56 protein-coding genes (2 of these 56 running past the window's edge) are annotated in these 56,861 nt (G+C 70.0%); 34 read left to right on the top strand and 22 right to left on the bottom strand.

Translation table 11 applies throughout. The features are described 5' to 3' along the window. The 3 genes from hpt to folE all read left to right on the top strand — a co-directional run. Positions 1-164, top strand: the 3' end of a protein-coding gene (gene hpt / locus KOI35_RS07195) for a hypoxanthine phosphoribosyltransferase (protein ID WP_215785240.1). The gene continues 412 nt to the left of window position 1, outside the view; 164 of the gene's 576 nt are visible here — the last part of the coding sequence; its start codon lies beyond the left edge, outside the window; it ends in the stop codon at positions 162-164. A gap of 286 nt (positions 165-450) precedes the next feature. Beyond that, positions 451-2,472: an ATP-dependent zinc metalloprotease FtsH gene (gene ftsH, locus KOI35_RS07190; protein ID WP_215785239.1), complete on the top strand. Its 2,022-nt coding sequence runs from the start codon at positions 451-453 to the stop codon at positions 2,470-2,472. Beyond that, positions 2,469-3,116 (top strand): GTP cyclohydrolase I FolE, encoded by a 648-nt coding sequence (gene folE / locus KOI35_RS07185; protein ID WP_215785536.1) that lies wholly within the window; start codon positions 2,469-2,471, stop codon positions 3,114-3,116. Before ftsH ends, folE begins: the two co-directional genes overlap by 4 nt. A gap of 5 nt (positions 3,117-3,121) precedes the next feature. Here the strand turns inward: folE and KOI35_RS07180 are convergent, their stop codons facing one another. After that, positions 3,122-3,625, bottom strand: coding sequence for a carboxymuconolactone decarboxylase family protein (locus KOI35_RS07180; RefSeq protein ID WP_215785238.1), 504 nt, complete (start codon positions 3,623-3,625; stop codon positions 3,122-3,124). Between the two features lie 67 nt (positions 3,626-3,692). Between KOI35_RS07180 and KOI35_RS07175 the strand changes: the two genes are divergently transcribed. Continuing rightward, positions 3,693-4,160, top strand: coding sequence for a MarR family winged helix-turn-helix transcriptional regulator (locus tag KOI35_RS07175; RefSeq protein WP_215785237.1), 468 nt, complete (start codon positions 3,693-3,695; stop codon positions 4,158-4,160). Positions 4,161-4,320: 160 nt separating this feature from the next. Next, positions 4,321-4,722 (top strand): RidA family protein, encoded by a 402-nt coding sequence (locus tag KOI35_RS07170; RefSeq protein ID WP_215785236.1) that lies wholly within the window; start codon positions 4,321-4,323, stop codon positions 4,720-4,722. Positions 4,723-4,887: 165 nt separating this feature from the next. Here the strand turns inward: KOI35_RS07170 and KOI35_RS07165 are convergent, their stop codons facing one another. Next, positions 4,888-5,580, bottom strand: a complete 693-nt coding sequence (locus tag KOI35_RS07165) for a hypothetical protein (RefSeq protein WP_308120832.1) — start codon at positions 5,578-5,580, stop codon at positions 4,888-4,890. Beyond that, the gene (locus tag KOI35_RS07160; protein ID WP_438870586.1) at positions 5,577-8,135 is read right to left on the bottom strand and encodes an FtsK/SpoIIIE domain-containing protein; all 2,559 of its coding nucleotides are present in this window, start codon (positions 8,133-8,135) and stop codon (positions 5,577-5,579) included. The genes KOI35_RS07165 and KOI35_RS07160 overlap by 4 nt, the downstream gene beginning before the upstream one ends. Before the next feature lie 154 nt (positions 8,136-8,289). On the opposite strand from KOI35_RS07160, the gene KOI35_RS07155 reads away from it, so the two are divergent. Beyond that, the gene (locus KOI35_RS07155) at positions 8,290-8,826 is read left to right on the top strand and encodes a hypothetical protein (RefSeq protein WP_308120830.1); all 537 of its coding nucleotides are present in this window, start codon (positions 8,290-8,292) and stop codon (positions 8,824-8,826) included. Between the two features lie 3 nt (positions 8,827-8,829). On the opposite strand, the gene KOI35_RS07150 is transcribed toward KOI35_RS07155, so the two are convergent. Genes KOI35_RS07150 through KOI35_RS07120 form a run of 7 tightly spaced genes read right to left on the bottom strand, consistent with a single transcriptional unit; the run spans position 8,830 to position 17,366 of the window. Beyond that, the gene (locus tag KOI35_RS07150) at positions 8,830-9,435 is read right to left on the bottom strand and encodes a hypothetical protein (RefSeq protein WP_215785235.1); all 606 of its coding nucleotides are present in this window, start codon (positions 9,433-9,435) and stop codon (positions 8,830-8,832) included. After that, complete coding sequence (locus KOI35_RS07145; protein WP_215785234.1) at positions 9,432-10,553, bottom strand: M23 family metallopeptidase; 1,122 nt, start codon at positions 10,551-10,553, stop codon at positions 9,432-9,434. Before KOI35_RS07145 ends, KOI35_RS07150 begins: the two co-directional genes overlap by 4 nt. Next, positions 10,550-11,092 (bottom strand): hypothetical protein, encoded by a 543-nt coding sequence (locus KOI35_RS07140; protein WP_215785233.1) that lies wholly within the window; start codon positions 11,090-11,092, stop codon positions 10,550-10,552. Before KOI35_RS07140 ends, KOI35_RS07145 begins: the two co-directional genes overlap by 4 nt. 4 nt (positions 11,093-11,096) lie before the next feature. Further along, entirely contained in the window at positions 11,097-13,055 is a 1,959-nt protein-coding gene (locus KOI35_RS07135; protein WP_215785232.1) for an MFS transporter, read from the bottom strand. A gap of 1 nt (position 13,056) precedes the next feature. Next, entirely contained in the window at positions 13,057-16,674 is a 3,618-nt protein-coding gene (locus KOI35_RS07130; RefSeq protein ID WP_246612635.1) for an ATP-binding protein, read from the bottom strand. A 34-nt stretch (positions 16,675-16,708) separates the two neighbouring features. Continuing rightward, positions 16,709-17,071, bottom strand: a complete 363-nt coding sequence (locus tag KOI35_RS07125; protein ID WP_202990866.1) for a hypothetical protein — start codon at positions 17,069-17,071, stop codon at positions 16,709-16,711. Position 17,072: 1 nt separating this feature from the next. Then, on the bottom strand, positions 17,073-17,366 hold the full coding sequence (locus KOI35_RS07120; RefSeq protein WP_215785230.1) for a hypothetical protein: 294 nt from the start codon (positions 17,364-17,366) through the stop codon (positions 17,073-17,075). A gap of 341 nt (positions 17,367-17,707) precedes the next feature. On the opposite strand from KOI35_RS07120, the gene folP reads away from it, so the two are divergent. The 9 genes from folP to KOI35_RS07075 all read left to right on the top strand — a co-directional run bounded on the left by folP (position 17,708) and on the right by KOI35_RS07075 (position 24,568). Beyond that, entirely contained in the window at positions 17,708-18,550 is an 843-nt protein-coding gene (gene folP / locus KOI35_RS07115) for a dihydropteroate synthase (protein WP_215785532.1), read from the top strand. 14 nt (positions 18,551-18,564) lie between these two features. Beyond that, positions 18,565-18,927 carry a dihydroneopterin aldolase gene (gene folB, locus KOI35_RS07110; RefSeq protein ID WP_215785531.1) on the top strand — a complete coding sequence of 121 codons (363 nt, stop codon included), beginning with the start codon at positions 18,565-18,567 and terminating at the stop codon, positions 18,925-18,927. Beyond that, entirely contained in the window at positions 18,924-19,451 is a 528-nt protein-coding gene (folK, locus tag KOI35_RS07105; RefSeq protein WP_215785229.1) for a 2-amino-4-hydroxy-6-hydroxymethyldihydropteridine diphosphokinase, read from the top strand. The genes folB and folK overlap by 4 nt, the downstream gene beginning before the upstream one ends. A gap of 35 nt (positions 19,452-19,486) precedes the next feature. Continuing rightward, positions 19,487-19,966: a DUF3180 domain-containing protein gene (locus KOI35_RS07100; RefSeq protein WP_215785530.1), complete on the top strand. Its 480-nt coding sequence runs from the start codon at positions 19,487-19,489 to the stop codon at positions 19,964-19,966. 125 nt (positions 19,967-20,091) lie between these two features. Further along, the gene (locus KOI35_RS07095) at positions 20,092-21,333 is read left to right on the top strand and encodes an ABC transporter permease (RefSeq protein ID WP_215785228.1); all 1,242 of its coding nucleotides are present in this window, start codon (positions 20,092-20,094) and stop codon (positions 21,331-21,333) included. Positions 21,334-21,350: 17 nt separating this feature from the next. Then, entirely contained in the window at positions 21,351-21,635 is a 285-nt protein-coding gene (locus KOI35_RS07090) for a hypothetical protein (protein WP_215785227.1), read from the top strand. A gap of 48 nt (positions 21,636-21,683) precedes the next feature. After that, on the top strand, positions 21,684-22,175 hold the full coding sequence (locus KOI35_RS07085) for a hypothetical protein (RefSeq protein WP_215785226.1): 492 nt from the start codon (positions 21,684-21,686) through the stop codon (positions 22,173-22,175). Between the two features lie 90 nt (positions 22,176-22,265). After that, positions 22,266-23,204, top strand: a complete 939-nt coding sequence (locus tag KOI35_RS07080; RefSeq protein WP_215785225.1) for a glycine betaine ABC transporter substrate-binding protein — start codon at positions 22,266-22,268, stop codon at positions 23,202-23,204. Positions 23,205-23,287: 83 nt separating this feature from the next. Beyond that, positions 23,288-24,568 (top strand): hypothetical protein, encoded by a 1,281-nt coding sequence (locus KOI35_RS07075; protein WP_215785224.1) that lies wholly within the window; start codon positions 23,288-23,290, stop codon positions 24,566-24,568. Positions 24,569-24,577: 9 nt separating this feature from the next. On the opposite strand, the gene KOI35_RS07070 is transcribed toward KOI35_RS07075, so the two are convergent. Both KOI35_RS07070 and KOI35_RS07065 read right to left on the bottom strand, forming a co-directional pair. Then, a complete protein-coding gene (locus KOI35_RS07070) occupies positions 24,578-25,663 on the bottom strand; it encodes an NADH-quinone oxidoreductase subunit D (protein WP_246612774.1) in 1,086 nt (361 codons plus the stop codon). Between the two features lie 56 nt (positions 25,664-25,719). Continuing rightward, on the bottom strand, positions 25,720-26,664 hold the full coding sequence (locus KOI35_RS07065; protein ID WP_215785529.1) for an SAM-dependent methyltransferase: 945 nt from the start codon (positions 26,662-26,664) through the stop codon (positions 25,720-25,722). Between the two features lie 246 nt (positions 26,665-26,910). Between KOI35_RS07065 and KOI35_RS07060 the strand changes: the two genes are divergently transcribed. From KOI35_RS07060 to KOI35_RS07020, 9 genes are all read left to right on the top strand, one after another. Further along, positions 26,911-27,771 carry a Rossmann-like and DUF2520 domain-containing protein gene (locus KOI35_RS07060; RefSeq protein ID WP_215785222.1) on the top strand — a complete coding sequence of 287 codons (861 nt, stop codon included), beginning with the start codon at positions 26,911-26,913 and terminating at the stop codon, positions 27,769-27,771. Further along, positions 27,768-28,601 (top strand): pantoate--beta-alanine ligase, encoded by an 834-nt coding sequence (panC, locus tag KOI35_RS07055; RefSeq protein ID WP_215785221.1) that lies wholly within the window; start codon positions 27,768-27,770, stop codon positions 28,599-28,601. Before KOI35_RS07060 ends, panC begins: the two co-directional genes overlap by 4 nt. Positions 28,602-28,704: 103 nt before the next feature. Continuing rightward, positions 28,705-29,574: a septum formation family protein gene (locus tag KOI35_RS07050; RefSeq protein WP_215785220.1), complete on the top strand. Its 870-nt coding sequence runs from the start codon at positions 28,705-28,707 to the stop codon at positions 29,572-29,574. A gap of 62 nt (positions 29,575-29,636) precedes the next feature. Next, a complete protein-coding gene (locus tag KOI35_RS07045; RefSeq protein ID WP_215785219.1) occupies positions 29,637-31,277 on the top strand; it encodes an L-aspartate oxidase in 1,641 nt (546 codons plus the stop codon). Positions 31,278-31,293: 16 nt separating this feature from the next. After that, entirely contained in the window at positions 31,294-32,145 is an 852-nt protein-coding gene (nadC, locus tag KOI35_RS07040; RefSeq protein WP_215785218.1) for a carboxylating nicotinate-nucleotide diphosphorylase, read from the top strand. Positions 32,146-32,172: 27 nt separating this feature from the next. After that, entirely contained in the window at positions 32,173-32,946 is a 774-nt protein-coding gene (locus KOI35_RS07035) for a type III pantothenate kinase (protein ID WP_215785217.1), read from the top strand. Positions 32,947-32,985: 39 nt separating this feature from the next. Next, positions 32,986-34,494 carry a lysine--tRNA ligase gene (lysS, locus tag KOI35_RS07030; RefSeq protein ID WP_215785216.1) on the top strand — a complete coding sequence of 503 codons (1,509 nt, stop codon included), beginning with the start codon at positions 32,986-32,988 and terminating at the stop codon, positions 34,492-34,494. Positions 34,495-34,682: 188 nt separating this feature from the next. Next, entirely contained in the window at positions 34,683-35,039 is a 357-nt protein-coding gene (locus tag KOI35_RS07025) for a histone-like nucleoid-structuring protein Lsr2 (RefSeq protein ID WP_215785215.1), read from the top strand. 507 nt (positions 35,040-35,546) lie between these two features. Then, positions 35,547-38,069, top strand: coding sequence for an ATP-dependent Clp protease ATP-binding subunit (locus KOI35_RS07020; protein WP_215785214.1), 2,523 nt, complete (start codon positions 35,547-35,549; stop codon positions 38,067-38,069). Positions 38,070-38,181: 112 nt separating this feature from the next. Here the strand turns inward: KOI35_RS07020 and KOI35_RS07015 are convergent, their stop codons facing one another. The 3 genes from KOI35_RS07015 to KOI35_RS07005 all read right to left on the bottom strand — a co-directional run bounded on the left by KOI35_RS07015 (position 38,182) and on the right by KOI35_RS07005 (position 43,066). Continuing rightward, a complete protein-coding gene (locus KOI35_RS07015; RefSeq protein ID WP_215785213.1) occupies positions 38,182-39,558 on the bottom strand; it encodes a glycoside hydrolase family 43 protein in 1,377 nt (458 codons plus the stop codon). Then, positions 39,555-42,020: an alpha-L-arabinofuranosidase family protein gene (locus KOI35_RS07010; protein ID WP_308120828.1), complete on the bottom strand. Its 2,466-nt coding sequence runs from the start codon at positions 42,018-42,020 to the stop codon at positions 39,555-39,557. The genes KOI35_RS07015 and KOI35_RS07010 overlap by 4 nt, the downstream gene beginning before the upstream one ends. 149 nt (positions 42,021-42,169) lie before the next feature. Then, positions 42,170-43,066, bottom strand: coding sequence for an iron-sulfur binding domain-containing protein (locus tag KOI35_RS07005; protein ID WP_215785211.1), 897 nt, complete (start codon positions 43,064-43,066; stop codon positions 42,170-42,172). Positions 43,067-43,087: 21 nt separating this feature from the next. Here KOI35_RS07005 and KOI35_RS07000 point away from each other — a divergent pair, with 21 nt between their 5' ends. The 4 genes from KOI35_RS07000 (at position 43,088) to KOI35_RS06985 (ending at position 45,482) form a co-directional block, all read left to right on the top strand. After that, a complete protein-coding gene (locus KOI35_RS07000; RefSeq protein ID WP_215785210.1) occupies positions 43,088-43,591 on the top strand; it encodes a glycine cleavage system transcriptional repressor in 504 nt (167 codons plus the stop codon). Next, entirely contained in the window at positions 43,588-44,115 is a 528-nt protein-coding gene (gene def / locus KOI35_RS06995) for a peptide deformylase (RefSeq protein ID WP_215785209.1), read from the top strand. Before KOI35_RS07000 ends, def begins: the two co-directional genes overlap by 4 nt. 83 nt (positions 44,116-44,198) lie before the next feature. Next, entirely contained in the window at positions 44,199-44,969 is a 771-nt protein-coding gene (locus KOI35_RS06990; RefSeq protein ID WP_215785208.1) for an adhesin, read from the top strand. Beyond that, complete coding sequence (locus tag KOI35_RS06985) at positions 44,970-45,482, top strand: 2'-5' RNA ligase family protein (RefSeq protein WP_215785207.1); 513 nt, start codon at positions 44,970-44,972, stop codon at positions 45,480-45,482. It begins immediately after the preceding gene. Here the strand turns inward: KOI35_RS06985 and KOI35_RS06980 are convergent. The 6 genes from KOI35_RS06980 to KOI35_RS06955 form a co-directional block, all read right to left on the bottom strand. Continuing rightward, positions 45,479-46,102 (bottom strand): DUF6518 family protein, encoded by a 624-nt coding sequence (locus KOI35_RS06980; RefSeq protein WP_215785206.1) that lies wholly within the window; start codon positions 46,100-46,102, stop codon positions 45,479-45,481. The two genes, KOI35_RS06985 and KOI35_RS06980, sit on opposite strands and share 4 nt — an antisense overlap. Positions 46,103-46,230: 128 nt before the next feature. Further along, a complete protein-coding gene (locus KOI35_RS06975) occupies positions 46,231-46,611 on the bottom strand; it encodes a hypothetical protein (RefSeq protein ID WP_246612634.1) in 381 nt (126 codons plus the stop codon). A 5-nt stretch (positions 46,612-46,616) separates the two neighbouring features. Next, positions 46,617-47,807, bottom strand: coding sequence for a DNA integrity scanning diadenylate cyclase DisA (disA, locus tag KOI35_RS06970; protein ID WP_215785205.1), 1,191 nt, complete (start codon positions 47,805-47,807; stop codon positions 46,617-46,619). Between the two features lie 73 nt (positions 47,808-47,880). After that, positions 47,881-49,299, bottom strand: coding sequence for a DNA repair protein RadA (gene radA / locus KOI35_RS06965; RefSeq protein WP_215785204.1), 1,419 nt, complete (start codon positions 49,297-49,299; stop codon positions 47,881-47,883). A gap of 30 nt (positions 49,300-49,329) precedes the next feature. Continuing rightward, positions 49,330-49,986 (bottom strand): hypothetical protein, encoded by a 657-nt coding sequence (locus KOI35_RS06960; protein WP_215785203.1) that lies wholly within the window; start codon positions 49,984-49,986, stop codon positions 49,330-49,332. A gap of 100 nt (positions 49,987-50,086) precedes the next feature. After that, on the bottom strand, positions 50,087-50,914 hold the full coding sequence (locus KOI35_RS06955; protein WP_215785202.1) for a UbiA family prenyltransferase: 828 nt from the start codon (positions 50,912-50,914) through the stop codon (positions 50,087-50,089). A 46-nt stretch (positions 50,915-50,960) separates the two neighbouring features. On the opposite strand from KOI35_RS06955, the gene KOI35_RS06950 reads away from it, so the two are divergent. The 4 genes from KOI35_RS06950 (at position 50,961) to KOI35_RS06935 (ending at position 54,618) form a co-directional block, all read left to right on the top strand. Further along, the gene (locus tag KOI35_RS06950) at positions 50,961-51,671 is read left to right on the top strand and encodes a methyltransferase domain-containing protein (protein WP_215785527.1); all 711 of its coding nucleotides are present in this window, start codon (positions 50,961-50,963) and stop codon (positions 51,669-51,671) included. Next, positions 51,668-52,822 (top strand): acyl-CoA dehydrogenase family protein, encoded by a 1,155-nt coding sequence (locus KOI35_RS06945; RefSeq protein WP_215785201.1) that lies wholly within the window; start codon positions 51,668-51,670, stop codon positions 52,820-52,822. The genes KOI35_RS06950 and KOI35_RS06945 overlap by 4 nt, the downstream gene beginning before the upstream one ends. A 39-nt stretch (positions 52,823-52,861) precedes the next feature. Then, the gene (locus KOI35_RS06940) at positions 52,862-53,911 is read left to right on the top strand and encodes a type III polyketide synthase (RefSeq protein WP_215785200.1); all 1,050 of its coding nucleotides are present in this window, start codon (positions 52,862-52,864) and stop codon (positions 53,909-53,911) included. 245 nt (positions 53,912-54,156) lie between these two features. Further along, positions 54,157-54,618 (top strand): DUF6023 family protein, encoded by a 462-nt coding sequence (locus tag KOI35_RS06935; RefSeq protein WP_215785199.1) that lies wholly within the window; start codon positions 54,157-54,159, stop codon positions 54,616-54,618. Between the two features lie 390 nt (positions 54,619-55,008). Here the strand turns inward: KOI35_RS06935 and KOI35_RS06930 are convergent, their stop codons facing one another. Beyond that, positions 55,009-55,764: a hypothetical protein gene (locus KOI35_RS06930; protein WP_215785198.1), complete on the bottom strand. Its 756-nt coding sequence runs from the start codon at positions 55,762-55,764 to the stop codon at positions 55,009-55,011. Between the two features lie 348 nt (positions 55,765-56,112). On the opposite strand from KOI35_RS06930, the gene KOI35_RS06925 reads away from it, so the two are divergent. After that, complete coding sequence (locus tag KOI35_RS06925; RefSeq protein WP_030443670.1) at positions 56,113-56,598, top strand: CarD family transcriptional regulator; 486 nt, start codon at positions 56,113-56,115, stop codon at positions 56,596-56,598. 51 nt (positions 56,599-56,649) lie between these two features. Next, positions 56,650-56,861 carry the beginning of a 2-C-methyl-D-erythritol 4-phosphate cytidylyltransferase gene (gene ispD, locus KOI35_RS06920; RefSeq protein WP_215785197.1) on the top strand. 481 nt of this gene lie beyond the right edge of the window, so only the first 212 of its 693 coding nucleotides appear in the window; the start codon lies at positions 56,650-56,652; its stop codon lies off the right edge, out of view.

Genomic DNA, 56,861 nt, shown 5'->3' with positions numbered 1-56,861 from the left:
TGTTCCGCAAGCCCGACGCGGTAAAGGTGCAGGTCCCGGTGAAGTACGTCGGGTTCGACATCCCCAACGAGTTCGTCGTCGGCTACGGTCTCGACTTCGCCGAGCGCTACCGTGAGCTGCCTTACGTCGGGGTGCTGAGGCCTGAGGTGTACGCCCGTAGCTGAACCGTTTCTCAGCCTCTTCTCAGAAATCCGTCCTTATGGGCGGATTTGCCACTAAAGCCGAGTGAACGGCCGAGGGCTGGATGATGTCCGGCCAACGGGCTCACGGGTTCGCAAGCGGCACCCACGGTGTACCGTCGAGTGACCGATGGCGCAGTGTGACAAGTGCCGGAGGGGCCGGTCCGATTTCTTCACCGCGATTTTGTCGTACGCGGTGGGGGCGGGCGGCTCGTTGAGGTGACCAGGACGCCGATCAGGAGGGTCCGGGCGCTTGGCGCCCGACAACAGTATGGAACGTACGCGTTTCTTCCGCCGCCCGGTGGTCTGGATCATTCTGGTGATCATCGGCGTGATTGCGCTGAGCTCGTTCTTCACCAGTGGTCCGAGCTACCAGCGCGTAGATACCTCGGTGGCGCTCGAGCGCCTGAACCAGCCCGGCATCGAGAAGGTCGTCCAGAAGGACAAGGAGCAGACGCTCCAGATCGATCTCGCCTCGCCCGAGCGGTTCGACGGGAAGACCGTCGACAAGATCGAGACCCAGTATCCGTACGAGGTCACGCAGACGATCTGGAACGAGGTGCAGGACGCCAAGACCGCGGGCCGGATCACCGGCACGATCAACGCCACGGTCTCGGGCGACAACATCCTCTTCTCGCTGCTGATCAACCTGCTTCCGATCGCGATCCTCGTGATCCTGCTGCTGCTGTTCATGTCGCAGATGCAGGGTGGCGGCTCGCGGGTGCTCAACTTCGGCAAGTCCAAGGCCAAGATGATCACCAAGGACACGCCGAAGACGACGTTCGCCGACGTGGCGGGCTCGGAAGAGGCGGTCCAGGAGCTGCACGAGATCAAGGACTTCCTGCAGAACCCGGCGAAGTACCAGGCTCTCGGCGCCAAGATCCCGAAGGGTGTGCTGCTCTTCGGCCCGCCCGGAACCGGTAAGACGCTGCTGGCCCGCGCGGTCGCCGGCGAGGCCGGGGTGCCGTTCTACTCGATCTCCGGTTCCGACTTCGTCGAGATGTTCGTCGGTGTCGGTGCGAGCCGGGTCCGCGACCTGTTCGAGCAGGCCAAGTCGAACGCGCCGGCGATCGTCTTCGTCGACGAGATCGACGCCGTCGGCCGGCACCGCGGCGCCGGCATGGGTGGCGGTCACGACGAGCGCGAGCAGACGCTCAACCAGCTGCTCGTCGAGATGGACGGCTTCGACACCAAGGGCGGGGTCATCCTGATCGCGGCCACCAACCGGCCCGACATCCTCGACCCGGCGCTGCTGCGTCCCGGCCGGTTCGACCGGCAGATCCCGGTCGACAACCCCGACATGGAGGGCCGCAAGGCGATCCTTCGGGTGCACGCCAAGGGCAAGCCGTTCACGCCCGACGTCGACCTCGACTCGGTGGCCCGCCGCACGCCCGGCTTCTCCGGCGCCGACCTGGCCAACGTGATCAACGAGGCCGCGTTGCTCACCGCGCGTAACGAGAAGCGGGCGATCTCCAACGAGTTCCTCGAGGAGTCGATCGACCGCGTCATCGCCGGCCCCGAGCGCCGCACCCGGGCCATGAGCGACAACGAGAAGAAGATCACCGCGTACCACGAGGGTGGACACGCGCTGGTCGCCTACGCGCTGCCGCACTCCGCTCCGGTGCACAAGGTGACGATCCTGCCGCGTGGCCGCTCGCTCGGTCACACGCTGGTGCTGCCGACCGAAGACAAGTACACCCAGACCCGCGCCGAGATGATCGACACCCTGGCCTACGCGCTGGGTGGCCGGGCCGCCGAGGAACTCGTCTTCCACGAGCCCACCACCGGTGCCGGCAACGACATCGAGAAGGCGTCCGGCCTGGCCCGGGCCATGGTGACCCAATACGGCATGAGCTCGAAGCTCGGCGCCGTGAAGTACGGCACCAGCGGCGACGAGCCGTTCATGGGCCGCAACATGGGTCACGAGCGGGACTACTCCGACTCGGTCGCCGCTGACATCGACGCCGAGGTGCGCGCGCTCATCGAGCTGGCGCACGACGAGGCGTGGGAGATCCTGGTCGAGTACCGCGACGTCCTCGACAGCATGGTTCTCGAGCTGATGGAGAAGGAAACCATCACCCGGGAAGACATGGACCGGATCTGCGTACGGGTGGCCAAGCGCCCGCCGATGTCGCCGTTCAACGGCTTCGGCAAGCGCCTGCCCTCCGAGGCGCCCCCGGTGCTCACCCCGGCCGAGCGCGACAAGCTCAAGGCGCAGGCCGAGGCGGATGGTCAGATCGCCGTCGGGCCCAACCCGAACGGCAGCAGCTCCTCCTCGGAAAGCAGCAACTGATCAGCGAAAACGATGGGCTGGACTATCTCGCGGCCCGCCTGGTCGACGGCAAGCTCACCGGTTCCCCGGTCGAGCAGGCCGTCGACCTCGGCCGTATCGAGAAGGCGGTTCGCGAGATTCTCATCGCGGTCGGCGAAGACCCCGACCGCGATGGGCTGGAACGTACCCCGTCCCGGGTGGCCCGGGCCTACGCCGAGCTCTTCGCCGGCCTGCGGGTCGACCCGGCCGACGTGCTGCGGACGACCTTCGAGGCCGACCACGAAGAGATGGTGCTCGTCCGCGACATCGAAGTGATGAGCATGTGCGAGCACCACCTGCTCCCGTTCAAGGGCGTGGCGCACATCGGCTACATCCCCGGCCCGCACGGGCGGATCACCGGGCTCTCCAAGCTGGCCCGGCTGGTCGAGGTCTACGCCCGCCGGCCCCAGGTGCAAGAACGGCTCACGTCGCAGATAGCCGACCTGCTGATGGAGAAGCTGGACGCGCGCGGGGCGATCGTGGTGCTCGAGTGCGAACACCTGTGCATGGAGATGCGCGGCATCCGCAAGGTCGGCGCCCGGACGGTGACGTCGGCCGTGCGCGGCGCCTACCAGACCGACGCCAAGGTGCGCGCCGAGGCGATGGCGCTGATCAACGCGCGCTGACCCTTCTACGCGCGCACCATCCGGTTGGCCAGGGTCGACATCGTGTAGGTCCCGATGCCCAGCACCACCTCGAGCGCGTTGCGCCGGGTGAAGCCGGCCGCCAGAAACTCGCCCATCTCCTCCTCGGACACCTCGCCGGCCGTGGCCAGCACCCGCAGCGTGAAATCGTGCACGGCCGCCAGCCGGGAATCATCAGGTCTTTTTCCCGTACGCAGGTGAGTGATCAAAGTCGTGTCGGCGTGCAGGGCCCGCAACCGCCCGGTGTGCATCGCCAGACAGACCCGGCAGTCGTTGCGGGCCGCGATCACCATCACGACCACCTCGCGGGCCAGCGGGTCGAGCGTGCTCGCCTCGAACAGTTGGCTGGCCTGCAGGAAGCCGCCCAGCATCTCGGGCGACTCGGCCAGCCTGGCGACCGCCTCGGGCACGTGACCCAGGTGTTCGACGGTGTTCTCGATCAGGGGCCGGGAGCCGACCGGCGCCGACTCGAGGGTGTGACTCACAAACATGATCTCTCCATGGCTAGAATCGTCAACGTGGTTGTCGAAACCGTAAACCAGGTTGTCGAGTTTGCCAATGCCGAATCCTGACCCGCCGGGCTTCGAGCTGCCGCTGCTGCTGTTCGCCGGCTTCCGAACCCTCATCGACTCGCTGCACGCCGAACTGGCCACCCGTGGTCATCCCGACGTGCGGCCGGTGCATGGTTTCGCGCTCCAGGCGATCGGCCCGGACGGCGCGTCGGCCAGCGAGATCGGCCGGCGGCTGGGCGTCTCGAAACAGGCCGCCGGCAAAACCGTCGACCGGTTGGCCACCCTCGGCTACGTCGAACGCGCCGACGACCCGGCCGACGCCCGGCGCAAACTGATCCGGCTGACGCCGCTGGGCCTCGACATGCTGATCCAGTCAGCCGAAATCTTCGACCAGTTGCGGGCCCGCTGGGTCGCCGAGCTGGGCGCTCCACTGGTCGCCGCCCTGGAGAGTTCCCTGCGCAGGGTCGTGCCCGCGGCCGGTTTCCCGGTAGACGTACCGGGTTGGTTCGGCTGACGGGTTATCCACAGTTCAAGGTTGTCCACAGGGCGCGCGTTGCCCGGCGCCCAAGATCGGCCAACCGCGCCACAATGGGGTGGGACGGGGGCCCCCGGGAGGGTGGGCTGGCTGCCGTTAATCGGTGTCGAGGCCGATCGGCGGCCGGGATACTGGCGGGATGATCGAGAAGTTCAATCCGTCCACCGTTCATGAGCCGCCGGGCTATACGCACGTCACGATCTCGTCGTCTGGGCCGCTTGCTCATTTTGCCGGGCAGTGTCCGCTCGACCTGGATGGCAAGGTGGTCGGTGAGCCGGGTGACTTCGACGCTCAGACCGACCAGGTGATCGCCAATTGCCTCGCCGTGCTGTCCGCGGCCGGCACCACGCCCGGTGATGTGGTGCGCTCGGTGATCTACGTGGTGAGCAACGACAGCGCGCAACTGGCCGCGGTCTGGGATCGGCTCAACGCTTCGCCCCTCGCGCCCGCCTTCACCACCGCGTCGACCCTGCTCGGCGTGACCGTGCTCGGCTTCTCGGGTCAGCTGGTCGAGGTCGACCTGACGGCTGCTCTGTCCTGACGCCAACGTCGGCACGGCGTCGCCTCTTGTCCCCGCTGCTCGAGGCCACCTTCGCCGCAGGCGGTCGCGCTGCCGTGACGCCATCGTTGGCGCGTATACGGCTGCGTCGCTGTGACAGCTCCATCGGCCTGGCGCAGCCGCGTTTTGGGGTGAGGGCGGAAAGCGCTATCCGCCACTGTGGAAGAAGGATGCCAAGCCGACTCCCATGCAGGTGAGCAGGACTGGGACCAGGCACGCTATGGCGCCGATTATGGGGGTGCGGTCTACGCCCTCGGGGTCGCCGCCGTAGACGAAGCCGATGGTGAACCAACCCAGACCGAAAGCGATCACCGGCATCGTGAGGCCGCACAGCAGGGCGTAGGTGGGCACCGAACCGGGGTCGGCGACCAGGTAGAGAGCAATTTGGACGATCAGCACCACGGCCGCGAACGGGCCGTAGATGAGCAGGTTGCGGGCCCACGGGCGCCAGCGGCGGGTCGGCGCGGCCTCGGTCAGGAGCGCGTCGCCGGCGTCGGCCGTGCGGCGGGCCTGCTGCAACGCGGACAGGGCGGCCTTGGGGCCACCGGCGGCGGTCTGGGTGGCCACCTCGAGGTCGGCCGGCTGTGGGCGCAGTTCCAGCACCGGAACGGCCTGCTCGTGGGTCAGGCGGGATTCCTGGGCGGCGAGCCTTGCCCGTACGGCGGAAAGCTCTTGACGTGCCGACGCGACCGCGGCCTGGTGGTCGGCCGAGGCTGCGCTGGCGGCCCGGCGCACGGCATCGAGTCGCTGAGCCGCCGCCAGGTAGTCGGCCCACGGGCCGGGCGCGGGCGGGGCGGGCTGAGCCGGGATCGGCGTCGTCGTCTGCTGCTGGTCGGTCACGACTCATCACCCACGCCGGGATCGAGGAACGGCACGAGCGTGACCGTGCGCTCGGAATCACGGTCGTGCAGCAGCGCGCGATTGGGCCGGGCCTGCCACTCCACCGGCCGGCCGATCGTCGCCGCGACCTCGGCCGGCGGCACGTTGAGGAAGAGCAGACCGGCGACGTTGTCACGCTCGGTGAACCGGCGCGGATCACGCCACCAGGAGAGCAGATGGGCGCCCCGGGACGGTCCGTCACGCAGGAACGCCGGCAGCGCCTCGAAGGCCGCCTCGTCCATGCCGAAGACCACGCGATAGCCGGGATGCTCCGGATCGAACGCGGCGGCCAACCCGGTCCGGTCGACGACCACCACCTCTTGCCGATGCCCGATCTCGGCGGCCAGAGCCTCGGCCAGACGGTCACCCTCGGCGACTAGGGAGGCGATGACAAATTTTGCCGTACGCGGTGAGTGGAACGCGGCCACACTCCGAGCGGCCGCGTCGAGGACCTCGGACGCCGACGCCTGCGACCCGAAAATCGCCAGGTGCCGCCCGGGCTCGGGGCCGAGCGGGAACGACGCCGTGGACAGGTTCACGTCGAGCATCCGGCCCACCAGCGCGGCCGGGCTGCCACCGCGACCGGCCAGCGCGGCCCGGTAGGTCGGGTCGTCGGCGAGGTGCTGATGGGCGTAGCCGGCGAAGATGCGCGGCGGCGGCGACTCCGGATCGCGGGCGCCCCACAGCTTGTGTCGCAGGTCGCTGAGCAACTCGTCGTCGGCATGCGGGTCGGGGAAGCGGACGATGCGCTCGTGCGCCCGGGTCGCCCCGCGTGGACCGCCCAGCCCGCCCGCGGTGTTGACCACCGCGGTGCCGAGCGGCAGGCCGGCCGCCGAGTCGTTCGCGGGCTCGAGCACGTCGCCGCCGCCCGGCAACGCAATGCGCACCGGGAACTGGCCGAAGAACGAGTCACGCTTGGCGTAGAGCGAGGCGATGCCGGTCACGTTCTGGCTGGCCAGAACAAGATGGATGCCGCACGAGCGACCCGTGCGGGCCAGCGACTCGAGCAGCGCCGTCGCCTCGGTCGCCACCGGATCGCCCCCGGCCAGCAGCACCGGGAACTCGTCGATCACGCACAGGATGCGGGGCAGAGGCCGGTTCAGCCCGTCCTCGGCCGCGGCGGCACGCAGCTCGGTGAGGGTCGAGACACCCGCCCTCTCGTACGCCGTCGAGCGGCGGGACATCTCCGCGTTGAGCTCGCGGAGCACGGCCAGACCGTACTCACGATCGGTCTCGACCCCGACCGCCCGCGCGTGCGGCAGCCACGTGCGGTCACGCTGCGTCGGCACGAACTCGGCGAAGGTCACGCCCTCTTTGAAATCGAGCAGGTAGAGAGCCAGCTCGGACGGGCTGTACCGGGCACCCAGCCCGTACAGCACGTTGATCAGGAAGGCGGTCTTGCCCGCGCCCGACCGTCCGCCGACCATCCAGTGTGGTGTCAGGTCGTTGAACCGCAGTGCCAGCGGGGTCTCGCCGTCGTGGCCGACAACCGTGCTCAGACCCTCGCCGGCATCGCCCGTCCACGTCGGCTCGCCCGGCTCGGGGAGCAGATCGGCCAGCGTGACCCGGGAGGCCGCAGCCGAGTGGGCGGCGAGCTCGCGACACACGGAGTCGACCAGATGGGGCGGGGGATCCTCGTCGAGGAAGACCGGAGCGTTGAGCCACGACACGTCGGGCGTCGAACCGAACGATGCCCCGGGCGGGTCGCCGATCACCGCGTAAGGGTTGCGGACCGACACCATCGTCGTCCGCGGCAGCGGCGCCTGGGTGGTCTCGGCGGTCAGCGGGGGCGGCGGCCAACCGGCCACGATCAGGTGCAGGCCGGAATCGGGGCCCTGCTGGGCCAGCGCGGCGATGCGGCGCAGTTCCTCGCCCTCGGTCAGCTCGGGCAGGCTCGCGATGACGATCAGCATCATCCGGTCGCGCCGGGTGCGCCGCGGGGCCACACCACGGCCGGGACGCAGCCATTTCTCGGCCTCGGCGAGCACGTCGCGCAGACCCTGCCGATCGGTGGCCGGGGGCGACATCAGGCCCGCGTCGCGCAGATCGGCGAACGGGGCGAACACCTCGCCGCCGCCGATGCCGTCGACCGCCCGCACCAGCAACGAACCGGCCGGAGCGGCCGCGAGCAGGCGCAACAGGACCGACCGGAGCAGACCGAAGACGCGCGAATCGGTGGCGGTCGCGTCGATCGTGAGATGGCCGGTGCCGAGTAGAGGGACGATCGCCGGGAAACGGGCGTCGTCGAGCAACTGGGCGGCACCGAGCCGGACGAACTGTGGCGGGTAGACACCGCCGAGCGGAGTGTTCACCGACTGCGCGTCGAGCGGGGCGCCGAGCCAGCCCGGAGCCAGCGCGCCGGCCGCGGCCCGCAGGTCTTCGGCCAGGCGATGCTGCTCGAGCGGATCGGGCGACGCGGCGTCGGCATCGAGCGCGATCGAGGCCGCTTCGGCCAGGGCGACGGCCTGCCGGTGCAAAGCGGCAGCCTGCTGGACCCGCAAAGCCGAATCCACCACCGCTCTCACCTCCTGTGTGCGCGGGTAAAACTTATCCCAGACAGCGCCGGGGTTCGCGTTCCCGGTGGCCGGTTCGATGTCCGCGTCGTCCGGGCTTGTGCCGCCGACGCCCGGTCCGGGGGCAAAGGTGTGTGGAGGCACTACTGTCGTGAGTGTGCAGCCGCAGGAGCCAGTGACCGGAGAATCGGCCCCGCCGGCGGGCGTGGAGACGCCGGCGGTGGGTCCGGGCAAGAAGCCGCGGAACCGCCGGTTGCGGTTGTGGCTGGCCCTGGGGGCGGGGGTGGTGGCGTTGCTCTGCCTCGGTGGGGTCGGGGTGGCGGTCCTGCTCTACGACGACGAAACAAAGATCGAGCGCACCGCCCCCGACGCGGTCGTTGACAACTTCCTGGGCGCTTACCTGGTCAGTCGAAACGATCAAGAAGCGGAGCTCTATCAATGTAAGTCGGGTGGCGACCTGGCTGAACTGGGTGCCTTCCGAGCCGACATCGTTCAGAGGGAGCAGCAGTTCTCGGCTGGGATCAACGTCAGCTGGGGCAGCTTCTCGGTGACTACCAACGGCAAGCAGGCCGAGGTAGTCACCGATCTCACCAAAGCCACTTCGAACGGCAACGAGAGCGTCACTAAGCCTTGGCGATTCGCTCTGACCGACCAGGACGGCTGGCGGGTTTGCGGCGCCGCCGAGATGAAGTAGGAGCTACTCCGCCCAGAGAAGTTGGGCTGCCACTTCTAGGGTCCGAGGCGCGTGGCCGCTCCAACCCCAGCGGTACCAGTCCAGCTCCTTGGTGACGCGAGCGCAGACCTCGCCCTGACCATTGGTGTGAAGCTCGGTCACCGCACGAAGGTCGCGTTCCTCACCGCCGTCATCCAGCAGTCGCACGACCCGGCGTCCGGAGAGAGATGCGGCGTCGACGGCGGCCACCGGCGTACGTCGCGCGGGCTCGTCCATCGAAACCAGCCGCGACGTGAGGTCGTCGGCCGCGAGCGAGATGCCGGCAACGCCGTACTCCTCGACCCAGACCCGCTCGACCGGCACCAGCGGCGCGAAGATCTCGGTCTGCTCGGCCTCGGCGCGATACCACTCGCCCTCCGACATGACCGGTACGAACGTGCGGCTGCCCTGCACGACCTTCTCGTCCGCACGCAGATCGCCGCGCCAGCCGTGGCCCGGCAGGCCGATCAGCACGCGGCGTCCGCGCAACTGGCCGCTCATCGTGGCCGGCGTCGGCACGATCGGCCGGGGCGGTTCGAGTTCCCACTCGGGGTGCCCGGCGAACGGGTCGGGGAACGACTCGCGGCTCATCCGGCCCCACCGAGGGGTGTGCCCTGCTCACGCATGAACTTCACCGGGTCGATCGCTCCCGCGCTGGATCGGTCGTTGTTGAGGTGGACCTCGAAGTGCAGGTGAGGCCCGGACGAGTTGCCGCTGCTGCCCACCCGACCGATGATCTCACCGGCCGTCACCTCTTGCCCCTCGCGGACGAACGGCTTCACCACCATGTGGCAGTACCTTGTCATGATGTTCCCGGCGTGCTGGATCTCCACCATCCACCCGCAGCCACCCTTACCCGGGTAACCATCGACGTTGCAGGTGCGCCGGCCGCGGTGGTCCTCGTCGCACTTGACCTTCGAGACGATGCCGCTCGCCGCGGCCGAGATCGGGGTCTGCTTGCCCGCGATCAGGTCGACGCCCTGGTGGGTGGGCCTCGATGCGGTTCGGAATCCGGAACCGACGGCCGCTCCGACCGGCAGCGTCCATCCCGAGGCGGCGATCTGGCCAGCGGACGCGCACAGCATCGCCACCGAGTTGCCGACCGCATTCGCGGCGCCGTCGGCCAGCTGGTTCACGATCTGGGTGGCGATGGGTTCGTGCTTCGCGTACGCGTCTGGGTAGGCGCTGATCTGCACCCGCTGGGCGGCCCGGGTGAGCGACATCCGCTCCCAGCCCGAGATGGTCTTGAGCTTGTTGTAGAACTTCGTGGCCGCGTAGACCGGGTCGCGAACCTGCTTGGCCGTGCCCCAGCCGCTGCTCGGCCGCTGCTGGAACAGGCCCTGAGAGTCGTGGTCGTTGCGGGCGCCGAGGTCGCCGAGGTTGTTCAGCCGGGACTCCTGCATGGCCGTGGCGACCGCGATCACCCAGGCCCGGGGCGGCATCTTGAGGTCGGCGCCGACGTTGATGATGATCGCCGCGTTCCGGATCTGCTCGGGCCCGTAGGGACGGATCCGTGGCAACTGGGTGTCCGGGTCGACCGGCCCGCCCTTGCCGCAGCCGCCGCCCGAGGCGTTCAGGTTGGCGTTCTTGTCGTCGTTGTTGAAACCACCGACCAGCAGCGCGGTGACGCTCCCGCCGCAGCACAGCAGCACCAGCGTCGCGACCAGCGCGACGAGGAGTGCGATCTTCCGCGGCCGGGGGATGCTCACGTGGCTTCCCAGTCGATTCCGTCGACGCGCCAGTGCCCGTCCGGCGAGATCAGGCGCAGGCTGAGCTTCCCGGTGTCCATGGTGACGACCGCGTTGACCACGGTCTCACCGACCGGCACCAGGCTGGGCCGGCCGATCACCCGCTCGGCCGGGACCGAGCTGGGATCGACGCCGTCCAGTTCGTCGGCCAGCTTGGTCGTGGAGTTGGGCAGCAGCTGGGCCCGCCAGGCCTTCGGGGTGACGTTCTGGTGATCGGCCCAGGCCGAGGCGAAGGCGTAGGCCACCGCCTCGGGCTGCGCCCGTCCCGGTTTGGTCGACGGGCTCGGCGGCGGATCTGTCTCGATGATGCTGTCGTCGTCCTTGGGGTCCACGCTGACCGTCGGGCCGGGCGAGGCTACGCCCAGCGAGGGCGAGTCGTTGCCGCCGGCGAACAGCCGTCCGACACCGATGATGGCCAGCACGATGACGGCGAGGACCACGGCGACGCCCCACCGCGACCGGAAGATTCGGTTGAGGCCGAGTTCGAGAGATCGAGGCATGCGATCACTTGGCCTCGGAGCGGATACGAGGCGGCGCCGGTTCGGCCGTGGTGCTGCCGGTCTCGGGCCGATAGATGGCGTAGGAGGACGGCTGCTCGGACACGTCCGGCTCGGTCCAGCCGCCGCCGGCCGGGCGGCGTGTGCGAGCCGGTGTGGCCGTGCGGGCCGGCGCCGGTGCCTCGTCCGGAACGGTCGGCTCCCGCCCGTCGGGCCGGGTCGGCTGAGTGCGGCCGCCGCCACCGACCGGGGCCGGTGTGAGCGGGGCCGGTCGGGTCGCCGAGGCCTGCGACGGGTCTTCGAGACGTGCCTCGGGGCGCAGGTTGCCCTGATCGACGAAGACCGTGCGTGCGTTGCCCTTGCCGACCACCTGTCCTCCGTCGCCGGCGTCGGCCACGTTGAGCTTGGATGCCTCCCGCATGTCCCGGAAGAAGTTCCGGTGCCAGGAGCCCGCGGCGATCGTCCGCGCGCCGTCCTTGCCGCCGAGCTGGGTGATTCTTCGGTAGGGGCGCAGCAGCAGCCAGCCGACGACGCCGACCAGCCAGACCAGCACCACCTGAAGCCAGCCGGGCAGACTTGCTGTGTTCATGATCAGATCGACGGCGAACAGATAGATCGCGGCTCCGGTGCCAAATATGGCGATGTTGAAGACGGCCGCGACCACGGCATTGCCGAGTCGCTTGATGCCTGCGTTCGCCGGACGCAGCAGACCGATAGTTCCCAGGATGGGTGCGGCGATAACTGCCCATCGGAAAATGAGGAAGCCGAGGAGAACCAGGATCGACGCGGTCAGGTCGAACATGGCGAACATGACGGCAGCGAGAACGGCGATGAATCCAGCGCCGATACGGTCCATGCCGTTGACGCCCTGTAGGTATTCGTATGCCTCGGGGTCTTCTTGCTTGATCTGCTCGGCAACCTTCTCCCACTGGGCGCGTTTGCGGTCCAATGTGCCATCGCGGGTCTCAGGGTTGTCGCGAAGTCGCTGAGCCTCAGTCCACGACAAGGATCGCGCGTCATAAAGGGCTCGTCCGTACTTCTTTGCCGTGTCGCTGTCAGCCGATCCAAGAAGCCCGCGAAGATAGTTTCGGTAGAGCATGGTCTCGGCGACAGTGTCGCTTGCGCGGACAGCAGGTGGTCGGTTGTCCTTGCAGGCCGCGGGATCCCCGAGTACACAGTTGCTCGCGTCGGACTCCACGGGGCGGGGACCAACGGCGTCGTGCACGACGCCCAATGTGCTGACCAGGCTTTGGTCGGCAATGTTGGCCGAGCGAACCGGCCAAGCCGCGATGGCAGTGACGGCCACCATGACGAGAATTGCCCAGCCGGCCGTCGTTGTCGCCGCTCCCATCTCTGCTTGACGCGAACGCCAAATCAGGTACAGGCCAACGATAGCCAAGGTGATTACGCCGAAGACGCTGAAGACCTTCTCGTAGACGGCCTTCGTTGCCTGGTCGACTAGAGGGTCGGCCCATCCCCAAAGAGCTTGCGGATCCCACGCGCGCTCCCGGAGCGCGTTGGATGCGCCGATGACAGCTGTCGCGATCATGAACTCGCCATTCGCGACCGTTGTCTCGAATTTGTAGTCCGGATCAATGACGCTAGATGCGCAGCCGCTATCAAGGTCGTATGTCGTATAGCTGTAGCCTGCGTATCCGTATTGACTGTAAATGCCTTGCGTACCTTGAGCCGAAGCAGAATCCGGCCGCTCAGCAAACCAACCAGCGAGCCCGGAGTCAGGGGTACTTGGAGTAGGCGGGGTCAAGCACTGAGCGCGGTCGGCGCCAACTTCGGTCAGGCGGTTGACGCAAGACCGAAAGTCCTTCTGCCACTCCTCGACGCTGCATGCGCCACCGGGGGCCTTCGCCGGCGCGGCCGAAGCCGGCGGCGCCGCCACCGCCCACACGATCGACGCCACGACCATGACGAACATGGTCATGAGTAGCGCCAACCCCCGCCGCACCATCTCAAACCTCCAGGTCGGACGGCGACATCGGAATCGCCGGAGCCGCCTTGGCAGCCGTAGGCGTCGTGTCGAGGTGCTCCAGCAGACCTTCAACGTACGACACGTCCACACGTACTTTCTGGACGCGACCATCGACGTCGCGCATCACGAACTCACGGAACCCGAGCCGCGACTGCGAGGACGTGTCGACCTGGGACAGCGAGGCCAGCGTCGCCTCGTACCCGTCGTGTACCGGCACCCGCAGGAGCCGCAGGGCTTCGGACGCGATTTCCTGGTCTTCCGCGATGCGCCCGACGAAGACCGTCGACACCAGGTTTTGCACGTCGAGGCCGAGGATGTCGCGCGGGTTCTGCGAGGCCACCAGCGCCGCCAGGTTCCACTTGCGGGAGTCGCGGGCGAGGCGCACCAGGAACGAGCGCCCGGACCGCCAGCCCTCCATGAAGTGGGCCTCGTCGAGCCCGACCATCTTGCGCGACGACATCGAGCCGCCGTAGCAGCGCCGCACCGCGAGCCGGTGGGCCGTGTGCAGCATCGGCAGGGCGAGGGATTCCTCGGCCGACCAGTACTCGCGCTCGATCTTGAGGTCGGGCAGGCGCAGGCCGGCCATCGTGATCACGGTGAGGGCCGCGTCGGCGCCGAGCAGGTGCTGGGGTGGCGAGCCGAAGAACAGCAGCGCCAGCGGCATCTCGGCCGTGTCCAGCAGCAGGTTGGCGAGCTCGCGTCCCTCGTCGTCGTCGAGGCCTTGCAGGGTGCGTACGACGTCGTCGAGAGTGGACGTCTCTTCGGCCGGCACCTGCCGTACGGCGTGGCGCAGCAGGGTCGCCGTCGACGCCTCCTTGGCCACCTGGGGCGGCACCAGCATCGAGCAGATGTCCTGCACCAGCATGCGGCGCTCGGCCCGGGCATTGGAGACGGCGATCTCGTATTCGCGGTCGCCGCCCGGCCCGGTGGCGAACTCGGAGCGGACCGGGGTCGGGATCAACGCGTACGGCGCCAGCGTGCCCTGTTCCGAACCGGTCAGGTTGAGCACCCGGGAGTACGGGCGCAGCTCCGGCATCTGGCACAGCCGGGCCAGCGGTCCCGACGGGTCGAGCAGCGTCACCTGCACGCCACGGCGGGCGTTCAGGTAGCCCAGCGCGCCCATCAGCGTCGACTTGCCACCGCCGGGCTCGGCCACGAAGACGCCGAGGCCGGAGCGTTCGCGCACCTCCATCGGGAAGTGCAGGTCGAGGAAGACCGGACGACGACAAGTTCCCGCCGTACGCCCGATCAGGTCACCACGCCGGTCGCCCACCGTGGAAGCGGCTTGAGGCAGCGCCGCCGCCAGCAGTTTCACCGGCATTCGGCGTACGTAACCGGTGTTGGCGATCGGCTCACCCGGAATGAACTCGCGCGCCAGTTGATCCTGGTTCTTCGGGTGCTGCAGCGAGATGCGCAGTTCACGCGAATAGAGCTGGATCAGGCGCCGGGCCCGCTCCAGGCATTCCTCGCGGGTCGCGCCGCCGACCGCGATCCGGTGCCAGCCGTGCGCGCGGGCCGACTCGACGGGGAGGCCGGTGGTCATCTCGTCGCCGATCACCAGCGCCCGCTTGGCCAGGCGTTCCAGTTCGGGCGGGGCGTCGATGCCGTGCTCGGCGTAGTCGAGCTGCTGCGAGCGGATCATCCGGAGCCGGTGCTCGAGGTTCTTGAACGAACTGCCCGACCCGAGGATGTCGATCCGGGACGAGATCTCCATCGGCCACGGCAGCCGCTCGTGGAAGTGCATCCACGGCTCGTGCTTCTCGGGGATCTCGAGCGGTTCCATCCGGCCGACGGACAGGACGGCGACGTGCCTTTCCTCGCCGGTCATCCGGTTGACCAGTTTGACCGTCGACCCGTACGGGGTCCGGTAGCGCTCCACCTGCTCGGTCAGCGCGAGCAGGTCGCCGGTGTCCCACTGCCCGTTGGTGACCGGGCTGAGCGGTCCGGGCGGCGCCATGCACAGCGCGACCGAGCGGAACAGCAGCCATTCCAGTTCCTGCGGGTTGACCCGCCGGCCCCGCATGCCGAACGCGTTGAGCACCTCGTCGAACTGTTCGACGGCCCGGTTGAGCTTGCGCCGTTCGCCGTCCGAGGTGCCCTTGCCGAACATCCGCAGGATGCGTTCGGAGAAGGTGTCGCCGAGCGAGCGCCGCGCGAACGTCACGCCCAGATAGGTCTGGCCCTCGGCGTGGTTGACCGACAGCAGGTGCCGCTGGGCGGCGACGAGGTGATCCGACCAGGAGGTGCCACCGCGTACGTCGGGAAGCGGTTTGGCGGTGAACGAGTCGACCGTGCGTGCCCATTCGTCGGCCGGGAACGGCCGGTTGGTGCGACGCAGGTGCAAGCGGAAACCGGCCAGCCCGGCGTACTGCTCGGAGATCGCGCTGAGCAGCGCCTCACGCTCGGCGTCGGGCCGGAACGCCCAGCGCACCTCCGGCAGGTAGTACCAAGCTGTGACGGTGCTCTGGGTGAAGGTCAGGTGGCCGGCGATCTCGCTGATCTCCAGCTCCATGACCGGGTCACGGTCGTTGAACTTCAGCTTGTTCGGCCGCAGCTGCACCGGCTTGGGCTGCTTGAGCTTGTCGGCCCGGGCCGGCAGATTCTCCTTCTTGCGCCGGGCCGGAGACTTCTCCTTGCGGCGGGCCGGCGCCTTCTCCGTTGCCGGCACCGGCAGGGCGGCCTCGGTCGGCATTTCTTCAAGCGGTTTCCCGTACGCCTCCACGGGTCCCGCCTGCGGCGGTCGTGCCTGGTTCCCGACGGTCTGCCACAGCGGCGGCGTCGACACCGGTGTCTCGGCCACCGGGGCGGCCGGCGGGGCGGACGCGGAGCCCACCTGCGGCGTCGACGGCCAGTTGTCGAAGTCGGGCCACTCGTCGAAGCCGGGCTCGGCCGCGGGAGCACCTGTCTCCTGGTAGAAGTCGGCCTTGGGTCCGATCGGCGCGCGGCTGAACGGCTCGGGCGTGCCCCAGGCGCCGTCCGGGCCGTCGTCGAAGTCGGGATCGGGCACGCGCGGCGCCGGAGCGGGCGGCCCCGCAACGGGCGGCTCGTCGACCGGCACTGGAGTGGGTGCCGAGGAGAGCGGCGTAGGAGCGGGCGCCGAGGAGACCGGCGTGGGCGCGGGAGCCGAGGAAACCGGCGTCGGAGCGGGTGCCTCCAGCGGAAGCTCGACCGGCTCCGGGCGTACGGGAAGAATCTCGGAAGGCGCCGCAGGCAAAGTAGACGACGGGGGCGCGGACGACGGCGGCACCACGGTCGGCCGATCGTCGAAATCGAACCCGAAGTCGAAGTCGAGGTCGGACGGCTCGGAAGCCGCGGAATCACTCGCCGGAGTCGACGAGACCGGCGTCGGTGGCGCCGCCCCGCCGAACAGGTCGAGGAAGGGGGAGTCGATGTCGAGCGTGGTGTCGACCGGCCCGCTACGCGGACGTACGGGCTGGGGCGACTGGAACACCCCGACCGCGCCGTGCCCCGGAGCGGCCACGACCTCTTCTTCCCCCGAGTCAGCCGGAGGGTAGCCGTTCGAGCGCACTCCGTTACTCTGCCTGCCCTGGGTGTCGGCATCCGCGCGGGGATGCCCGTGCGGAAACGGTCCGGTCATGCGCCGGCCTCGTGGGAGTGCGCGATGGAACTGGTCATACCAACTCCTCCCGAACCCGGATGCGAGTGGCGACAAGTCTCGGATCGCGGCGCTCGACCGCCGGCTCGCGGGTGCGGCGCCAGTCGGTGAGGGCGGTCCGGATGACGACCCGGGCCGGACGGTCGGGGTCGACATGGCGGAACACGTAGGACGTGGTGACCATGGCGAGCGCGATCTCCCAGGCCGGGAACGGATCGAACTCGAAGGTCATCAGGTAGTGCAGGAACATGAACAACGGCACCAGTGCCACGAACATGCCGTACTGCGCGTACGGCAGGTGGATGGGCAGGGTGTATCCCGGCGGGCCCAGATAGACCAGGCGCGCCCGGTAGATGTCGTCGTCGGTACGAAGCCGCATCTCAGTTGAAGATCAGCTTGATCAGCGCGTCGCCGACGAAGAACAGGGTCGCGGCTCCGGCGATGAACGCCAGACCCACGATGGCGATGGCCGAACTGGTCAGGACCTTCGAGATCTCACCGCGGCTGGCCCGTCCGATGAAGATCACGCCGAGCACCGCGAGCAGGATCGGTGCGATGTTGCTGGCGAAGAAGGTGACGATGCCTTCGGTGTTGATGCCCTTGGGTTCGGGCGCGGCGAGTGTGGCCTGCTGAAGCGCGGCCGCGGCCTGCGTGACGAGCTCAGTGGCGATCATTGGTAAACCTCCCCGTGCCCGGCTAGGGGGTTCCGGGCACGCTGCAGTGGTGAAGCCTCACGGCACCGCCCATATCGTGCTACTTCCCACCCTGCGCGTCGAGTGAGCCGTTCGGGCACAGCCATGCTCGTCTGCTCTCTCCGGTTCCTACAAATGATGCCCAGTTCCGAAGAGTACGGCCCGTACTTCTTGGCTACAAGCGTCCGAAACGTTACGCAAGGTGATGGCGTGCGTGAAAATGAGTTACCGGCCATCGTACGCACGTGCGACAACCCCGCCCGCCGTACCCTCGTGCGGTGACGACGGAGCCGACGGATGCGCAGGTCGCGGGCCGCGCGTTGATGCATGTGGATCACCCGGTCGTGATGGGCATTCTCAACGTCACCCCGGATTCCTTCTCGGACGGCGGCCGATACACGGACGTGGCGGCCGCGGTAGAGCATGGCATCGAGCTCTACCGCGCAGGTGCGAACATCGTGGACGTCGGGGGTGAGTCGACCCGCCCCGGGGCCGGCCGGGTCGACTCCGAGACCGAGATCGCCCGCGTGGTACCGGTGATCCGGGAACTCGCCCGGGCCGGGGTGCCGCTCAGCATCGACACCACGCGGGCGGCGGTCGCCCGGGCCGCGCTCGAGGCCGGGGCGGTGGCCATCAACGACGTCTCGGGTGGACTCGCCGACCGGGGCATGGCCGGCGTCGCCGCCGAGGCCGGGTGCCCCTGGATCCTCATGCACTGGCGTGGGCACTCGAGGACTATGACCGAGCTCGCCGTGTATCGGGACGTGGTTTCCGAGGTACGGGACGAGCTCCTGGCCCGCGTCGATGAGGCGCTCGCGGCCGGGGTCGACCCCGGACAGATCATTCTCGACCCGGGCCTGGGCTTCGCCAAGACCGCCGAGCACAACTGGGCCCTCAGCGCCCACCTCGACGTCCTGATCGGCCTCGGCTACCCGGTCATGTTCGCGGCCAGCCGCAAGACCTACCTGGGCCGGCTGCTGGCGGGCCCGGACGGCTCTCCACGCCCGGTCGAGGAGCGCGAGGCGGCCACCCTGGCCACCTCGGTGCTCGCCGTCGCCGCCGGGGCCTGGGGCGTACGCGTGCACGACGTGACCGCCACCGTCGACGCGCTCGCGGTCTGGCGCGCGACCGGGTCACCCAGGGTGGCGAGGAAGGCGGATGAATGAGCGGGAGTGAGCAGATGGACGGCCGGATCGCGCTGACCGGGCTGCGCGTGCGCGGCCACCACGGCGTCTTCGACTTCGAGCGCGAGCAGGGGCAGGATTTCGTGATCGACGTACGCCTCGATCTCGACCTCGCCCCGGCCGCGGCCAGCGACGACGTGGCCGACACGGTGCACTACGGCGAGCTCGCGGGCCGGCTGGCCGAGATCGTCGGCGGTGAGCCGGTCAACCTGATCGAGACGCTGGCCGACCGTCTGCTCGACGCCTGCCTGGCCGATCCGCGGGTCTCCACGGCCGAGGTCACCGTCCACAAGCCGCAGGCCCCGATCCCGCTCGAGTTCGCCGACGTCGCCGTCACGCTGCGCCGGAGTCGCGCGTGAGCCGGGCGCTTCTCTCGCTGGGCAGCAACCTCGGAGACCGCGAACAGCACCTGCGACAGGCGGTCCGGGCGCTCAGCCCCTTCGTCCAGCGTGTGTCCGGTGTCTACGAGACACCGCCGTGGGGTGATGCCGACCAACCGGCGTACCTGAACGCGGTCTTGATCGTGGAGGACCCCGAGGCGAGCCCGTACGAATGGCTCGAGCGCGCCCACCGGGCCGAGGCCGACGCCGAGCGGGTGCGGGACCCGGAGCGCCGGTTCGGCCCGCGCACCTTGGATGTCGACGTGATCGCCGTGTGGGACGCGGACGGGCGGCCGGTGCTCAGCGACGACCCCGAGCTGACGCTGCCGCACCCGCGGGCCCATCTGCGGGCCTTCGTGCTGCGGCCCTGGCACGACCTCGAGCCCGCCGCCGAACTGCCCGGGCATCCGCCGATCACCGATCTGCTCGCCGTCCCCGGTCTGGCCGACGACCTCGCCGCGATGACCCCCCGGCCCGATCTCGCACTAGAGTTCAAGGCGTGAGCAGCAACCCGCAGGCGCCGAAGTCGGACCCCTCGATGCGCCCGACCAGCATCTCGGTGCTGATCGTGGCCGGTCTCGCCGCGGCCGCCGTGGGCTGGCTGCTGCTCAGCTTCTCCTACTCCAACCTGCCCGACCTGCCCTGGTCGCCGGTGATCGTGCTGGGCGTGCTGGCGGTGGCCGAGGGCCTGCTGGCGCAGAACACGGCCGCCCGCATCCAGCGCAAGCCGGGAGCGCCCCGGGTCGACGCGCTCGCCGTCGCCCGCTACGTCGCCCTGGCCAAGGCCTCCTCGCTGGTCGGGGCGATCTCGGTGGGCTTCTCGGCCGGGCTGCTGGCCTGGCTCGCGATGGAGCCGACGGAGGCCGCACACAGCGACATCCCGGTCGCGGTGGGCGGAGTGATCACGGCCGCCGCCCTGATCGGGGCCGCGCTGTGGTTGGAGCGGGCGTGCCGCATTCCGGAGCAGCCGGACAGCAAGGATGCTGACGATTCGGACCGCCCGACGGGCTTGCTCTAACCCCCTACATTCGGTCTTGAACTGAGCACCTCTCGTATCCGTATGCTCTGCGTACGGGCACGCGCCCGGCGGAAATCGGCGTGCGTCTTTCACCGCACGGGGGACGCACACGAGGAGGCACGGCGATGGCGTACGACGAGGCGACCTACCGTCGGCAGACCGAGGAGCCCACTCCCACCGATCCGGCGGCCTACCGCGCCAACACCCTGGCCGCGGCCGAGCAGCGCCGGCGGGCCGAGGAGCTCGACGCCGTCGGCGAGACCACGGCCGACGTGCTGCGCCGGGCCGAGGCCGACGAGGACGGCCGCGACCGCCTCGGCATCCACCTCGGCTGGGAGGTCGTGCTGCTGGTGGCGGCGGCCGCCATCGGCTTCCTGCTCTGGCGCCTCGACCCCGACAGCCTGCGCCGCCCGGCCCTCGACACGCTGCTCATCACCGGCGCCGCGATCGGCCTGCTCACCCTCGGGGCCGGGCTGACCCTGCGGGCCGGCGTGCCCAACCTGGCTCTCGGCCCGATCGCCCTGGCCGCCTCTTTTCAGTACGCCGAGCAGGGCGACCAGGGCCTGCTCCGAGCCGGGGTCCCGGCGCTGGTCTTCGCGGTGGCCGGCGCCATCGTGATCGCGATGTTCATCCTCGTGCTGCACGTCCCCGGCTGGGCGGCGACGCTCGCCGCGGCCCTCGGCGTGATCGTCTTCGACCAACTGCGGGTCGCCCCGGTCGCCGTCCAGGGCACCTACGACCCGACCGGCCAGGCGTTCTTCCTGTTCGGCGGGTTCGCCCTGCTGGCCGTACTCGGCGGGGCCCTCGGCGCCGCCACCCCGGTCCGGCGCTGGCTGGGCCGCATGCGCCCGACCGGCGACCCGGCCCGGCGCCGGGGCGCGGCGGTCGCCGTCCCGGTGCTCGGCTCGCTGATCCTCTCGTCGGTCTTCGCGGTCGCCGCCGGCATGCTCTTCGCCGCGAAGTCGGACGCGCCGGTCGTGCCCGGCACCGGCCTCGAGTGGACCGGCATCGCGATCGGCCTGGCCCTGCTCGCCGGCACCAGCGCCTACGGGCGGCGGGGCGGCCTGTTCGGCACCCTGTTCGCGGTCGCCGCGCTGACGCTGTTCCTCGACTACGCGGCCCGCCGCAACTTCGACATCGCGCTGTTCGCGATCGCGGCCTGCGTCTTCGCGGGTGGACTGGTCGTCACCCGGCTCGTCGAGACGTACGGGCGGCCGCTGCCGGTGGCCGGCCCGGCCGACTGGAACGCGGCGCCGACCACGGCCGCCGCCAGCTGGTCGCCCGACCTGCCCGAGACCTGGCAGTCGACCACCTCGAGCCCGCGTGCCGACCGCTGGGACGCCGGGCCGTGGGGCACCAGCCGCTGATCGTTATGCTGTGAATCATGACCACTCCGAGCTTCGCCGAGCTGGACGCCCTGCCCACCGAGGAGCTGCGGGAGCGCGCCTTCCACCGGGCGCGGGAGCGGCGCGACATCGGCTTCTTCTGGTCGGTCCTCAAGCACCTGCCCGACGCCGACGAGGCGGCCCAGCTCGACGGCGCGCCCAATTCGATCGGCCCGACGGTCGATGAGGCGGTCGCCCTGTGGCGTGAGCTCGAGGGCCACGGTTACGGAGAGAACGAGCCGCTGCTACGCGCCGCGTTCATCGATTACCTGCAGAAGCACTGATTTATCACCGTCGTTTGAAACGTGAGCCGCGCTGGGAATTAGCGGCGCATGGCTCTCGGTAACCGGTACAAGTCTGTGACTGGTGCAGGCACTCTTGCTGCGCTCATATTGGTCCTCGTCTTCGGCAGCCCCTGGTACGCCGACTGGGTGACCAACAACACCAACCCCGACACGGCGGGCGGCTGGTGGCTGCGCCTGCTCTCCTGGCCGCGCTGGTCGTTCGACTCGAGCGACTCCCTGCGCGACATCATCGTCGGCGACCTCAAGGCGATCCTGCTGGTCGTGCTGACCGCCCTCTTCCTGTTCCTGCTGCCCGGCTCACAGCTGGCCCGGGCTCGCGGCACGATCAGCCAGTTCTTCGCCGGCTGGGCGTCCTACATCTTCGCCGGGGCCTTCGCGGCCCTGCTCACCACGCTGTTCCTGGCCAACCCCTCGCTGCTCGGCGCGTTCCAGTCGGCCAGCAGCGGCGCCGGCTACGGCTTCTTCGTGGGCATCATCGTCGGCCTGGCCACACTCGGTGGCTATCGCGGCACGAAGTGACCCCGGCCGCTCACCCGGCTGGTCTCCCGGCCGGGTGAGCGCACGCCGAGTTCGCCGAAAGCCGTCTCGCGAGCCGGTAGATGTAGCCGGGTGAGACGCCTGATCCTGATCACCGCCGCCGCGGTGCTGGCCGCCGGGTGCACCGCCCCCGCCGCCGAGAAGCCGTCGCCGACCGCCGGCTGTGCCCCGGTCGCCGGTGACGCCCTGGTCGTCCTCGAGGACGACCAGCGGATGCAGGACGCCGACAACATCGTTCCGGCGATCAACCAGGAGGCGTCCTCGCCCGAGCTGATCGCCGCGCTCGACCGGGTCTCGGCCGCGCTCGACACCACCAAGCTGATCGCCCTCAACAAGGCGGTCACGGTCGACCGGAAGACGTCGAAGGCGGCCGCCCAAGAGTTCGCAGCTGCGAACAGTTTGACGACCGGCGTGGTCCGGGGCTCCGGCGGCCAGGTGATCATCGGGGCGGGCGTTTCGGCCGAGAGCGCCACCCTCGCCCAGCTCTACGCCGTGGCGGCGACCGCGGCCGGCTACACGGCGAAGGTGCGGAAGGCCGGACCCCGGAAGACCGCCGAACCGGCCCTGGTCAGGGGCGACATCGACGTGCTGCCCGAATATGCGGCCTCGCTGGCCACCTATCTGGCCGGCCGGGCCAAGGGTTCACCCGACCTGCAGACCGTGATGACCGACCTCACCGCCCTGGGCCGCAAGCGGGGCCTGGTCTTCGGGCGGCCGGCCGAGGCGCAGCACCAGAACGCGTTCGCCGTCACGGCCGCGTTCGCCGACCGGCACGGCCTGAAAACCCTCTCCGACCTGGCCGGTAAGTGCTCCGGCGCGGCCACCGTGGTCGGTGGTCCGGCAACCTGCCCGCAGCGCCCGAACTGCCAGCTCGGGCTGGTGCAGCGGTACGGGTTCCAGGCCGGGCGGTTCAGCAGCCTCGATCAGGGCGGCCTGGTGAACGCTCTCCGAACGGGCGGCGTCAGCGTGGGTTCGGTGCTCAGTTCCGACCCGGCGCTGGCTGCTAAATAGTAGTAATTGCCGGGTTTCGGGCCATCTGAAGCCCGTCGATCGAACATTTGCCCGATCGGGGCGTCTGGGTAGTATCGGCGGCCATGCCGGACCGGGAATCCCTCGCGGGGAACGCACGCCTGCTCCGCGGCCTCATCTGGGCGGGCGTTCTGCTCGCTCCGCTGGCCGCGGCCGTCGTGCTGCTCGGCCAGAGTTCCAACACCGTGCGGTTCGCCGTGCTGCTCATCGCCGTCGCCGTGGTGCTCATCGGCGCCTCGGTGCTGGTGCGCAGCGACCCGGTGCTGGGCCGGATGGACGTCGAGGACCGGGTGGCCGAAGAGGTGGCCGCGCTGCGCCGCGAGCTGCGGGCCGAGTTTGCCCAGGTTAACCACCAGGGCGGGTACAACCAGGCCGAGTACGAACAGCCTTCGTACGAGCAGGCTGAGTACGACCAGCTTGAGTACGACTCGGGCCCGATGCATCCGCACGGCGCGCCGGCGGTCCAGCAGGAGATGGACTCCGGCTTCTTCGCCGCGATGCGGGCCGACGTCCCGGATCCGTTCGCCGCCGAGCCTGAGTTCACGCCGCCCGGACCGCCGCCTGGTCCGCCGCCCACCGGCACGGCCCGCCCGCCCTCGGGTGGCCGGGCCAGTGTGCCGAACCTGCCCGGCACCAAACCGGCCGCACCCGTGGCCTCGGCCGCCGTGCGTCCACCGGCGCGGACCGGCCCCGGCATGTCCACCGGCGGCCGCCAGATCAACCCGCAAGGAGCCCGCGAGCCCGGCACCTCGACCGGCGGCCGGGTCGTCTCCGGTGCCGCCTCGGTGTCGCCCCCGCCGATCCCACGCCAGCGGGGTGCCGCCTCGGTCCCGCCGCCCCCGCCGCCGCGCGCGTCGGCCTCCGTGCGCCCCGGCGGCCCGTTCCCGGGTCAGCCCGACTCACTGGCCGACGACTTCGGCGCGAGCACCGGCTACGCCGTCCAAGCGCCGGGCGCCGGACACGCGTCCGGTGCCGCACACGCGTCCGGTGCCGCTCAGGTGCCCGGCGTCTACGGTGCTCCCGCGCCCGGAAACGGAAACACGTACGGCGCCCCCGGCGGCACCTACGGCGCACCGACCGGCGGCAGCGACTACGACTCCGACGAGTACAACGGCTACGGCGCCCCCCGCTACGACGCCGACCAGGGCTACGCCGACGACAGTGCCTACGGCCCGGCCGACGGATACGACGAGCCGCCGCACCGTGAACCCGGCACCGTGACCGGCGATCCCACCTACAAGGCCCGCCGGCACCGCCCGTCGGCCAACGACACCAATGTGGGCTCGCTCAGCGACTTCGCCGGCTACGGCGGTTACCCGCCCGACCGGGGACACGGCCGCCGCTGAGCCGCCGCCCTACTTGTCGATGTCGCCGACCACGAAGAACATCGACCCGAGGATGGCGATCAGGTCGGGCACCAGGCAGCCCGGGATCAACGTGGCCAGCGCCTGCACGTTCGCGTAGGACGCGGTGCGCAGCTTCATCCGCCACGGCGTCTTCTCGCCCCGCGACACCAGGTAGTAGCCGTTGATGCCGAGCGGGTTCTCGGTCCAGGCGTACGTGTGCCCCTCGGGCGCCTTGACCACCTTGGGCAGCCGCACGTTGACCGGCCCCGAGATCGTGTCGACCCGGTCCAGGCACTGCTCGGCGAGGTCGAGCGACACGTACGCCTGCTCGAGCAGCACCTCGAACCGGGCGTGGCAGTCGCCGGACTTCCGGGTCACCACGGGCACGTCCAGCTGGTCGTAGGCCAGGTAGGGCTCGTCGCGGCGCAGATCGAAGTCGAGTCCGCTGGCCCGGGCGACCGGACCCGAGGCGCCGTAGGCGGCCGCCTGTTCGGCCGTGAGCACGCCGACTCCGACCGTACGGGCCAGGAAGATGTCGTTGCGCCGGATCAGATTGTCCAGATCGGGCATCCGCTCGCGAACGGTCCGGATCGCCTCTCGGGCCCGCCCGGTCCAGCCCGCCGGCACCTCCTCCTTGAGACCGCCGACCCGGTTGAACATGTAGTGCATGCGGCCGCCGGAGACCTCCTCCATCACCGCCTGCAGCGTCTCGCGCTCGCGGAACGCGTAGAACATGGGCGTGATGGCGCCGATCTCGAGCGGGTAGGAGCCCAGGAACATCAGGTGGTTGAGCACCCGGTTGAGCTCGGCCAGCGCCATCCGCAGCCAGGTCGCGCGCTCGGGCACCTCGATGCCCATCAGCCGCTCGACGGCCAGCGCGACACCCAGCTCGTTGGAGAAGGCGGACAGCCAGTCGTGCCGGTTGGCCAGCATCAGGATCTGCCGGTAGTCGCGCACCTCGAACAGCTTCTCGGCGCCCCGGTGCATGTAGCCGACGATCGGCTCGCAGGCGACCACCCGCTCACCGTCGAGGTTGAGCTTGAGCCGCAGCACGCCGTGCGTCGACGGGTGCTGCGGTCCGATGTTGAGCACCATGTCGGCGGTCTCGAGACCCGCACCGGTCCCGACCACAACTTCCCGCAAGGCGTCGTTCACCCGAGAATGCTCCCACGATCCTCGAGTCCCACGCTGTGCAGCAGCCACCAGTGCCCGCCGAGCCCCGACGGCTCGATCAGCTCAGCCTCGGCTCCGGCCGCGCTCAGCGCCCGCACATAGCCCGCCGGGTCGGTCCGGGCCAGAGCCAGCGGTGGCCGGGCGCCGTCGATCCCGAGCGCTTGGAGGGCGTCCCGCTGGCGGATCAGCCCGTACGGCGTCCCGGCCGCACTCGCCACCGCATCGATCGCCACGTGCGCCGTCACGTCACAGCTCCCGTCCGGCACCGGCGTCACCGGCCGTCCACCCCGGAAGCCGGTCAGCGTCCCGAGCATCGGTCGTTCCGCGCGCACATGCCCGTAATCGATCGCGAGCGCGTACCCGCGGCGCACCTGGTGCACGGCGTCGGCCCAGGCCGCGTCCCGGGGCCACCCGATCTCGACCCGCCCCGGCTCCGGCCACCAGCGTCGCAGCCAGAACAGGTCGGCCGCATCGACCAGCCCGCCCAGCGTCTCGGCGCCCGTGGCCGGGTCGACCAGCACCTGGCGCATCCGCCCGTGGTCGTCGAGGTCGGCCACATCCAGCGGCACGTTGTCGAGCCATTCGGTGGCGATCAGCAGCCCCACTATGTTGTCCGGAATGTCCCGCCGCCACGCAATGCCCCCGGGAAGAGCAGGTGGCGCGGGAGCAACTTCAACCCCAGTCAGCCGTACGCGCTCAGGCAGCAACGGACGCAGGGTGGCCAGCAGTTCGCCCCGCCCCGCACCGACGTCAACCAGGTCAAACGTCGCCGGTCGCCCGAGCGCGGTGTCGATCCGCTCGATCAGCCGCAGCAGCGCACCGGCAAACAGCGGCGAGGCGTGCACGCTGGTCCGAAAGTGATCGGCCGGCCCAGCGTCTGGGCGCACGAAGAACCCGCCGGGCCCGTAGAGCCCGCTCTCCATAGCCGCCCGCCACCCCGTCACACCGCTCACCCTAGGCGCGGTTATCCACAATTGGCCGTTGTCCACAGGCCCGCCCCCACGATCTTGGCCAACCCGGGACAATCGTCACGGGGGAGGGCCCGCGGGGTTCGCGCAAGATCGAGATCGAGACGCGGCATGGGCTTGTTCACATGGTCTTGTCACGGGCGTGTTACGGCGGCGCATACTTGCCCCGACCGGTACCCCTTTCGAGGACTGGATCTGCATATGAGCGCATCGTCGCCGCTGATCGTCGGCGTTGTCGGAGCGGGACGAGTCGGGGCCGTGCTGGGCGCCGCCCTCACCGCCGCCGGCCACCACGTGGTCGCCGCCGCGGCCGTCTCCGCCGCTTCTCGTGAGCGGGCCGCCCGCCTGCTGCCCGGGGCCGCCATCCTCCCCGCCGACGAGGTCGCCCGCGCCGCCCGCGATCTCCTTCTGCTCGCCGTTCCGGACGACGCGCTGGCCGGCGTCGTGTCGGGTCTCAAGGCCACCGGCGCCCTGCGTCCCGGCCAGCGGATCGCCCACACCTCGGGCGCCCACGGCCTGGCCGTCCTCGGCGGCGAGGGCCTGGCTCTCCACCCCGCGATGACCTTCACCGGCGCCGACACCGACCTCGAGCGGCTGCCGGGCATCGCCTGGGGCATCACCACGGCCGACCGGGTGTTCGCGGCCCGCCTCGTGGCCGACCTCGGCGGCGTGCCCGAGTGGGTGGCCGAGGACGCCCGGCCGGTCTACCACGCCGCCCTCGCGCACGGCGCCAACCACCTGGTCACCCTGGTCAACGAGGCCGCCGACCTGCTGCGCGCGGCGGGCATCGGGGAGCCGTCCCGGGTGCTGTCGCCGCTGCTGCACGCCGCGCTCGACAACGCGCTGCGCCTCGGTGACGCTGCCCTGACCGGGCCGGTCTCCCGCGGCGACGCCGGGACCGTCGGCAGGCATCTCGACCGCATGCCGCCCGAGTCGCGGGCCGCCTACCTGGCCCTGGCCCGCCGCACGGCCGACCGTGCTATCGCCGCCGGGCGTCTGCGCCCCCAGGATGCGGGACCGCTTCTCGACGTACTCGAAAGCAAGATCGGGAGCCCGGCATGACGTACGTCGTCCACACGCGCGCCGAACTGGCCACCGACCTGGCCGCGGTGCCGGGCGAGATCGCGGTCGTGATGACCATGGGCGCCCTGCACGAGGGGCACCGGCAGCTCATGCGCGAGGCCCGGGCCCGCGCCGCCTTCGTGGTGGTCACGATCTTTGTGAACCCGCTGCAGTTCGGGCCCGGCGAGGATTTCGAGAAGTACCCGCGCACGCTCGAGGCCGATCTCGAGGCGTGCCGGGCCGAGGGCGTCTCGGTCGTGTTCGCGCCGAGCCGCGACGAGGTCTATCCGGACGGCGCCCCTTCGATCACGATGAACGCCGGCCCGCTGGGCGAGATCCTCGAGGGGGCCAGCCGCCCCGGCCACTTCTCGGGCATGCTCACCGTGGTCCAGAAGCTGCTCATGCTCACCCGGGCCGACGTGGCGTTCTTCGGCGAGAAGGACTTCCAGCAGCTCGCGCTGATCCGCCGGATGGTGCGCGATCTCGAACTCGGCGTGGAGATCGTGGGCGTGCCGACCGTACGGGAAAATGGTGGTCTGGCCCGGTCGAGCCGCAACCGCTATCTCTCGCCGGAGGAGCGCCGGGCGGCCCTGGCTCTCTCCCAGGCGTTGCGGGAGGGTGCGGCGCACACCGACAGCGCGGCCGTGCTGGCCACCGCGGGCAAGATCCTGGCCGACGAGCCCGCCGTACGCGTCGACTACCTCGCCCTCACCGGAGCCGACCTGGGTGACGCGCCCGTCGCCGGCCCAGCTCGCCTGCTGGTCGCCGCCCGGGTCGGAGCCACCCGTCTGATCGACAACGTGCCGGTGACCCTGGGCCCGGCGACCTGAAGATCCCGCGAAATGTCCCGGTTCCTCATATGATCGCGAAATCGGACATCTCAGGCATGCGGGTAAGTCGGGCATCAGGGCGGGAATCGTCACCGTCCTGGGCATGGTGCTGCTCGTCTCGGGCTGCGGCAAACCCGGCGGCGTGGACGGCGACCTGACCAACGGGTGGGCCGCGATGGAGCCCGCGACCGGTTTCGAACCCAATGTCGGCGCCTGTCACAACGCGAACTTCAACCCGATCGGCCCGCGCGGCACGTACGACGAGGTCGACTGCTCGGCCAAGCACCGCACCGAGACCGTCTTCGTCGGCACCTACGAGTCGCCCGCGGCCGACGCCGACGTGCCACCGATCGACGGCTCGGCCGGTGCCCGCGCCGCCTATTCGGTCTGCGACCAGAAGACGACCACCTTCGTCGGCGGCCCGTGGCGCAACGCGCGGCTGTGGATCGGCGTCACCCACCCCACCGAGGCGGCCTGGAGCGGCGGCGCCCGGTGGTACCGCTGCGAGGTGCTCGAACTCAACTCGGTCGAGGACGACGGCGTGCTCGTGCAGCGCTCGGGCAGCCTGCGCGACACGCTGGCCGGCGGCAGCTCGGACGTCATGCTCACCTGTTACGCCATCCAGCTCGACGGCAACGGCGCGATCGCCACCATGCCCGCGGTCAACTGCACGGCCAAGCACAACGGCGAGTTCGTCGGCGTCTGGTACGCCGAGGATCTCGACTATCCGAAGAACGACGCCACCTGGGCCAAGTTCCACGACGGGTGCCGGGCGCTGATCGCGGACTACGTCGGCGTGCCCAAGGACGCCGACCTGCAATACCGTACGGGCGTGGTCTCGCTCCCGGGCGGCGCCGACGTCTGGGCGCAGGGCGATCGGGGTGTGCGCTGCTACATGTGGCTGGACGGGGTGGAGCTGACGTCGTCGCTCAAGGGCAAGGGCATCAAGAGCCTCCCGGTGCAGTACAAGTAACGGTGACCACGAATGTCCCACCCCGCCCGCGGAGTGTCGTACCCGCGGTATCTACTGAGCGGATGGATGTCGCCGACCTTCCGGAGCTGCCCCGCCGGCTCGCCGCCGCCGAGCCGGGCTGGAACGAGACCACCGATGTGCTCGTCGTGGGCTCCGGCGTGGCCGGGTTGACCGCCGCGCTGCACCTGCGCGAGCAGGGCCTGCACGTCACCGTGGTCACCAAGGTCAATATCGACGACGGCTCGACCCGGTGGGCCCAGGGCGGCATCGCCGCGGTGCTCGACCCGCTCGACACCCCGGCCGCGCACGCCAACGACACCGAGATCGCCGGCGTCGGGTTGTGCGATCCCGAGGCGGTGCGCGTGCTGGTCGAGGAGGGGCCTGCGCGCGTACGGGAACTGATCCGTCTCGGGGCTTCGTTCGACCGCAACTCCGACGGTTCGCTGATGCTGACCCGCGAGGGCGGCCACCGCGCCGACCGCATCATCCACGCGGGTGGCGACGCGACCGGCGCCGAGGTGCAGCGGGCCCTGCACGAGGCGGTCCACCGCGACCCGTGGATCCGGCTGGTCGAGCACGCGCTCGTCCTCGACCTGCTGCGCGCCCCCGACGGCCGGGCCTGCGGCATCACCCTGCACGTGCTGGGTGAGGGCAGCGAGGACGGCGTCGGCGCGATCCTGGCCCGGGCGGTCGTGCTGGCCACCGGCGGGATGGGCCAGATCTACGCCTCGACCACCAACCCGTCGGTCTCGACCGGCGACGGCGTAGCCCTGGCGCTGCGGGCCGGCGCGGTGGTCACCGACGTCGAGTTCGTGCAGTTCCACCCCACCTCGTTCGTCACGTCGACGGTCAACTCGGTGCAGCGGCCGCTGATCTCCGAGGCGTTGCGCGGCGAGGGCGCTCACCTGGTCGACGAGACCGGCAAGCGTTTCATGGTCGGTCAGCACGAACTGGCCGAGCTGGCCCCGCGCGACGTGGTGGCCAAGGGCATCCACCGGGTGCTGCGGGCCACCGGCGCCGACCACGTCTATCTCGACGCCCGCCACCTGGGCCGCGAGTTCCTCGAGCAGCGCTTCCCGACCATCGTCGCCTCCACCCGCGCGGCCGGCGTCGACCCGGCGACCGAGCTGATCCCGGTCGCCCCCGCCGCCCATTACGCCTCCGGGGGCGTCCGCACCGACCTTCAAGGGCGGACAAGCATTCCCGGCCTGTACGCGTGTGGTGAGGTCGCCTGCACCGGTGTGCACGGGGCCAACCGGCTGGCCAGCAACTCACTGCTCGAGGGTCTGGTCTTCGCCAAGCGCATCGCCGACGACATCGCCCGTGAGCTGCCCCCGCAGGCCGAACCGGCCCCCGACACGGCCGGCCCGGGCTGGGTCGTTCCGCCGGATGTCCGCGCCGAGCTGCAGCGCTCGATGACCCGCGGGGCGGGCGTGCTGCGCTCGGCCGACTCGCTCGACGCCACGGCCAAGGAGCTGGCCCGTCTGGCCGAGCAGCGCGACACCCCCCGAAATGCCGCGTGGGAGGCGACCAACCTGCTCACGGTCGCAACTGTGCTGGTGGCGGCGGCGCGCACCCGCCGTGAGACCCGCGGCTGTCACTGGCGTGAAGACTTCCCGGTCGCCGAGGACGAGTGGCGCGGTCACCTGCTGCACACGCTCGACCGGGCCCGGCTGCACCAGTCCTTCGAAGAGATGGCCTGATCACACAGGGGGAACCATGAACGAGCTCGACGTCGCCGAGGTGGAACTGATCGTCCGCACCGCGCTGGCCGAGGACCTCGGCTCTCCGGCGCACGACGTGACCAGCGAGGCGACTATCCCGGCCGACCAGGTCGACACGGCCGAGCTGGTCGCGCGGGCCGACGGCGTGGTGGCCGGGCTGCCGGTGGCCGCGATCGTCTTCAACGACACGTCGGGCCATCAGGCCAGTTTCGAGCAGAGTGTGGGCGAGGGCGACCGGGTCAAGCGCGGCGACGTGCTGGCCGTGATCACCGGCCCGACCCGGGCGCTGCTGACCGGCGAGCGCACGGCGCTCAACCTGATCAGCCGGATGTCCGGAGTGGCCACCCACACCCGGCGCTGGGCCGACGCCCTGGCCGGCACCAAGGCCACCGTGCTGGACACTCGCAAGACCACGCCCGGCCTGCGCTACCTCGAGAAATATGCCGTACGGGTAGGTGGCGGCACCAACAAGCGCATGGGCCTCTACGACGTCGCCATGATCAAGGACAACCACAAGCTGGCCGCGGGCAGCATCACGGCCGCCTTCCGGCTGGTGCGCGAGAAGTTCCCCGAGATCCCGGTGCAGGTCGAGGTCGAGACCAAGGCCGAGGCGGTCGAGGCGGTCGAGGCGGGCGCGACCTTCCTGCTGTGCGACAACATGACACCCGACCAGCTGCGCGAGATCGTGGCCGAGGTGGGTGACCGGGCCGAGCTCGAGGCGACGGGCAACCTACGCTTGGAGACAGTCTCGGATTACGCCGCGACCGGCGTCGACTACCTGTCGGTCGGCGGTCTGACCCACTCGTCCCCCATTCTCGACATAGCCATGGACCTGCGCCCCCGCTGATCGCCGGGGCCCGAAGAAGGGTTACCCGTGCTGCTCTGCATCGACATCGGCAACACGAACACGGTGCTGGCGACCTTCGACGGCGACAAGCTCGTGCACAACTGGCGGATCAAGACCGACGCCCGGTCCACGGCGGACGAGCTCGGGCTGATGTTCCGCGGCCTGCTGGCCGGCGACGCGGTGGAGATCACCGGCGTGGCGGCCTGCTCGACCGTGCCGGCCGCCCTGCGGAGCCTGCGCACGATGCTGGCGCGCTACTACGGCGACCTGCCCAACGTGGTCGTCGAACCGGGGGTCAAGACCGGCGTGCAGCTGGCCATCGACAACCCCAAGGAGGTCGGGGCCGACCGGGTGGTCAACACCCTGGCCGCGCACGCCCTCTACGGCGGTCCGTCGATCGTGGTCGACTTCGGCACCACCACCAACTTCGACGTGATCAGCGAGAAGGGCGAGTTCCTGGGCGGCGCCTTCGCGCCCGGCATCGAGATCTCGTTCGACGCGCTGGCCGCCCGTGCGGCCCAGCTGCGCAAGGTCGAGCCGGCCAAGCCCAAGTCGGTGATCGGCAAGAACACGGTGGAGTGCCTGCAGTCGGGCATGTACTTCGGGTTCGCCGGCCAGGTCGACGGCATCGTCTCGCGCATGATCGACGAGATCGGCCCGGTCAAGGCGGTCATCGCCACCGGTGGACTGGCCTGGCTGGTCAAGGACGAGTGCCGCACGATCACCGCGCACGAGCCGATGATCACGCTGATCGGGCTGCGGATGGTATATGAGCGGAACGTCACCCGGGCTGCTGAGTAGGCTTTAGCGGCCCTATCCATCTGTACAGAGAGTCGTGACGTGACCGAGCAGAATGTGCCCGCCCCTGATCCCGCCGAGGACCTTCCCGAGCAGATGCGGGTCCGCCGGTCGAAGCGGGACCGGATGCTCGCCGAAGGGGTGTCCCCCTATCCGGTGACCGTCCCCCGGACGGTGACGCTGAAGCAGGTCCGCGAGCAGTACGCCGAGCTCGCCATCGACACGGCGTCGGGCGACACGGCGTCGATCACCGGCCGGATCATCTTCATCCGCAACGGCGGCAAGCTGTGCTTCGCCACCCTGCGCGACGGCGACGGCACCGAGCTGCAGGCCATGCTCTCGCTCGACAAGGTCGGCGAGGCCCGGCTGACCGACTGGAAGCAGCTCGTCGACCTGGGCGACATCGTCTCGATCACCGGTGAGGTGATCACCAGCCGGCGCGGCGAGCTGTCCGTGCTGGCCGATTCGTGGGCGATGAGCGCCAAGGCCCTGCGGCCGCTTCCGGTGGCGCACAAGCCGCTTTCCGAAGAGACGCGGGTGCGTCAGCGATACGTCGATCTGATCGTCCGCCCGCAGGCCCGCGACACCGTTCGCACCCGGGCCACGGTGGTGCGCAGTCTTCGGGAATCGTTGTTCCGCCGCGATTATCTCGAGGTGGAAACGCCAATGTTGCAGTTGCTGCACGGTGGCGCGACCGCCCGGCCGTTTGTGACGCACAGCAACGCTCTCGATACCGATCTCTATCTGCGAATCGCGCCCGAGCTGTTTTTGAAGCGCGCCGTCGTCGGTGGCATCGACCGCGTCTTCGAGATCAACCGCAACTTCCGCAATGAGGGTATGGACTCGACGCACTCGCCGGAGTTCGCGATGCTCGAGGCCTACCAGGCGTATGCGGACTACAACGTCATGCAACAGCAGACCCGTGAGTGGATTCAGGAAGCCGCCTTCGCAGTCACCGGATCACACGTGGTGACGCACTTCGACGGCACCGAGTTGGATCTCGGCGGCGAGTGGGCGACGGTCACGCTCTATGGATCGCTCTCCGACGCGCTCGGCGAAGAAGTGACGCCGTCCACCGATATCTCGCAACTGACGCGTTATGCCGAAAAGCACGACCTTTCCGTCGATCCGAAGTGGGGTCCGGGCAAGCTCGTCGAGGAACTCTTCGAGCACCTGGTCCAGCACACCCTCCAGGAGCCGACTTTTGTACGGGATTATCCCGAAGAGACGGCCCCGCTGACCCGGGCCCACCGCGAAACGGCCGGGCTCACCGAGAAGTGGGATCTCTACGTGCGGGGCTTCGAGCTGGCCACCGCCTATTCCGAGCTGGTCGACCCGGTGGTCCAGCGCGACCGGCTGCTGGCCCAGTCGTTGCTGGCGGCCGGCGGCGATGCCGAGGCGATGCAGCTGGACGAGGATTTCCTGCGGGCCATGGAGTACGGAATGCCGCCGAGCGGTGGCATGGGAATGGGAATCGACCGGCTCTTGATGGCGCTCACCGGCCTCGGCATTCGGGAAACGATCCTCTTCCCGCTCGTCCGGCCGGAGTAAGTCGGCGCCGGAAAGTCACTCCCGGTAAGGCGCGGGCGGGTAAGTTCGGGGCCGGTATGGCGGAAGAACAACAGTAGAGCATTCAAAACCCGGAAATGTTCCGACCGCCATTGACGGACGACTGCGCCTTGGCGTTATTGTCTGTGCGTTGCTGTGGGGAGAACCTGTGTTCGGGAGGATTACGCCGCGTGGCCAAGCAGATCATTCACAAGTTGGTCGATGACATCGACGGGGGCGACGCCGACGAGACGGTGAAGTTCGCCCTCGACGGGATTCAGTACGAGATCGATCTCTCGGAGTCCAACGCCACCAAATTGCGGGAGCTCTTCGACCCCTATGTGGTGGCCGGTTCCAAGGTCGCTCGGGGCGGCGTCGTCGTGGGCGGCCGGGCCGCTCGCGGCCGGGGCGGCGCGACCGCCGATCGGGAGCAGAACAAGGCGATCCGGGAGTGGGCCAAGAAGGCCGGCAAGGACATCTCCGACCGGGGCCGGATCCCGCAGGAGATCGTGGACGAGTTCCACGCGAAGGGACCGGGTCGCAACTGACCCGAACAGGACATACTGCGGTCGCCGCCGACGAGAGGGCGCACCGGTCGCAACGACTGCGGGGTTTGCAGTCGCTGCGACCGGCGCGCCCTCTCGTCGGTTACAAGGCGAACGCCTGCGGAGCGAAGCGACGCCATGTAGCAGCGCGTCCCCTCGTCGGTTACAAGGCGCCCGCCCGCGGCGCGAAGCGACGCTATGACACAGTCCCCTGCTTTTTCGGTGGAGCTTCGGGTTGCCACCGTAGGGTTATCCACAGGTGGGGACAACGTTGTCCACAGGCTGTGGACGCCGGGTTCGCGATTTCGCTGTCCGCGTAGCCGTTCGGCTGGGGGAACAGGCTCTGAGCGTGCGAAGTTGGCTAAATCAACGTTGCGGAAGGTTTCAAGGGGCCGCGAGGACCCAGCAAGACCACCCGGCGGCGATAGAGTTACGAGTACGGGTATCACCGATGCCCGTGCGCTGGCCCCGCCAGACTATTGGCGCACGGCACGTGAGGAGCACGAGGGCATGTTCGAGCGGTTCACCGACCGAGCGCGACGGGTTGTCGTCCTGGCCCAAGAAGAGGCCCGGATGCTCAACCACAACTACATCGGGACCGAGCACATTCTGCTCGGCCTGATCCATGAGGGTGAGGGCGTCGCCGCCAAGGCTCTGGAGAGCCTGGGCATCTCTCTCGAGGGAGTGCGGCAGCAGGTCGAGGAAATCATCGGCCAGGGTCAGCAGGCGCCGAGCGGGCACATCCCGTTCACGCCCCGCGCCAAGAAGGTTCTCGAGCTGTCGCTGCGCGAGGCGCTGCAGCTCGGCCACAACTACATCGGCACCGAGCACATCCTGCTCGGCCTGATCCGCGAGGGCGAGGGCGTCGCCGCCCAGGTCCTGGTGAAGCTGGGCGCCGATCTCAACCGGGTGCGCCAGCAGGTCATCCAGCTGCTCTCGGGCTACCAGGGCAAGGAGCCGGCCGCGGCCGGAGCGGCGGCGGGCGAGGCCGCGCCGTCGACGTCCCTGGTCCTCGACCAGTTCGGACGCAACCTGACCCAGGCCGCCCGCGAGGGCAAGCTCGACCCGGTCATCGGGCGCGAGAAGGAAATCGAGCGGGTCATGCAGGTGCTGTCCCGCCGCACCAAGAACAACCCGGTGCTCATCGGCGAGCCCGGCGTCGGCAAGACCGCGGTCGTCGAGGGTCTGTCCCAGTCGATCGTCAAGGGCGAGGTGCCCGAGACGCTCAAGGACAAGCAGCTCTACACGCTCGACCTCGGTGCGCTGGTCGCCGGTTCCCGTTACCGCGGTGACTTCGAGGAGCGCCTCAAGAAGGTGCTCAAGGAGATCCGCACCCGGGGCGACATCATCCTGTTCATCGACGAGATCCACACCCTGGTGGGTGCGGGTGCCGCCGAGGGCGCGATCGACGCCGCGAGCATCCTCAAGCCGATGCTGGCCCGTGGCGAGCTGCAGACCATCGGTGCCACCACCCTCGACGAATACCGCAAGCACCTGGAGAAGGACGCCGCTCTCGAGCGCCGCTTCCAGCCCATCCAGGTCGGCGAGCCGTCGCTGGCGCACACCATCGAGATCCTCAAGGGTCTGCGTGACCGCTACGAGGCCCACCACCGGATCAGCATCACCGACGCCGCGCTGGTGGCGGCGGCGACGCTGGCCGACCGCTACATCTCCGACCGCTTCCTGCCCGACAAGGCGATCGACCTGATCGACGAGGCCGGCGCCCGGATGCGCATCCGCCGGATGACCGCGCCGCCGGACCTCCGCGACTTCGACGAGCGCATCGCCCAGGTGCGCCGCGACAAGGAGTCCGCGATCGACGCGCAGGACTTCGAGCGGGCCGCGCAGCTGCGCGACAAGGAGAAGCAGCTGCTGGGCCAGAAGGCGCAGCGGGAGAAGGAGTGGAAGGCCGGCGACCTCGACGTCGTGTCCGAGGTCGACGACGAGCAGATCGCCGAGGTCCTGGGCAACTGGACCGGCATCCCGGTCTACAAGCTCACCGAGGAAGAGACGTCCCGTCTGCTCCGCATGGAAGATGAGCTGCACAAGCGGGTCATCGGCCAGGAAGACGCGGTCAAGGCCGTCTCCAAGGCGATCCGGCGCACGCGGGCCGGTCTGAAGGACCCGAAGCGCCCGAGCGGCTCGTTCATCTTCGCCGGCCCGTCCGGTGTCGGTAAGACCGAGCTCAGCAAGGCGCTGGCCGAGTTCCTCTTCGGCTCGGAAGACGCGCTGATCCAGCTCGACATGTCCGAGTTCCACGACCGCTACACGGTGTCCCGCCTCGTCGGTGCCCCTCCCGGCTACGTCGGTTACGACGAGGGTGGCCAGCTGACCGAGAAGGTGCGTCGCAAGCCGTTCTCCGTGGTCCTCTTCGACGAGATCGAGAAGGCCCACCCGGACGTCTTCAACACCCTGCTCCAGATCCTGGAGGACGGTCGCCTGACCGACGGCCAGGGCCGGATCGTGGACTTCAAGAACACGGTCATCATCCTGACCACCAACCTCGGCACCCGCGACGTGGCCAAGGCGGTCTCCCTGGGCTTCCAGGCCTCGGAAGACGTCGAGAGCAACTACGACCGGATGAAGGTCAAGGTCAACGACGAGCTGAAGCAGCACTTCCGCCCGGAGTTCCTCAACCGCATCGACGACACGATCGTCTTCCACCAGCTCCGCCAGGAAGAGATCCTGCAGATCGTCGACATCTTCACGTCGCGCATCGAGGGCCAGCTCAAGAACAAGGACATGGGTCTCGAGCTGACCGACAACGCCAAGAAGTACCTGGCCAAGAAGGGGTTCGACCCGGTGCTGGGCGCGCGGCCGCTGCGTCGCACGATCCAGCGCGACCTGGAAGACACCCTGTCCGAGCAGATCCTCTTCAACGAGCTGCGCCCCGGCCAGATCGTCGTGGTGGACTGCGAGGGCGACCCCGACCAGGTCGAGAAGTCCAAGCTGACCTTCACGGGTGCTGACCGTGGGGTCGCGGTGCCGGACGCGGTTCCGGCCGACCTCGGGGCGACCGCCTCCGAGGAGTAAGCCGCTAAATGCACTGAGAACGGCCCGGCTGCTGAGCAGCCGGGCCGTTCCCTTTTCGGTTACCCGCCGCGCGGTGGGGGCGACGGCGGCGGGCGTCGTTCGGTGGACGAAGTCAGCTCAGGCGGAAGACGGTCCCGGTGGAGCCGATCGAGACGGTCGAGCCGCTGACCCGCAGGTAGCCGCCTTCCGTGCGCAGTTTGATGCCGGTCCGAGCGGTCTCACGGCGTACGGGCAAAGGGGTTGTGTCCAGCCGTAGCCCGGCCCCCACGAACTGGTCGGGGTGGTCGACCGAGCGCAGCACCTCGGTGCCGTCGGGCCGGGCCTCGAAGCGGAACTGGGTGGCCGCCAGGTCGTGCGGCGTGTGTTGCACCACGAGCGAGCCGTCCTGGTGGCGTACGAAATAATCGGGTTTGTCGGTGGGGGAAAGGCGCACGATCGGGCCGCCGTCGCCCACCGGGATGCCGAAGAGCGGCGTCCCGTCCGGATGCCAGTAGAGCCGCTGGACCCGCGCGTGCCGGTTCGGGTCGTAGAGCGGATCGCCGGTGATGTCGCGGTAGTCGCGGGCGTGGTAGACCAGCACGTCCGTACGCCCGTCCTCGGCCACCGTGAACGAGTTGTGCCCCGGTCCGTAGCGGGCGGTCGCGGCCGACGTCACGAAGATCGGGTCGGGCGTCTTCACCCACGACTCCCGGCGCAGCAGGTCGGCGGATGTGTCCGCGGTGAGCAGGCCCATGGCGTAGCGGGCGTCGGTCGCGCTGGCCGAGAAGGTCAGGAACACCCGCCCGTTACGGATCAGCACGGCCGGCCCCTCGTTGACCCGGAACCCCTGGATCTCCCAGTCGCGGGTCGGCGTGGTGATCCGGGTCGGCTTGGTGGCCAGTGACCACGGGGTGCCCATCCGGGCGATGTAGAGGCTGGTGTTGACCGCGATCTCGGGCTCGCTCTGCGCCCACACCAGGTAGCGCCGGCCTCGATGCGCGAAGGTCGTCGCGTCCAGCGTGAACCCGTCCCACTCGGTCATCAGCTTCGCCTTGAGCTGCCAGCCACTCGCGTCGAGCGGGTCGGCCAACGGCGACTCGAGCACGTAGGTGCGGATGCGGAAAACGTCGTCGGAGTCGCCGGCCGCGAAGTAGACGTACCACTTGCCGTCGATCCGGTGCAGCTCCGGCGCCCAGATGTGCCCGGCCATCGGGCCGCTCGCCGGGCGCCGCCAGATCACCGTCTCGGCCGCGCCGGACAGTCCGGCCAGGGTGGAGGCGCCGCGCAGGGCGATCCGGTCGTATTCGGGTACCGAGCCGGTGAAGTAGTACATCCCGGCCGTACGCGGCGTGATGAACGGGTCGGCCCGCTGCGTGACCAGCGGTTGAACGGTCGGCACGCCGTAGATCTCGGCATCGGTGCGGGGTTCGGCGGCCTTCGCGGTACCGGCCCCGGACAGCCCCGCGACACTCGCGCCGGCCGCGGTGGCCAGCAGGGTGCGCCTCTTCATCGGATCTCCAAACGCAGGAAGGTGACCGAGCCGGCCGGGAATTCGCGGGTGAAGGTCGAGCCGAGCCCGCGCACAGTGGAGGTGACCGGCAGGATCGGCTCGGCCGACCGGGTGTTCTGCTCGCCCGGGTCGCCCACGAGGACGGTCATGCGTCCGGTCGGGGCCACGCGTAGTCCGCCGAGGTCGACCTTCGTGAGGGCGGGTTCGGCCGAGGCGTTGACAACCTTGACGATCAACTCGCCGGCGCGCGCGTCGCGGGTGACGACCTGGGCGAACGGCTCGGTGACCGCGTTGTCGTCGAACGAGCCCCACACCTCGCCGTCGCGGATCAGGGTGACCTTGGTGCCGCGTACCTGGATCCGCAGGTCGTAGGTCTGGCCCGTGGTGACCGTGTCGGGCCGGGTGAGCAGCTGCTCCTTGGCCGCGGCGGACCCGGTGGCCTTCTCGATCGCGCCCTGGGTGTTGTTCCAGCCGCCGAGGTTCCACCAGTACCAGGTGCCCGAATCCTTGATGCCGAACGGGATCAGGAAGCCCTCGTCGCCGGCCGTCTTGGTGGCCTTGACGCTGATGTCGTAGTCGGTCGCGGTGATGTTCGTGGCCGCCGCGACCATCGTGTTCTCGGCCGCGACGTCGGTTTGCGCGTACGCCCCGCCGGTGACCGCCCAATTGCCGCGGCCGGCCACCGGTGTCCACCCGTCGAAGGTCCCGTCGACCAGCACCGTGCCGTCCGTCGCGGTGACCTGGAAGTCGGAGTATCGGGCGGCCGTACGCCACGTCGACAGCCCCACCCGTCCGGTGATCGGCTGCGGCTGCACGACCCGTCCACCCGTCACCGAGGACGGCACGACCCGGTCGCCCACGTTGGTCATGAACAGCTTCTGCATCTGATAGCTGGTCGAGCCCCACGACTCGTCGTTGTCGAACCAGATCAGGTCGGGCCGCCACTGCACGTTGTCGATGTTGGCGAACAGCGGCGCGTACGAGGCCATCTTGACCACGTCGGCGTTGCGCTCGAGCCCGGTCATGTAGGCCGCCTCGGCCAGCGAGTTGGAGAACTTCGCGTCCTGGGAGGCGTACTCGCCGAGGAAGACCTTGGGACCACTGCGGTCGTACGCGTCGTAGCGCTCGTTGTTCTGCAGGAACCAGTTCGGGCTGTTGTAGTAGTGCTCGTCGACCATGTCGGTGCCGGCCGCCCGGTTCTTGGCCCACAGGTTGTCGAACGTGACGCCCATGTCGTCCGGCCCGGAGTTGCTGATCACCGTGATGGCCGGGTACTTCGCCTTGATCGCGTCGCGGAACTTCAGGAAGTTGGCGAAGTACTCCTCGGGCAGGTTCTCCTCGTTGCCGACGGCCACCATGGTCAGCCCGAACGGCTTCGGGTGGCCCATCTGCGCCCGCAGTTTGCCCCAGGTCGAGGTGGCCGGGCCGTTGGCGAACTCGATCAGGTCGAGCGTGTCCTGGATGTGCCGCTGCAGCAGGGCCGGATCGTCCGTCGCCCGGTTCTGCCCGCAGCCGGTGACCAGGGCCGGCACGACCGGCAGCGGGGCGGCGCCGATGTCCTCACTGAACTGGAAGTACTCGTAATAGCCGAGCCCGTAGCTCTGGTTGTAACCCCAGAAGTTGGCGTTGGCCGGCCTCGTCTCGACCGGGCCGACCGTGTCCTTCCACTGGTAGGAGCGGGCCCGGGGGAAGTTCGAGGCGGCGTCGTACGCGTAGTGGCTGCCGGTGTTGACCAGGCACCCGCCGGGGAAGCGGACGAAGCCGGGGCGCAGGGCGGCGACCTTCTCGGCCAGGTCCTTGCGCAGGCCGTGGCCCTTGTAGGTGTCGCGCGGGATCAGCGACACCATGTCGAGCCGGAGCGTGCCCGAGCCGCCGCTCGACACCGTCAGGCGGCCGGCGTCGCTGGTGCTGGTGGCGCGCAGGCTGCCCGCGTACCGGGACCAGGTGTTGCTCTTGACGTTGATCTTGATGGGGGTGGCCAGCGCGGTGCCGTCGGCCCTGGTCAGCGAGATCGTCAGCGGCGAGGCGGAGTCGGAGCGGGCCCAGATCGAGAAGTCGTAGGCGGCGTTCCGCGTGACCGCGACGCCGCTGTTGTAGCCGGCGTTGGTGACGCTGCCCGGACCGGTCAATTGCAGATAGGTGCGGTTGCGCTCGTTCAAACGGAAGTCGTCGTTGACGGTGGTGCCGGTCGTGGTCCAGCCGGTCAGGCCGGTGTAGGCACGGTTGTCGGCGGCCTGGAACTCGAAGGAGCGGTTGCGGACCAGTTCGGCGTAGAGGCCGCCGTCGGCCGCGTAGTTGATGTCCTCGAAGAAGACGCCGTACATCTTGTCGTCGATCGCCGGGCCGTTGGCGGACGAGTTCACCGTGATCGTGTAGTCGGGTGTCGGGGCGGCGACGGCGGCCGGTGGGGCCGCCGCGACAAGGAGGGCGATCAGAGCGCCGACGGTTCGGAAGCGGGCCACGAGGGATTTCCTCCCTTGTTCGCGCAAACACTCGCCTTCTAGCCGCGTGGGCGGTGGATCCATTGCCGCAGCAAAGAGCGTGCGTCTACGTGAGAGTGGTCGATGTTAGCGTTCACCATAGAGGCAAGCCCGAGGGAAGGCCAGGGGTGTCAGAGAGCTTGCGGCGACACGCGGGGACCGTCGCCGGCGAGCACGAAGACGTCCTCGCTCAGCGGCTCGACCAGCCCGTCCTCGATCAGTCCGGCGAGCGCCCGGGCCCGCTGCACGTCGTCGTTCCACACCGAGTCGAGCCGCTGCCGCGGAACCGGCGCGGTCGCGTGCCGCAGCACCTCGAGCAGCAGCCCGCGCACCTGGCGATCGGTGCCCGCGTACCGCTGCGGCTTGCGACTGGGCCCCTCGAGCGCGGGCGACCCGTTGAGCCGCCACGCGCAGACCGCCTCGAACGGGCACTCGTGACAGCGGGGTGAGCGGGCCACGCAGACGAGCGCGCCGAGTTCCATGAACGCGATGCTCGCCCGGGCCGCACGCGCCGGCTCGAAAGGCAGCAGTTCGGCCATCGCGACCAGGTCGGCCGCGGTCGTGTTGGGCCCGGCGTCCGGCTTGCCCTCGACGGCCCTCGACACCACCCGGCGGACGTTCGTGTCGACCACGGGGTGGCGTTGCCCGTACGCGAAGGTCGCCACCGCCCGCCCGGTATAGGTGCCCACCCCCGGCAGCGCCAGCAACTGATCGAGATCGGACGGCACCTGCCCGCCGTGCCGCTCGACCATGGCCACCGCGCAGGCGTGCAGACGCATCGCCCGGCGCGGGTAGCCGAGCCGTCCCCACATGCGGATCGCCTCGGACGGCGGGTCGGCGGCCAGGTCGGCCGGGGTGGGCCAGCGGGTCATCCAGGAGCGCCAGGCGGGCTCCACCCGTACGACCGGGGTCTGCTGGAGCATCACCTCGCTCACCAGCACGCCCCAGGCGGTGGTGTCGGGCTGCCGCCAGGGCAGATCGCGGGCATTGTGGTCGAACCACGTGATGGCGTCATCGGCAAGAGTCATGGCAGGTCTTACTGTAAGCAGGTGCATGAGCTCGCCATCACAGTCATCGGTCCGGACCGGACCGGCATCGTCGCCGACGTGGCCGAGGCGCTGGCCGGCGTCGGGGCCAACCTGACCGACTCGACCATGACCCGCCTGCGGGGCCACTTCACCATGACCCTGATCTGCAACGGGCCCTCTCTCGTGGAAGCACGGGAAGCGCTTTCGGGGCTCGTGGACGTTGTCTGGGAAGTGCGTTCCGTATCCCCTGAGTCCGACAAATCGGACAAGGGGCAGCCGTATGTGGTCAGCGTCCACGGCGCCGACCGGCTCGGCATCGTGTCGGCGGTGACCCGCGTGGTGTCGGCGGCAGGCGGAAACATCACCGATTTGAGTACGCGTCTGACCGGCACCCTCTACGTGCTGATCGCCGAGATCGACCTGGCCGACGGCGCCGCCGAGGAGCTCGCGGAGCAGCTCGCCGTGGCCGCGGCCGAGCTGGGCGTCGAGGTCTCGCTGCGGCACGCCGACTCGGAGCTCCTGTGATCGCCTGGGACGGCCCTTCGGGTTCGGTCCTCCCCGTCGTCACTGCGCCCTCGACCGTGCTCAGCACGGTCGGCGACGAGGTCGACCCGGCCGACCCGGCCGTCGTGCAGCTGGCCGCCGACCTGGTCGCCACCATGAAGGTCTCGCCCGGCTGCGTCGGCCTGGCCGCGCCCCAGGTCGGCGTCGGCGCCCAGGTCTTCGCGGTCGACGTGACCGGCCACCCCAAGGCCGCGACCACCCACGGCGTCTTCGTCCTGTGCAACGCGAAAATCATCGAGGCCAGCCGCTGGAAGGCCGGCCGCGAGGGCTGCATGTCGGTGCCCGACCTGACCGGCGACGTGAAGCGGGCAGGCCGGATCGTGGTCGCGGCGACCCTGCCCGGCAGCGGCGAAGAGGTCACCGTCACCACCGACGCGTTCGAGGCGCGGGCCCTGCAACACGAGATCGACCACTGCGCGGGCAAGCTTTTTCTCGACCGTGTCGCCGGGGCGCACGCGATCTACCAGCGTAAGGTCTACCTCTGACTCTTTTGTTGTGAGCCGGTGTCGCATAACGTCGGCGCGTCGCGATCGTCTCGCGCGCGTGCGGGTCTACCGTGGGGCCCACTATGCGAGCGACGGTTGGTCCCCTTCCTTCCGCCGTCTATTGGCGGCGTCGTGCGGTCGTGCTGGGTGCGGTACTGCTCGGCATCATCGTGCTGTTCGTATCGTGTTCCGGCGGCAGTGACGACAAGGGCCAGAAACAGGGGCAGACTCCGACGTCGAACTCGTCGCAGTACCCGACCCCCGAGCCCGGCTCGCCCGAGCCGTCGTTCCTCGACGGTCAGCCCGGCGCCAACGGCCCGTCGCTGCCCGCCCCCGGCGACCTGCAGAGCCAGCCGACGGGTGGCGACGACGAGGAGACGCTGCCGCCGACCGGAGGCGCCAACCCCGGCGCCGGTACGGGCACCGGGGCGAACAACAACGTCACCGCACCCGCCGACGGCTCCTGCGCCGACAACGAGATCGCGGTCACCCCGATTCCGGCCTCGACGAACCTCAAGCGCGGCCAGTCGGTCCAGATCGAGCTGAAGATCAAGAACAACAGCGCCCGTACGTGCTCCCGCGACGTCGGCGCCGACCCGCAAGAGCTCTACATCGACCAGGGCGCCTTCAAGTACTGGTCGTCCGACACGTGCAGCACGGCCAAGGGCGGCGACGTCCGTCAGCTCCCGGCCGGCCAGGAACTCACGTACAAGGTCACCTGGAACGGCCGCCAGTCGAGCACCTGCACCGGCGGCTCGCCCGCCGGCCCGAACCCGCCGCCCGGCCAGTTCGAACTCCGCGCCCGCCTCGGCACGCTGGTCAGCAACCCGGTCAAGCTGACGATCACGTCCTGAGTGGTCGCCGCCCTCGAGCTCTACCTGGACGTGGACGCCACCCGCCGCGTACGGACGCTGTGGCGTGCCCTGGAGGCCGAGGGCATCCCGACGCTGGCGTCCCTGCTGAACGACAAGCACCGCCCGCACGTCTCACTGGCCGCGGCCCGCACCCTGTCGCCGGCTCCGATCATCGAAGCGCTGGACGGTCTGCCGGTCGGTCGCGGGCTGACGCTCGACCTGGATTTCGTCGGCCAGTTCGTCGGCCGGGTGCTCTGGCTCGGCGTCACCCCGACCGCTGAACTGCTGAAACATCACGCTGAGGTGCACGCCCGCTTGGCCGCCGCGGGCGTCGAGACGTGGGATCTCTACCAACCCGGCCGCTGGGTGCCGCATTGCACGGTCTCGATGCGCGTGCCGAACCCGCAGATGGGCCCGGCCATCCGGCGCTGCCTCGAGATGCTGCCGCTGCGAGCCACGGTCACCGGGGCCGGCGTCACCGACCACGCAAACGGCATCGATGTGCCGCTCTAACGGAACCCGGTCAGCGACAACAGCACATAGCCGATCGCGGTCAACGGCAGGCTGATCAGGAGGACCAGGCCGCGGCGGCTCCACGATGTCGCCACGAGTGCCGTGACGATCAGGCCGAGAGCGATGAGGATTCCCGCGTACGCGATCAGCTCGCCCGCGCCGTAGCTGGGGTCCCCGATCCGGCGCAGTTCGATCACGGCCTCGGCGAACAACACGGCTCCCGGCATAGCCATAGCCGCAGCCGCGGTTGTTGCCGGGACTCCAGGTGTGCGGGCTATCGCACCGCCCGCCCCGAACACGGCCCCCGCCGCAACGCCCAGTCCCATCCACAGCAGCGCGGTCGAGTTGTAGGCGTTGGACAGGTCATCGTTCTGAATCACGGTCGCCGCCAGGTAATAGAACGGCACCGCCACCACCAGGCAGACAACCGCCCCCACCACACTGACCACAAGACTCCAGCGATTCCGGAAGGTCAGCAGAAACGCCACCACCGCCCAGACCGCGATCGAGTTCCCGAGCCCGCCGAACGGCGCCGGCACAAACTTGATCCACACAAAGTCGAGGACCCCCAGCAGCACCCCCGCCACCGGCGCGGCCAGAGCCATCCGCTTGATCACCATGATCGCCGATCGTACGGACGCCACCCCCGTCCCCACATCGAACCGCGGACAGACCAGCCACCCAATCCATCAGCCAAAAGATCGATCCCAGGGCCGTCGCGCCCCCGGCAACGAGCCGATCGTGCTGGTCAGAGGTGACGAAGAGCGCGCACCGTACGCGGTGTCAAGGCGACCAGCGCAAGGGCCAGCAGCGTGATCAAGGCCTGACCGATGCGACCCGCGGTGACGCCGGGAGAGTCGTCGACGACGTAGTTGGCGTAGCCGTTCGCCGCCGCGTCGGTGGCCAGGATGACGCAGCCCAAGACCAGCCCCAATACCGGTCGGCGCCACAGCAGCACCACGGCCAGCGCGTCGAGCACGGTGAGCGACACGAAGTAGATCGCCAGCCACCGCGGCATCGCCGGATAGGGGTTGAGGCCGCCGACCAGCAGCTGCACGACATGCGCACCCGTGCCGTAGGCGAAGACACCTGCTGCGGTCCCGACGATGAGCCGCGTGGGCCACGGCACCAGGTTCAGACGTAGCGCTCCAGGATCGACGCCTCGGCCAGACGGGACAGGCCTTCCCGTACGCCCCGGGCCCGCGCATCGCCCACCCCGTCGACCGCCTGCAGATCCTCCACCGTGGCGCCCAGCAGTCGTTGCAGGCTCCCGAAGTGGTCGACCAGCCGGTCGACGATCTGGGTGGGCAGGCGCGGCACCTTGGCCAGCAGCCGGAACCCGCGCGGCGACACCGCCGCGTCGAGCGAGTCGGACGCGCCCGGGTAGCCGATCGCCTTGGCCACCGCGACCAGGTCGATCATCTCGGTGGCGGTCAGCAGATCGAGCTCGACCAGCGCCTCGTCGAGCGTGCGGGCCTTGCGCCCGGTCGGCAGGTAGTCGCGGATGACCAGGGTGCGGTCGGCGTCGACGCCGGCCATGAGCTCGTCGAGCTGGAGGGCGAGCAGCCGGCCGTCGGTGCCGAGCTCGACCACGTAGCCCGAGATCTCGTCGGCGATGCGGCGAACCATTTCGAGCCGCTGGACGACGGCCACGGCGTCACGCACGGTGACCAGGTCTTCGATCTCCAGCGCGGACAGCGTGCCGGACACTTCGTCGAGCCGGAGCTTGTAGCGTTCGAGGGTCGCCAGCGCCTGGTTGGCCCGCGAGAGGATGGCGGCCGAGTCGTCGAGGACGTGGCGCTGACCGTTCACGTAGAGGCCGATGATGTGCATCGACTGGCTCACCGAGATCACCGGGAAGCCGGTCTGCTTGGCCACCCGCTCGGCCGTGCGGTGCCGGGTGCCGGATTCCTCGGAGTGGATCGACGGGTCGGGCATCAGGTGGACGGCCGCCCGCACGATGCGGGTGCCGTCGCTCGACATGACGACCGCGCCGTCCATCTTGCACAGCTCACGCAGGCGGGTCGCCGAGAACTCGACGTCGAGCGGGAAGCCGCCGGTGCAGATGCCCTCGACCACCGCGTCGTGACCCAGGACGATCAGCGCGCCGGTGCGGCCGCGCAGGATGCGCTCGAGCCCGTCGCGCAGGGCTGTGCCCGGCGCCATCAGGGCCAGATTGGCGCGGAGCGGGTCGGCGCTCACGCCCCCGCCCGTGAGGCCGGGGCCGCCGACGGGGGCCGGCGCCGGACGATGCGCCGAACCGTTGACACCCGGTCGGGGTGTCTGGCTGGCGGCGGGTTTGGAAGCATCGCGGTCGAGCGGCACCTGGACATTCTACGGACTGTCATCCAGCCCAACGAGGCGTGGTTCGATGAATGCTCCGTAGCGTGATCAAATGTCACCCACGGTCACCACCGGCCGCGGCCGACGCGCGGGCCGCGGACTGCAGCGCCGAGCGCAGATCGCCCACCTCGATGACCTCGATGCCGCGCGGGGCCTCGGGGGCGCAGCCGGGCGGCACAAGCGCCACCTTGAACCCGAGCCGGGCCGCCTCGGCCAGTCGCCGGCCGACCGCCCCGACCCGCCGGATCTCGCCGGTCAGGCCGACCTCGCCGATCGCCACCAGGTGGGGGGCCATGGCCAGATCGAGCCCGCCGGACGCGACCGCGAGTGCCATGGCCAGGTCGGCCGACGGCTCGATCAGCCGGATGCCACCGACCGTGGCCGCGAAGACCTCGCGGTTGTAGAGCTTGAGCTGTTTGGTGCGCCGCTCGAGCACGGCCAGCACCATGGCCAGCCGGGCACTGTCGAGGCCGGAGACCGTACGCCGCGGCGAGCCCTGCACCTCGGCCCCGATCAGCGCCTGCACCTCGGTGACCAGTGCGCGCCGGCCCTCCATGGCCACGGTCACGCAGGTGCCGGGGACGGGCTCGTTGTATCGGGTGAGGAACAGGCCGGACGGGTCGGGCAGGCTCACGATGCCGCTCTCGTGCATCTCGAAGCAGCCCACCTCGTCGGCCGCCCCATACCGGTTCTTCACGCCGCGCACCAGACGCAGCGACGAATGCTTGTCGCCCTCGAAGTGGAGGACGACGTCGACCAGGTGCTCGAGCACGCGGGGACCGGCGACCTGACCGTCCTTGGTGACGTGGCCCACCAGCACGACGGCGATGCCTCGCTCTTTCGCGACCCCGACCAGCGCGGCGGTGACGGCCCGCACCTGGGTGACGCCGCCGGAGACACCCTCGGTGCCCGGGGCGGAGATCGTCTGCACCGAGTCGACGATGAGCAGGCCGGGCTTGACCGCGTCGAGATGGCCGAGCACGGCGCCGAGGTCGCTCTCGGACGCCAGGTAGAGCTTTTCGTGCAGCGCGCCGAGCCGCTCGGCCCGCAGCCGCACCTGACTCACCGATTCCTCGCCACTGACCACGAGCGACGGTGTGCCCGAGTGTGCGGCCCACTGCTGGGCCACGTCGAGCAGCAGAGTGGACTTGCCCACACCGGGCTCGCCCGCGAGCAGCACCACCGCACCCGGCACCATGCCGCCGCCGAGCACCCGGTCGAGCTCACCCACCTGGGTCGGTACGGCCTTGGCCGCGGCCGCGCTGATCTGGGCGATCGGGCGGGCCGGCTCGGCCGGCATGCGGGAGCTGACCACCCGGCCGGAGCCGAGCGGCGTAGACACCGTGGACTCGATGACCGAGCCCCACTCACCACACTCGGTGCAGCGGCCCAGCCACTTGGGCGGCTGGAAACCGCAGGCATCGCAGACGAAGGCGGGTCGGGCGGCCTTCGCGGCCGTGCGGGACGTCGTCACCCCGCAAAACTAGCGGGACGGTACGACATTTTATTCGTGGTTCTCCCCGGTCTCGCCCGGCGCGCGCGACGCGGGGGAGAGCGGGATGCCGAACGGCGCGGTCAGCTCGATCGGCTGGGACTGGCCGCTCACCTCGAAGACGAGGCTCAGCGAGTGGCCGGGCACGAGCTCGTCGCTCAGGCCGGTGGCGATCAGCTTGGTGTCGTCTTCCGGCAGGTAGCTCGCGCTGCCCAGGGCCGGAATGGTGATGCGGGCCGGCTGCAGGGCTGGGGCCGCGGGCTCGGACGGAGCGCTGGACGCACCCGCCGAGGGAGCAGCGGACGGAGCGGCCGAAGCGACGCTCCCGCCGCTGAGGCCGACCTGCTGGGCCGACACGACCCCGGCGATCTCGTCCTGCAGCGGCTTGCTGCTGATCAGGACGGTCATCTCGGTGGTCGTGTGGTTGAACAGCGCGAGCTCGATCGGCGCCTGGCCGTTGGCCGGGTAACCATCGGGGTCGTTGTAGATCACCTGCAGGTTGCGGATCTGCAGGCTCCCGTCGGGGCTCTGTGTGTTCAGACCCGAGATCGGGGTCTTGAGCATGGCGGTCTCGGCGACCTGACCGGCCGAGCACCCGGCCAGCGCGATGACGGCAACCGTGGCGACACCCGCGGCCAGTGTGACGCGGCGGGTTCCCAGCGAGCGCATCACGATCCTCCAAGCTGATCAAGCCCCAACAGCGATGACACCCAGGGCATCGGGTTCAGCCTAGAGGTCGGTGATCGGGCGCGTGCGCCGACCCGTCCATTCACACCACCCGCCCGCTGAAGATCAGCAACAGGACGTCGATCAGGGCCACCACGATCACGGCCCGGAACATGGCGACCCCACGTCCTTGAGCGCGCCTGGTGGCGTACCAACCAAGCGGAAGGACCACGACGGAGGCCGAGGCGGCCGCCCAGCCTGCCCACGACGGTGGTCCGTCCGGCCCGAAGACCAGCGTGAGTGTCGCACCCAGCAGGAGCAACGCGGCGGCGATGGTGGAGCCGGTCGCGCCGAGCCGGTGTGGCAGTCCCCGCACGCCGGTGGCCGCGTCGTCGGCCAGGTCGGGCAGCACATTCGCGAAATGCGCGCCCCCGCCCAGCAGCGCCCCCGCCGCCACCAGCCAGACCGGCGGAGCGGGATGCCCGGGCAGCGCCACCACGACGAAGGCGGGCAGCAGCCCGAACGCCACCAGATAGGGCACCACCGAGAACACGGTGGACTTCAGGGGCCAGTCGTACAACAGCGCGAACACCCCGACCAGCGAGATCAGGAGCGTCGGGAGCGGGCCGAACGGCAGACCGAGCAGGGGGATGGTCAGGGCCGCGATCAAACCCGCGATTCCCACCGTACGGCGGGAGACCGCACCGGACGCAACCGGCTTGTCCGTACGTCCGGTGGCGGCGTCGCGATCGGCGTCCAGCCAGTCGTTGACCCACCCCACGGCGAGCTGGGTCGCCCCCACCGCTGCGAACACGCCCAGGATCGCCCAGCCCCGATGCCCCACCCCGATCGCCAGCAGCGTCATCGCCACGGTGACGGCGCCGCCGGGTTCCGGATGGGACGACTTGAGCACAGCGAGCGCGCGGGACATGCGAGCAGTGTGGCGGGTGTGCCGGATGCATGCCACGCTCGATCACATGCCGTCGATGGGGCGTAACGATCCGCGTCAGTACGACGACCTCGCCGACGCCTGGTGGCGCCCGGGTGGCGAGTTCGAGCTGCTGCACTGGCTCGCGGCGGCCCGGGCCCGGCTCATCCCGCCCGCCCGCTCGGCCGGGGCGCTGCTGGTCGACGCGGCCTGCGGCGGCGGCCTGCTGGCCCCGCACCTGGCCGGCAAGGGCTACACCCACGTCGGCGTCGACCTGTCCACGCCCGCGCTCGGGCACGCGGCCGCCCGCGGCGTCCGGGCCGTACGCGGCGACGTGACCGCGTTGCCGCTGGCCACCGGATCGGCCGAGGTGGTGGTGGCGGGCGAGATTCTCGAACACGTCACCGACCTGCCGGGCACGGTGGCCGAGCTGTGCCGGGTGCTCGCGCCGGGCGGACTGTTCGTGCTCGACACCGTCAACGACAACGCGCTCAGTCGCTTCATCACGGTCACGCTGGGCGAGCTGATCGGGCTGGCCCCGGTCGGCCTGCACGATCCGGCACTGTTCGTCGATCCGCGCCGGCTCATCGCGGAGTGCGATTCCCATGGCGTACGCCTCCAGGTGCGCGGCGCCCGCCCCAGCGTCCCCGGAGTGCTCCGCTGGCGCTTCCGCCCGCACGGCCCGACCCGGGGCCGCATCGTTCCCACCCCGTCCACCGCCGTGCTCTATCAGGGGCGCGGTCGTAAGGAGACCGCATGATCTCCGAAGCCCGGCGCCTCGCGCCCCGGTTCGCGGCCCGCGCCGCCGCCCACGACCGGGACGGCAGCTTCCCCGCCGACGACTTCGCCGACCTGCGCGCGGCCGGACTGTTCGGCCTGATGGTGCCGGCCCGGCTGGGCGGTGCCGGGGCGAGCTTCGCGCAGTACGCGGCGACCGCCTACGAGCTGGCCCGCGGCAACGGCGCGACCGCGCTGATCTTCAACATGCACGCCTCGGTGACCGGTGCCCTGGCCGGCGTGACCGACGAACTGGCCGACGCCCTGGGCCTGCCGCCCGAGGCACTCCAGGCCCGCGACGACGCCCTGCAGGCCGCGGCCGACGGCAGCTGGTACGCGGTGGCCATGAGCGAACGCGGCGCCGGTTCGCGCCTCTCCCAGCTGACCACGTCGTACGAGACGGTCGACGACGGCTACCGCATCCACGGCTCCAAGACGTTCTGCTCGGGCGCCGGGCACGCGGACGCCTACCTGGTCGCCGCCCGCAGCGCCGCCGATCCGTCTCAGGTGTCCCAGTTCCTGGTGCCGGCCGGCGACGGTCTGCGGGTCGAAGAGACGTGGGACGCGCTCGGCATGCGCGCCACCGGCTCGCACGACCTGCACGTCGACGTCACCGTGCCGGCCGGCTCGCTGCTCGGCGGGGTCGAGGGCCTGGCCCTGGTCGTGGCCCAGATCGCCCCGCACTGGATGGTGGCCAGCTACGCCGCCGTCTACGTCGGGGTGGCCCGGGCCGCCGTCGACGCCGCGGTCGAGCACGTCAACGAGCGCAAGCTGGGCCACCTGCCGGCCGTCCGGGCCCGCATCGGCCGGGCCGACGCCGCCGTCGCGGCCGCCCACCTGGCCGTCATGGAAGCGGCCCGGCGGGTCGACGAGCGGCCCGGCGAGGCCGAGACGACCCGCTGGGTGTGGCGGGCCAAGCTGCTGGCCGGCACCACCGCGGCCGAGGTGGCCGCCTCGATGCTGGAGGCCGCGGGCACGTCCGCGATGCGCCGCGGGCACCCGCTCGAGCGCCTCTATCGGGACGCCCGGGCCGGGTCGTTGCAGCCGGCCACCAGCGACGTGTGTGCGGACTGGCTGGGAGTGGACGCGCTCGGCGGCGACGCGGACTCGGAGGGGTCAGCGCCGCGCTGGTAACGGATTTTGGCGGCGGGGTTCGGGGCCTAGGAGGCACAAGTGAATCGCAACGCGACGATCGCGGGGCTGGGGACGGCTCTGCCGCCCTCGACCGCGCAGAGTGACCTGTGGGACGACTACTTCGCGCAGCACTACACCGGCGCCCGCCGGACGCTGGCCAAGCGGATCTTCGAGAATTCCGGGGTGCGTACCCGCCAGGCGGCGGTCAGCCCGCTGCTCGAGGACGTGTCGGACTGGACGACCGAGCAGCGGATGCGCCGCTACCAGATCGAGGCCGTGCCGCTCGGCAAGGAGGCGGTCAGCCGCGCCCTGGCCGACGCCGGCCTCGGTGCCGGCGACCTGGGTCTGTTCGCGGTCTGTTCCTGTACGGGCTACGCGACCCCCGGACTCGACATCCTGCTCGCCCGTGACCTGGGCATGTCGCCCTCGGTCCAGCGCCTCTTCGTGGGTCACATGGGCTGTTACGCGGCCCTGCCCGGGCTGGGCGCGGTGTCCGACTTCGTGACCGCCCGGGGCCGGCCCGCCCTGCTGCTCTGCGCCGAGCTGACCAGCCTGCACCTGCAACCGGCCGGGGTCCGTGCCGACTTCCAGCAGATCGTGTCGCACGCGCTCTTCTCCGACGCGGCGGCGGCCGTGGTGGTCACCCCGGGCGGCCCCGGCTACGTGGTGCAGGACGTCGCCGCGGTCACCGACACGACCACGGCCGACCACATGACCTGGGACGTCACCGATGTCGGCTTCCGGATGGGGCTGTCCCCGCGCGTGCCGGCGGTGCTCGAACTGCACGTCCGGACGCTCGTCGACGACCTGCTCGACCGGCACGGGCTGAGCATCGGCGACGTCGACGGCTGGGCCGTCCACCCGGGCGGGCCCAAGATCCTCGACGTGGTCCAGGACCAGCTCGGCCTGGACAGCGGGGCGTTGTCGGCCTCGCATGAGGTGCTTTCCGCGTACGGGAACTGCTCGTCACCGACCGTCCTGCTGGTTCTCGATGCACTCCGTCGCCGGGCGGCGCCCCCGCGACACGTCGTGATGCTCGCCTTCGGGCCGGGTCTGACGCTCTACAGCACGCTGCTGCTCCGCTCCTGAGTCTCGGCGGCACGCTGCTGATCGGGTCGTGTGGCTCTTACGGCACGCTGCTGATCGGGTCGTGTGGCTCTTGCGGCACGCTGCTGATCGGGTTGTGCGCTCTTACGGAACGCTGCTGATCGGGTCGTGTGGCTCTTGCGGCACGCTGCTGATCGGGTTGTGCGCTCTTACGGAACGCTGCTGATCGGGTCGTGCGGCTCTTGCGGAACGCTGCTGATCTGGTCCTGCGGGCTAAAGTCACGGCCGTGACGGGTGAGCGGACGCGCGGGGCGATCCTCTATACGACCGCCGGGGTGCTGGTGGCCGGCGGGGCGACGTGGTGGACCCTGGCGGCGCCGCCGTCACACAGCGACGACCCGCTCGACCAGCGGCGCGCCACGGTCGAACAGTTGCTCCCCGACGTCGACGGCCAGGCCGACGCGAGCACGCTGACCCTGGCCGCGGGCAGCGACAACGCGATCGAGTCGAAGCCCCTCGACACGGCCTCCTACCGGATCTCGCTGATCTGCCGGGGCGCGTCCGACACGTCGGTGCGGGTCAGCATGAGCCGCTCGGGGCCGGACTCGGGTATGGGTGTGCCCTGCTCGGAGGGCCGGCAACCGGACAGTTTCGAGGTCGGGCTGGCCGGCGCCATGCGACTGAACGTCCGGGTCGGCGACGAGGGCGTGGTCATCTTCCGCTACTCGATACAGCGAGTCATCGACTGAGCCTCGCGCGCCCGGTCCTGCTCAGCGGCTCGCCGGCGAAGCCCACGTGCTCTGCGGCTCGCCCGCGTGCACGCGGGGTTCATACGTGCTCAGCGGCTCGCGCGTGTGCGCGGCGGGGTTCGTGCTTTGCGGCTCGCGCGTGTGCGCGGCGGGGCTCACACGTGCTCAGCGGCTCGCGCGTGTGCGCGGCGGGGCTCACACGTGCTCAGCGGCTCGCGCGTGTGCGCGGCGAGGTTCGTGCTTTGCGGCTCGCGCGTGTGCGCGGCGGGGCTCACACGTGCTCAGCGGCTCGCGCGTGTGCGCGGCGGGGCTCACACGTGCTCAGCGGCTCGCGCGTGTGCGCGGCGGGGCTCACACGTGCTCAGCGGCTCGCGCGCGTGCGCGCGGGGCTCAGAGGCGGGCGAGGTCGGCGCGGAAGTCGTCGACCGAGACGGTGCGCGGGACCCGGCGGACGATCTGGGAGCCGCGGTCGACGAGCACCGCGGCGGCCGTCGAATCGGGGGCGCCGAGACGCAGATGGGTGCGCAGGCTGCCGGTCGGATCGTTCAGCATCCGCACAGTCTTGCCATTCGCCGGGGGTGTGGCACCGGTCGGCGGCGTGGCCGCGGAGGCAGCCGACGCGGTCGCGGCCGAGACGGTGATCACGGCGATCTCGGGGCCGACGGCGTCGATCGTGTCGGATATGAGCGCCGTGCAGGCGCAGCCGTCGATGAGCAGGATGACAGCGGGTAGCCGGCCGCGCAGCGGCACCGTCTGCCCGTCGGCCGCGACCAGCTCGAGCGCCGGCAGGGTCGTGACCACCTCGGGTGTCGTGCTGGCGGTGCGCTGCGTGGCCGGTTGGCGCGGCGGGCCGGGCCACGCCGAGGCGAAGAGGCTGGCCACGGTGACCACGACGGCCAGCGTGATGATCAGTACGGGAGCGCGGAGCGTGGTGACCGCGAACCGGCGGAACCGGCGGACCGCGGGCCGGCCGGTGAAGCGCTGCCAGCCGGTCGGTGGATCGGCCAGCCGCAGCTCAGCCCGGACGGCATCGACCTCGTCGGAAAGCTCGGAGAGGTCGTCCGGAATGACGATGACGCCCCACTCCTCGGGCAGGTCGGGCAGGTCGTCCGGCGACCATCCGCCACTGTTGCTCGCACCAGCCATGACTCACCCTCCCCCCGGGCCGACCCATTCGTTCTTCGGTCGGGGACCTTGCGTCCAGCCTCCCTTAACCAAGGCCCGCACACCAGTAGTGCGCGCTTCCGGACCTTAGCGATAAGCTTGACCTCACAAACGCCGTAGGTACGAAATATCCGACCCGCCCAGACTCCCCGATCCGGGTTGGCGTAACCGGTTAGTCACTCAGCGTTACCGAGGCAGCTCGCGGCCCGTCTGTCAAGCCGCAGAAACGCCCATCACAGGTGCTCTGAGCTGCACTAACAGTCACCGGCTGGGCGGGACATAGCTGCCTGAGCGTGTTACCCTAGACACAGCGAAAGGGGCTTCGAACCTATGGTTTTCAGTGTCGGCGAGACCGTTGTTTACCCCCACCACGGGGCCGCACTCATCGAGGCAATCGAAACAAGGGTCATCAAGGGCGAAGAAAAGCAGTATCTCGTGCTGCGCGTCGCTCAGGGCGATCTGACCGTGCGGGTGCCCGCTGAGAACGCCGAGATCGTCGGCGTGCGCGAAGTGGTTGGCGAGGAAGGCCTGGGCAAGGTCTTCGACGTCCTCCGCGCTCCGCACACCGAGGAGCCGACGAACTGGTCGCGGCGTTACAAGGCCAATCTCGAGAAGCTTGCTTCGGGTAACCCCCTCAAGGTTGCCGAGGTTGTTCGTGACCTTTGGCGTCGTGAGCGTGAGCGTGGTCTCTCGGCCGGAGAGAAGCGCATGCTCGCCAAGGCCCGTGACATCCTCGTCGGTGAGGTCGCTCTGGCGGAAAAGAGCACCAAAGACGAGGCCGAGGTTCTCCTCGACAAGGTCCTCACCGAGGCCTGATCCACCCCCCACCTCGAACAACAGAATGATGTGTTCGCACAGGACCGCGACGTGACCGCGCAGCTGAATGCCCGCGGTGACGTCGCGGTCCTGGTTCCGGCGGCTGGTGCCGGCCTGCGGCTCGGCCCGGGCGGTCCCAAAGCTCTGCGTCTGCTTGCCGGTGAGCCGCTGCTCGTGCACGCGGTTCGCCGGGTGGCGGCGTCGCCGTCGGTCCGCCTGATCGTGGTCGCCGCTCCCGCGGCCGAGGTCGAGGCGGTGCGCAC

Origin of the sequence: Paractinoplanes bogorensis (assembly GCF_018829635.1) — a bacterium.
Classification (GTDB): Bacteria; Actinomycetota; Actinomycetes; order Mycobacteriales; family Micromonosporaceae; genus Actinoplanes; species Actinoplanes bogorensis.
Note: the sequence above shows the minus strand (reverse complement) of the source record. Positions and strands in the feature narration are given on the sequence as shown.

Coding starts and splice junctions, on each gene's coding strand:
- ftsH (WP_215785239.1), top strand. CDS start 451: ATGGAACGTACGCGTTTCTTCCGCCGCCCGGTGGTCTGGATCATTCTG.
- KOI35_RS07180 (WP_215785238.1), bottom strand. CDS start 3,625: ATGTTTGTGAGTCACACCCTCGAGTCGGCGCCGGTCGGCTCCCGGCCC.
- KOI35_RS07175 (WP_215785237.1), top strand. CDS start 3,693: ATGCCGAATCCTGACCCGCCGGGCTTCGAGCTGCCGCTGCTGCTGTTC.
- KOI35_RS07170 (WP_215785236.1), top strand. CDS start 4,321: ATGATCGAGAAGTTCAATCCGTCCACCGTTCATGAGCCGCCGGGCTAT.
- KOI35_RS07150 (WP_215785235.1), bottom strand. CDS start 9,435: ATGAGCCGCGAGTCGTTCCCCGACCCGTTCGCCGGGCACCCCGAGTGG.
- KOI35_RS07140 (WP_215785233.1), bottom strand. CDS start 11,092: ATGCCTCGATCTCTCGAACTCGGCCTCAACCGAATCTTCCGGTCGCGG.
- KOI35_RS07135 (WP_215785232.1), bottom strand. CDS start 13,055: ATGGTGCGGCGGGGGTTGGCGCTACTCATGACCATGTTCGTCATGGTC.
- KOI35_RS07130 (WP_246612635.1), bottom strand. CDS start 16,674: ATGACCGGACCGTTTCCGCACGGGCATCCCCGCGCGGATGCCGACACC.
- KOI35_RS07125 (WP_202990866.1), bottom strand. CDS start 17,071: ATGCGGCTTCGTACCGACGACGACATCTACCGGGCGCGCCTGGTCTAT.
- KOI35_RS07120 (WP_215785230.1), bottom strand. CDS start 17,366: ATGATCGCCACTGAGCTCGTCACGCAGGCCGCGGCCGCGCTTCAGCAG.
- folP (WP_215785532.1), top strand. CDS start 17,708: ATGCATGTGGATCACCCGGTCGTGATGGGCATTCTCAACGTCACCCCG.
- folB (WP_215785531.1), top strand. CDS start 18,565: ATGGACGGCCGGATCGCGCTGACCGGGCTGCGCGTGCGCGGCCACCAC.
- KOI35_RS07100 (WP_215785530.1), top strand. CDS start 19,487: ATGCGCCCGACCAGCATCTCGGTGCTGATCGTGGCCGGTCTCGCCGCG.
- KOI35_RS07095 (WP_215785228.1), top strand. CDS start 20,092: ATGGCGTACGACGAGGCGACCTACCGTCGGCAGACCGAGGAGCCCACT.
- KOI35_RS07090 (WP_215785227.1), top strand. CDS start 21,351: ATGACCACTCCGAGCTTCGCCGAGCTGGACGCCCTGCCCACCGAGGAG.
- KOI35_RS07085 (WP_215785226.1), top strand. CDS start 21,684: ATGGCTCTCGGTAACCGGTACAAGTCTGTGACTGGTGCAGGCACTCTT.
- KOI35_RS07075 (WP_215785224.1), top strand. CDS start 23,288: ATGCCGGACCGGGAATCCCTCGCGGGGAACGCACGCCTGCTCCGCGGC.
- KOI35_RS07070 (WP_246612774.1), bottom strand. CDS start 25,663: ATGGTGCTCAACATCGGACCGCAGCACCCGTCGACGCACGGCGTGCTG.
- KOI35_RS07065 (WP_215785529.1), bottom strand. CDS start 26,664: ATGGAGAGCGGGCTCTACGGGCCCGGCGGGTTCTTCGTGCGCCCAGAC.
- KOI35_RS07060 (WP_215785222.1), top strand. CDS start 26,911: ATGAGCGCATCGTCGCCGCTGATCGTCGGCGTTGTCGGAGCGGGACGA.
- panC (WP_215785221.1), top strand. CDS start 27,768: ATGACGTACGTCGTCCACACGCGCGCCGAACTGGCCACCGACCTGGCC.
- KOI35_RS07050 (WP_215785220.1), top strand. CDS start 28,705: ATGGTGCTGCTCGTCTCGGGCTGCGGCAAACCCGGCGGCGTGGACGGC.
- KOI35_RS07045 (WP_215785219.1), top strand. CDS start 29,637: ATGGATGTCGCCGACCTTCCGGAGCTGCCCCGCCGGCTCGCCGCCGCC.
- nadC (WP_215785218.1), top strand. CDS start 31,294: ATGAACGAGCTCGACGTCGCCGAGGTGGAACTGATCGTCCGCACCGCG.
- KOI35_RS07020 (WP_215785214.1), top strand. CDS start 35,547: ATGTTCGAGCGGTTCACCGACCGAGCGCGACGGGTTGTCGTCCTGGCC.
- KOI35_RS07015 (WP_215785213.1), bottom strand. CDS start 39,558: ATGAAGAGGCGCACCCTGCTGGCCACCGCGGCCGGCGCGAGTGTCGCG.
- KOI35_RS07005 (WP_215785211.1), bottom strand. CDS start 43,066: ATGACTCTTGCCGATGACGCCATCACGTGGTTCGACCACAATGCCCGC.
- KOI35_RS06990 (WP_215785208.1), top strand. CDS start 44,199: ATGCGAGCGACGGTTGGTCCCCTTCCTTCCGCCGTCTATTGGCGGCGT.
- KOI35_RS06980 (WP_215785206.1), bottom strand. CDS start 46,102: ATGGTGATCAAGCGGATGGCTCTGGCCGCGCCGGTGGCGGGGGTGCTG.
- KOI35_RS06960 (WP_215785203.1), bottom strand. CDS start 49,986: ATGCGCTCGCTGGGAACCCGCCGCGTCACACTGGCCGCGGGTGTCGCC.
- KOI35_RS06955 (WP_215785202.1), bottom strand. CDS start 50,914: ATGTCCCGCGCGCTCGCTGTGCTCAAGTCGTCCCATCCGGAACCCGGC.
- KOI35_RS06950 (WP_215785527.1), top strand. CDS start 50,961: ATGCCGTCGATGGGGCGTAACGATCCGCGTCAGTACGACGACCTCGCC.
- KOI35_RS06945 (WP_215785201.1), top strand. CDS start 51,668: ATGATCTCCGAAGCCCGGCGCCTCGCGCCCCGGTTCGCGGCCCGCGCC.
- KOI35_RS06930 (WP_215785198.1), bottom strand. CDS start 55,764: ATGGCTGGTGCGAGCAACAGTGGCGGATGGTCGCCGGACGACCTGCCC.
- KOI35_RS06925 (WP_030443670.1), top strand. CDS start 56,113: ATGGTTTTCAGTGTCGGCGAGACCGTTGTTTACCCCCACCACGGGGCC.